The sequence below is a fragment of the Photorhabdus sp. RM71S genome, from assembly GCF_042879355.1.
GTDB classification, from domain to species: Bacteria; Pseudomonadota; Gammaproteobacteria; order Enterobacterales; family Enterobacteriaceae; genus Photorhabdus; species Photorhabdus kayaii.
Map to the genome: position 1 here is coordinate 1 of NZ_JBHFKV010000010.1, position 56947 is coordinate 56947.

Sequence of the window (56947 nt, forward strand, 5' to 3'; positions counted from 1 at the left end):
ATAATAGTGTCTGGAATACTGGAAGTGAATTTTCCATTTTATTTCCCATTTAATGAGAGCTTAATTCGTGTCAGCAAAATTTTCCATTGGTGTCATTATTGGTGGGGCCATTAGTGGTGCGTTCAGTTCTGCCATGTCCGGCACACGTCGTACACTGGGAGCGCTGGGAGAAACGACACGGCGACTTGAGAACAGACAACAAGCACTGAACCGTGCTATTGAACGTTACGGTCAGCTCGGTTCCCGCAGTGCTCAGAGTTTGAATAGAGATCTACAACGTGTTAGCCGAACGCTGGAGCAGTTGAACCGTCAGCAACAGCGCTTACCGTCTGCTGCTATCATGAGTGATGCAGCCAAAGCGAATCGTATGGCACTATATGCACAGGGAGCCGAAACCTATGCATTAACTCGCACGATATCTTCTCCTGTTATGAAATCGGTAACAAAATACGCCTCTTTTGAATCAGGATTGCGAGATATTGCTGTCACTGGTGATCTGTCTCCGAAAGAAGAACAAAAAATCGGAATCATCTTGCGCCAGAACGCCAAGCAAACAAACCAATTACAAGAAACCCTGCTGGAAGGTGTTGGTACATTAGTTGCCGCCGGAAAATCTCCCGTGAAATCGACCGATATGAGTGGATTATTGGGCCGCGTCGCCACGGCATCTAAAGCTAATATTAATGACTTAGCCAAAATGGTTCTATCCTTTGAATCCCTGAAAATTGAAGGTGATCAAGCGCTAAAAGAAGCCTTTAACCGAGTCGTTTTCGGCGCTAAATCGGGCCGTTTTGAATTAAAAGATCTCGCCCAATACTTCCCAGAAATGGCGCAACAATTTGCTGGTAAGGGAATATACGGTCAGGAGGCAGTTTCACAGATTATTGCCAGCTTGGAAGTTGGTCGTGAAGGTGCAGGAATGGAAGGTGAAGCTGCTACCAATATGAGGAACTGGCTAGCTTCAATGGGACGTGGTGATATTGCCAAAAGATACGCTGAAGCTGACGTCGATTATCAAACCTCAATGAGCAGATATGTTTCTTCGGGATACTCGCAATATGAAGCTTCAATCATGATCGCAGACCGTTTTATCAAGAGTAAAGGTGCTGATCTCATGAAAGAGTGGAAAAAAGCGGGAGCCAGAGGTGATGAAGATGCACAACGTATGCTCATGGAATCTTTCGGGCTATCCTCTATTTTTACCGACGTACAGACAGTCAACCATCTCTTGGCCATGCGGAAACGTTGGAGCGATTATCAGCGTATCAAAACAGGTATGGGGACTGATTCGGCACAAAAATCTGTTGATACCGACTTTGATAAGCAGAACGATACCTTAGAAGCGCAATGGCGGCGTACTCAAATTGGGTTTAATGATTCGGCTATTAGCATTGGTCAGTCGCTGCGTCCAGCATTAATACAGTTAGCCGAAACCTTTATTCCATTGATGGACAAGACCGGAAAATGGCTGGCCGCTAATCCTGAACTCATCAGTAATGTTGTCATGCTGGTTGGTGGGTTCCTAGCACTCAAAGCCGCTTCAATCGGTGTAAGATTAGGTCTTAATCTTTTACTTTCCCCTATAACTGATATCTGGAAAGGCGCAATGTTAATGCGCACACGGTGGTTATTGTTTCGAATGGCTATCGGTAGTGGTGGTAGATTCGGTGTCGTTGCAAATATCTTGGGAAAAATAGCCGGATCAGCTCTCTGGTTGGGCAGAATCCTCGGTAGTGCTCTCTATAAGGGCTTGATGTTAGCTGGCAGAGCTATTTTGTGGATTGGACGCGCACTATTAATGAATCCTATCGGATTGATCATCGCCGGTATTGCAGTGGCCGCTTATCTTATCTATCGCTATTGGAAGCCCATCAGTAATTTCTTTAAACGGCTTTGGGTCTTAGTAAAATTTGCTTTCCAGATGGGATGGCAGGGAATCAAAAATATTTGGTCTAACGTCAAAGATTGGTTTACAGCTCGATGGAATGACATTACTAATGCGTTTGATGGAGGAATATTTGAGGTCAGTAAATTAATTTTAAATTGGTCGCCATTGGGGTTGTTCTATAAAACATTTGCTGACGTTATGAAATGGTTTGGCATTGATCTGCCCAATAATTTTACTGACTTTGGTAAAAATATCGTTAATGGGTTGGTTAATGGTATTTCTAATATGCTGACCACGGCTAAGGACACCATTAAAAACTTCGGTGGCAAAGTTTCTAGCTGGTTTAAAGAAGCGTTGGGTATTCAATCCCCCAGTCGGGTATTTATGGGATTTGGCGATAATATTGTGCAAGGTGCGGTTGTTGGTATTGATCGTACTACGCCATTGGCTGTTCGTGCTACTCAACGTCTGGCTAAGGGAATGACCTCTGATGTCCCACAAATTTCACCTCCTGAGATGATGTCGAGCAATCCAGTTAGACGAACAGGTTATAAAGATACCAGCAACAACAATAATGGTTTTTCTATCTCTTTCTCCCCGCAAATATACATTAGTGATAAACAACAAGCGGCTATGCCCGATATTAGTAAAGCCTTAAACCTGAGTGTGCGTGAATTAGAGAAACTGCTGGAGCATATTATTATTCAGAGAGAACGCCGGAGGTACGGATAATGTTTGCGGTATTAGGTGATATCGAATTTGAGCTGATCACTTATTGGGATGGTTTCGATGTAACGTTTGGTGTTGATTATGCCGAACATGCCCGAATTCAAGGTAAGCCCAGCTTGCAGTTCGTGGGTGAGAAACTGGATGAAATTCAAATTAGCTTGGTCTTTCATCAACATTATTGTGTGCCGGATGTTGAATTGAATCGGCTGTGTGAAGCAATGCGAAAGCATCAGGCACTTGCGCTAATATTCGGAAATGGTGATTACCGTGGCTGGTTTGTTATTACCGATGTGACAGCCACCAGTGAACAAACGGATTCAGTAGGTAATATATTTGCCCTCAATGCCTCGGTGACATTACGTGAATATATCGGTGATCCTAAAAAACCGCTGAAACTGCCTGCCATTAAATCCCATGTCCCGAATACAAAGGCGTTGTCTAATGCAATATTGAAACCATCAGGTATGGCTAAAAAAGTCAGGGATGGTGTGAATTATGCCAAACAAGCACAATTAGCACTGCAAACAACCATCAGCGCGGTACGTACTGCACAGAAGATGAAAGACAACCCGACCATAGCGTTAACCCGTGTACCAGGTCTTCTTACCGGACTTAACAATATTGTTGGGCCATTAGGGAAAAGCTATCCGGCTTTTCAATCACTCGGTAACTCATTGCCAGATGCGATTCAATTGACCAGAGCAACGGGGCAAGCAGCAACATTTGTTAACAATGCCCAATCGTCATTAAGCCGTGCTGATAGCCGTAATATCGCGGCTGTATTGGATTCTGTATCAGCTCAACTTGAATCGGCAAGTTCAACATTTACATCAATATCACCCGCGCTCAGTAAGATGGCAGCGCAAATTACCACAAGGGCGCTTTGATCATGTTTCTTGAATACATTACAAAAGATGGCGATAGGTGGGATTTATTGGCTCACCATTATTATGGTGACCCTTTAGGTTACGCTCGCATAATTGCTGCTAATCCGCACGTTGCAGTTACACCTGTATTGCCATCTGGGATCGTATTGTTGATCCCCATCATTGACGCTGACAATGTAGTAATTGCAGAGGATACACCACCGTGGCTAAGATAATTGATACCAAGCAAACACCATCTATAACGGGTGTCTCAGAGGTTTTAAGTCCGACATTCACGTTACGATATTTGCAAAAAGATATCACAAATGACATCACTCCTTATGTCACTCGTGTCAGCTATACCGACAACATCAAAAGCGAATCCGATGAAATAGAGGTAGAGTTGGATGATACTGATGGTCGCTGGCTAGATAAATGGTATCCGGGCAAAGGTGATACGTTGACATTGAAGTTGGGCTATTTCGGCGAACGGCTACTGAATTGTGGCTCATTCTATATTGATGAAATTGAAGTCAGCATCCCTCCTTCTATTGTATCTGTTCGAGGTGTAGCAACGTCTATCAATACGGCATTGCGTACCAAATCTAACCGCGGATTTGAGAATACAACTCTGGCAGCTATTGCTAATCGCATCGCCAAGAAACATCAGTTAAAGCTGATCGGCAGTATCGAAATCATCAAGATTGACAGGGTGACGCAATATTCTGAAACCGATGTGGCGTTCTTGAAACGGCTGGCCGGTGAATATGGTTATGCCGTTAAGGTTGTCAGTGAACAGCTAATTTTCTCCCACTTAGCCAGTTTGCGCTGCCAAGAACCCATAAAAAAATTATACCCTCGTGATGTTGCCCAATTTTCACTGCGGGACACGATTAGTAAAGTCTATAAAAAAGCCAAAGTGAAGTACCAAAAGGCTGATGATAAAAAGCTGATTGTCTATGAAGCTGATGGCACGACCAGTGTAAGTAATCAGTCCAATCCAAAAGACAAGAATAGTGGTAAAGAAACCAGCGCAGATACCTTAAAAGTAAACAGCCGGGCTGCTAACAAGAATAGCGCTGAAGTAAAGGCCACGTCAGCACTGGATTCATATAATGAGTACCAGCAGAACGGCTCACTTTCATTGATGGGAGCCCCTCAGTTAACCGCCGGAAATAAAATTGAGTTGATTGAATTTGGCAAGTTATCTGGACAATGGTTAATTACTTCAGCTCACCACTCTTTTGATCGCGACAGCGGATATATAACCGAACTTGAAGTTGCTCGTGGCCCTGTTACATCAAGCAAATCCAAGAAAGATAAAAAAGGTAAGACTCGGAAATTGGTTGTATATAAGCCTGATGGTTCTTCCGACACAATCATCAAGGAGGAATCCAAATGAGCAGTGTAACTCGTCAAGTTGGTACGATTAGCGCCGTAGATCCTGCTACTGTTCGTGCCCGCGTGCGATTGCCTGAATGCGATAATATGCGTACTAACTGGCTGAATGTGTTGCAGCGCAATACCCAGAATAACAAAGACTATTGGTTGCCCGATGTTGGGGAACAGGTTGAAGTGCTATTGGATGCCAATGGTGAAGATGGTGTTATTTTAGGTGCTGTCTATTCCAGTGTTGATAAACCGTCAGCTAACAATAAAGACGTCCGTGGTATGACTTATGCAGATGATGCAGCTTTTTACTATGATCGTACCTCACACACCCTGACTATTAATGGCGGCATTCAGCACATTAAGATCGCGGTGGGAGTCAATGTTGTTATTCAGACACATCAGGCAACTATTGATGCGCCGGAAACAATCGTAACCGGAAATATGTTAGTGAAAGGCCAATTAACTTACCAAAATGGACTGTCGGGCTCTGGTGGTAATGGAGCTGCTGCGACCATTCAGGGCAATGTCAGCGTTAATGGCAACATCCATGCAACGGGCAGCATCATGGATGAAGGTGGTAACTCAAATCATCATCCTCATTAGTTTCTTTAAACACCTTTAATATCAGATATGCCTACAGGGGATGATACTGTTCCCCATGAATACGAACTCACACTCTGTTTTTTGGCAACCCGCTCTCCAGAGCTCAGGCAAAATTGCCTGTGGGCTGGATGACATCGCCCAAGCAATACTCATTATTCTACGTACACCACGTGGTAGTGATCCACATCGACCAGAATTCGGCAGTCACTTGCACCTTTATATTGATTACCCAATAGACCGCGCGATTCCCCACGTTGTCAGGGAATCTGTTAATGCTATTACACGTTGGGAACCTCGTTGCCAGTTGCTCTCCGTGAAACCAACTGTCAATGGAGAACACCTAACTCTGCGTGTGAATTGGACAGCAGTTGATGGCATTACACAATCTACGGAGTTGCTATGGCGCTGACAGAACCTGATTTTATCGAGCGTGATGTAGAGAAAATCACAACCGAAATGATTGCAAAGTATGAGGCTGATGTAGGTAAGACTTTGTACCCAGCACAGGCAGAGCGCCTGCTGATCAATTTATTTGCATATCGTGAAGCACTAACCAGAATGCAAGTTCAGGAAGCCGCCAAGCAGAATCTGGTCGAGTTTGCCCATGCGCCCATTTTGGACTACTTAGGGGAGTTGGTCGGAGTATATCGGCTACCCGCCCAACCGGCGCATACAACACTGCAATTTAGTGTTGATGATGCGTTAGAGCGAGATGTGCTCATTCCTGTGGGGACGCGTGTTAATGCATCGGACAGTATTACTTTTGCTACTAATACAGATGCTGTTCTGAATGCAGGTACACGTTTCGTTAATGTCACAGCTACTTGTACAGATGCTGGATTATCAGGGAATAGCTGGCAACCAGCACAAGTCAGTACATTGTTGGATGAAATCGACGACATTGACCTGCAAGTGACCAACACAATAGTGAGTAGTGGTGGTTCGGCAGAGGAAAGTGACGAGAGGCTACGTGTACGAATCAAGATGGCCCCTGAATCGTTTACTAATGCGGGCAGTCGTCAGGCTTATCGCTTTCATGCCATGCGTGCTCACCCTAATATTGTTGATGTCGCAGTCAGGTCTCCCATTCCGGGTGTTGTTGAACTGTTTCCACTATTGGCGACGGGGTTGCCAGATGAAAGCATTTTAACGCTGGTGAAAAGTTTTTGTTCTGACGAAAAAATCCGCCCGTTGACTGACACTGTACATGCAAAACCTCCCGTGAAGGTTGATTATACCATCAAGGCTAAACTGACCTTGTACAGTGGCGTTAATGCACCCGGTATTCAATCAGCAGCAGAACAGGCCATACAAACATGGGTAGCTGAACGAGCAACAACGTTAGGGAAAGATATTGTTCCCAGCCAAATCATCTCAACATTGTCTGTTTCTGGCGTCTATCAAGTCGTACTGGAGTCTCCTACGTTTCAGATTGTAGGTAAAAATGAATGGGCGAACTGTATCGGTATCACTGTTGTGGTCACTGGAGTCGCTGATGGTTAAGTTACATCTACCACCTCCACTGGAAGCTGATATCAGTATGCGTGCATTAGGTCAGTTGGCCTCCCGTTTTGATGATATCGATTTAACCCAATTAATGGTTTATCTCATTGATACTGTCGATAGCAGCGCGTTGCATTGGCTTGCAAATCAATTCTCCCTATTTGGCGATGGCTGGGAGCTTGTCGAATCAGACAAGGCTCGCCGCACGTTAATCAAATCAGCTATAGAATTGCATCGGTATAAAGGCACACCGTGGTCAATTCGTGAAATTATCCGTCGTTTTGGGTTTGGTGAAATTGATTTAATTGAAGGCACTGGTCAAATTAATTATGACGGTCATGCCAGCCATAACGATAATTATGTTCATGGAGATTCAACATCCTGGGCAGATTATCGCGTCATACTTCAACAACCTATTACCAATGATCAAGCCTCGCTACTGCGTACCACACTGGCCGCGTTTGCGCCTGCACGCTGCCACCTTGCCAGCTTGGAATATCAGTCTGTATCAATTCGTTACAACAATACTGTCAATTATGACGGTAGTTACAATTATGGGAGCAGTTAAAATGGCTAATTTACCGGAAACCCCACAGTGGTCAGAGGGAGTGTATCAGATAGAAACCTCAGACCCCGTGTTAGGCGGGCCTGATGGTATTTCCAATCGGCAGGCTAAACAGTTGACCAATCGCACAAGCTATCTTAAACAGAAGCTAGAACAAAATGGGAATGAGTTGAGGGAACATTCTGAGGTACAAGACCCACATACTCAATATGCACCGAAAGCCAGTCCCATTTTCACAGGAACGCCAATTGCCCCCACACCTGCTAAAAACGCTAATAATACTCAGATTGCAACAACAGCATTTGTGCAATCACTGACGAATACGGCGAATCAAAGTGCTGTAGCTGCAAATAACAACGCTAATAGCCGAGTACCATCCATTCGTAAAGTGAATGGAAAAGCGTTGTCATCTGATATTTCATTGAATGCCGGAGATGTGGGAAGTTATGCTAAATCTGAGAGCGATAATACTTTCTTGCGTATTTCTAGCGATAAAACCGCAACAGTTGGTAGTTTATTAATTGATAGTAAAACTTCTTTTCCTGAGCTACGTTTCAAATCGAAAGATGGGTATATGGTAGGAATTAATGGTTCGGAAGGAAAATTGTTACATATTTATTCTAACGATCCGAGCAATCAGCGACGTTATAATATATTAATACCTGAGCGAAGCGGTACACTCGCATTGCAAAACGCAGCTATAAAATCTGAAAATGGCTGGTGGCAATGTGGGGATACAGGAATAATTATTCAATGGGTTAAAGTTGCATCAAACCAACAGTCATGGGTAAAAATCAATTATCCAATTTCTTTTAAAAATCAGTTTATTGGCTATGTCGCAAGCATGTCGAGTATAAATACATCAACAGGTCACACATTAGTACGTAATGCAACATTATCGACGTTTGAATATCAAGCGGGCACTCCCAACAACAATGAGAATCCAAGCAAAGTTGTTCATATATTATTTTGGGGGGTATAAATGGTTTATTTCTCCAGAAAAGAAGGCGCTTTTTATAGTGAAGCTCATGAAGAATGCATTGAAATAACAGCAGAGAAACACAATGAATTACTTACAGGGCAGTCACACGGTTTGTCAATTGTTAGTAATAAAGAGGGTTATCCAGTGCTTACTGAACGCGCTCCGTCCGTTTATCATAAATACGATGGTGAAAAGTGGATAATATCAGAAAGCAGTGTGATAAAACTCAGGCAGGAACAACAGCAACAAGCAGAACATAAGAAACAGCAACTTATGTTCACTGTAAGTAAACAGATAGCTCCGTTACAAGATGCGGTAGATTTGGGGATGGCGAGTGATGAGGAAAACTCTCGGTTGACCGCTTTGAAAAAATATAGGGTATTGCTAAACCGTGTTGATGCTAGCTTAGCGCCAGATATTTATTGGCCTGAAAAACCCAGAATTACGGAATAAGGGATTAATGGCCCTATTCTTATTTCTGATACGGTAACCAATTCCGTGCAGTTACGGACTATATCGGGGATGATTCCAAAGCAGTATAAGATGTACGTGGATGGCATCCACTTGTAGATCATGGGATTACAAGTGGAAGCGATTAGCATAATGAGCGCTTAGGCTATTTCAGAGTTAAAGGCTGCGTAGCTGAGTTTCTTTATTGGTTTTCTGATACAGAGTAAATAACATCGGCAATAGTGAGCTGATAGCAACCAGACAATGGCCTAACTGACAAAGACTTTCTGGGGTGAATTCTACCACGTCATTAGCGGCAAAAGTAATAAGAGTATCTCCCAGAAAATGTAACCCATGACAGAGCCCAGCACTGTTAGCTTCGCAGGCTTCTTCCAGTAGTTCAATATCTTGCTCACTCATATCCGCCGTATCCAGTACTGACACAACATTCGCCATGTCGGAATAGAAGATATCGCAGTAGTTCTCAATGTCCGAAGTATTCTTAATATTCTTAGTATTAAGCATGGTTCAGTTCCCCTAGTGGTTTGCATGAGGCAAATACCAAAGGAAAGCCTGCTAGCAGAGTACAAACTTCTATTTCCGTGGTAGCTAATATTGAAATCATGCGTAATGGGGGAAGTTTGATTATCAGTCGGTTAGAACGGGCGTTAATAAATATATAGGGCTTTGAATGTGCGCGTATGTTACTATTAGCGTTAGCCATAGCATTAGCTCCAATAATGTTGTGGTCAGAAGCCCGGTTAGTGGTGAGACACTACCGGGCTCCGTTGTTTTTGAAACCCTTTGAATATACACTGGTGTATACAATATACATTAAATCATGGGGTATATACCTTGTCAATGCCAAATAAAAGATCTCCTCAATTTCCGATGAGATTAACAGAGGAATTTCGTCTCCAGCTTGAAGCGGAAATGAAGAAAGATGGTGATACGTCTTTGGCAACATGGATAAAACGAATTTTGCGTAAAGAGCTGCTGGCACGTGGTATTGAACCGAAAGGTTGAATCATTTTGAAATACCAAGAGGCACCCATTCTAAGTGCCTCTTATTTTAAATTATCCTAATAACTTTAATATGCGCGTCTTAACCTACCGTAATCTGAACAGGTTTCCCTATACGGGTTAACATATTAACCAATGCGTCAATGGTGAATTTATTTACTTTTTTATTCACAACATCAGATACTCTTGGACGAGAAATGTGCAATACTGTTGCTACATCAGTTTTTTTTATTTTTTTATCTACAATCCATAGGGTAATTTCTCCTATTAACCGTTCTTTGATTTGCAGTGTGTTTTCTATTTCTCGTAAAGAAGTTGTATGAAGTTGCTGAGCTTCTTGCTCAGTAAAACCTAATTCAGAAAATATATTATGTCCGGCTGGAGTTGCCCTACGAATTTCAGTGTCAATTTTAGTGGTCATTTGATATTTCTCCGTTGCTGGATAACTGCGTTGTATCGCACTTTAGCGATATCCTTGTCCTGTTTATTCGTTTGTTGAGTTTTCTTCTGAAAACTATGTAATACGTAAATAGCTTCATCAAATTTAGCAACATACATAATGCGATAAATACCTGTACTGTCTCTTAGCCGTATTTCTTTTACGCCAAAACCGATGTCAGAAAAGGGTTTCCAGTCTTCAGGATCTATTCCACGCTGTATTCTGTGAAGCTGATAGCCTGCGTCTTTACGTGTGTCTATAGGAAAGGCTAACAAGTCTTCATAAGAAGAACCAATCCAGGCAATTTCTTTCTCTGTACCGCTCCTGATTTTCGTCATAGTTTTCCTTCCTTATTTAATTGTATGCAATGCTGAAATCATGTGTAATGGGCGAAGTTCGATTATCAATCGATAAGAAAGGTACGTTATAAATGTATAGCGTTTTGAATGCGTGCGTATGTTACTATTAGCGTTAGCCATAGCATTAGCTCCAATAATGTTGTGGTTAGAAACCCGATTAGTGGTGAGACACTACCAAGCTCCGTTGTTTTTGAAACTCTTTGAATATACACTGGTATATACAGTAGCATTAAATCATAGGGTATATACCTTGTCAATACAAAATAAAAGATCTCCTCAATTTCCTATGAGGTTAACAGAGGAATTTCGTCTCCAGCTTGAAGCAGAAATGAAGAAAGATGGTGATACATCTTTAGCAACATGGATAAAACGAATTTTGCGCAAAGAGCTGCTGGCACGTGGTATTGAACCGAAAGGTTGAATCATTTTGAAATACCAAGAGGCACCTATTCTAAGTGCCTCCTATTTTGAATTGTTAATATATGTGCTTTAACCCACCGTAATCTGAACAGGTTTCCCTATACGGATTAACATATTAACCAATGCGTCAATGGTGAATTTATTTACTTTTTTATTCACAACGTCAGACACTCTTGGACGAGAAATGTGTAACATCTCTGCTACTTCAGCTTGTTTCATTTTTTCATCCACAATCCATAAAGTAATTTCTTCCATTAACCGTTCTTTAATTTGCAGTGTGTTTTCTATTTCTTGTAAAGAAGTTGTATGAAGTTGTTGAGCCTCTTGCTCAGTAAAACCTAATTCAGAAAATATATTACGTCCGGCTGGAGTTACCCTACGAATTTCAGTGTCAATTTTAGTGGTCATTTGATATTTCCCCGATGCTGGATAACTACGTTGTATCGCACTTTAGCGATATCCTTGTCCTGTTTATTCGTTTGTTAAGTTTTCTTCTAAAAACTATGTAATATGTAAAATAGCTTCATCAAATTTAACAATATACATAATACGATAAATACCTGTACTGTCTCTTAGCCGCATTTCTTTTACACCAGAACCGATGCCAAAAAAGGGTTTCCAGTCTTCAGGATCTATTCCATGCTGTATTCTATGAAACTGATAGCCTGCGTCTTTACGTGCGATCTGTAAGGAAAGGCTAACAAATCTTCACAAGAAGGGCCAATACAGACAATTTCTTTCTCTAGTACCGCTCCTGATTTTTATCATAGTTTCCTTCCTTATTTGGATGTATAAAATTTTATACCATTCCGTAAAAAATTGCAAATGCAGAATTGAAGGAGTTTGAAGCCTGACGAGGAGAAAATGTACGATAGGTATGTTCAGGCCGCTGACAAACTTGGCTATTTCAAACATTACATTGAGATGACTGGTAGCAAGTCGCGTCTCGATATCAAGTTGCCCAACGGTTCGTACTACAGATTCAGAGGAAAAATGGGTAAATTGGATAAACTACAGTCATATCTATAACGATTAGTTATGTAAAAACTTTTCAATAGATGAAACGCAATTACCGCTTCATTTATTGCGCGAATGAGGGAAATTTATCGTGCGCGGCATCAGAATATTATTGAAAGTAATGTCACCAGCAGCTTAATCTACCTGCCATCCAGTATACGTGACATGAATAATCCAGAAATTAATAAGTATCTTGCACAATATGTACGCGGTTCCAATGGCATCGACTATGTAGAACGGATTAAGATTTTAAAATTAATGTGGGATGCCATTGGCAGTGAATTCGGTGGCCGCCATGAGCTATACGAAATCAATTATGCTGGTAGTCAAGATGGAGTCCGCTTGCAATGTCTGCGCCATGCTTATAGCTCTGGCAATATGAAGAAAATGATGAACTTGGTGGAATCCTGTCTTTCTGACTATGACTTGAATGGTTGGACAAGACCACATTTACACAATAACCAAGATATTAATCTGTTAGATAAACTACTAAAGTAAATCGGTGGGGGGAGGTCTTTATGTCTGTAGAAAATGAACACTGCCTGTATTTCCAAAATGTAGTGAGACTCTCGCCTGTATCAAACACCCTCAACACCGGTTTAAAAAACTGCTGAGGGCTATTTAAATGAGAACTATTTTGACACACAACAATGTGTGTCAAAAACGTTTATGTCTGACAGTGTATATGTGAATATCTTTAGCATTATAAGAAAGTTGGCAATTATCGAAGCTACCCGACAATTACCCCCATTTCTTATTTCCAAATTTAAGGAAGCGCAATTACTTTCCCGTTGATTTCACTCGTTCAATGTTTGCGCCAAGTCCACGCAACTTATCTTCGATATGTTCATAACCCCGGTCAATATGATAAATACGGTCAACAACCGTTACGCCTTCGGCAATACAACCCGCCAAAACCAAACTTGCCGATGCGCGTAAATCCGTCGCCATGACCTGAGCACTAGATAATTTTTTAACACCATGACAAAGCACGGTATTACTTTCAATTTCCGCATGAGCCCCCATCCGAATTAATTCAGGGATATGCATAAAACGGTTTTCGAAAATAGTTTCGGTGATCATACCAGCACCTTCAGCAACCAAATTCAGTAAGCTGAACTGAGCCTGCATATCGGTCGGGAAACCGGGGTGAGGAGCTGTACGTAATGTCACAGCTTTAGGGCGCTTACCGTGCATATCGAGACTTATCCAATCTTTACCTATTTCAATATCCGCCCCCGCCTCACGCAATTTAGCCAATACCGCATCCAGCGTATCAGGCTGAGCATGACGGCAAACTACCTTGCCACCGGATATCGCAGCCGCAACAAGAAATGTTCCCGTTTCAATCCGATCAGGTAGTACACGGTATACACCACCACCAAGGCGTTCCACACCTTCAATGATGATATGGTCAGTGCCAGCGCCTGTGATTTTTGCACCCAAGGTATTGAGAAAATTAGCCGTATCTTCGATTTCAGGTTCACGTGCTGCGTTCTCAATAACGGTTGTCCCTTCAGCCAACGTTGCCGCGGTCATAATCGTAACTGTCGCTCCAACGCTGACTTTATCCATCACAATGCAAGCCCCTTTCAGACGCCCATTAACGGAAGCCTTGACGTAGCCCTCTTCCAGCACAATTTCAGCACCTAACTGTTCCAAGCCACTGATATGCAGATCAACCGGGCGGGCGCCAATCGCACACCCCCCCGGCAAAGAAACTTGCCCCTGACCAAAACGCGCTACCAAAGGACCTAACGCCCAAATAGATGCACGCATGGTTTTTACTAGCTCGTAAGGCGCGCAATATTGATTCACATCGCGAGCATCTACAAATACAGAACCATTGCGTTCAACTTTGGTCCCAAGGCGATTCAATAATTTGATAGTGGTATCAATATCTTTCAATTCTGGAACATTTTGCAACTCAACAGGCTCTTCAGCCAACAACGCGGCGAACAGGATTGGCAGTGCAGCATTTTTTGCCCCGGAAATAGTAACCTCACCCGATAGACGAGTGGGCCCTTTCACACGAAATTTATCCATCTGTGACTACTCTCTTTATATAATTTGCTGTTCGCAGCGAGGCAAACAACATTAAAAACCGTTGAGCTTGCGATCCCGTTTCCAATCATCCGGCGTGTAGGCTTTAATTGACAAGGCATGAATACGATTGTCAGCAATGTATTCCATTAAAGGCGCATAAACGGCTTGCTGCTGTTTTACCCGACTCATACCAGCAAACATCTCACCAACCACAATAACCTGGAAATGGCTGCCATCTCCGTTAACAATGACTTCATCCAGTGCTAATTTATCCATCAGCACTTGCTTAATCTCATTAGTATCCATAATTGCTCAATGTTCTGTAGTTAGAAATAAATAATAGACAGCCATCTATCCTAATAGAATCCTGCTTATTCTTAAACTGTGAAAACGCCCTTGTAACATCTCTGCTTACAAAGGCGCTGATTATACCCGTCATCTTTCAAGTTGCCTCTTTGTTGGCTGCACTCACTCACCCCAGTCACATAGTTATCTATGCTCCCGGGGATTCGTTCCCTTGCCGTCGCGATGCATCTTGAAATCCATAGGGTATGTACAGATAATTAATGAGATTATCGGTTAGCTATCAATGATCATTTCTTGCAGATCATAGAGCTTAATCAGGGTGTTAAGCCGTTCATCAATGCCAGAAAAGCGCAATTTATCCCCTCTCTTTTGCATATGATGTTTGAAACGGACTAAAAGAGCTAACCCGGTAGAATCCACATATTCAAGTTGTGACACATTGATGCTGTCAATATCAGCCAATAATTTCTCTTTTTGCTGCCAGAGAGGAAGCAAACTATTACGATCCAAAGTGCCCTTGAGAATCAATGTTTGCCCTATTTTTTCCCAGATCAGACTCTCAGCCATCTTATTTTTTCTCTTCCAGAGTAATTGGCTGACGGGCACTGATTTCAAGCTGCTTAGTTAAGCCATCAATACCTTGCTGACGCAAGATAGAGGCCCATTCACTCTGTTTAGTCGTAATCATACTGACGCCCTCTGCAATCATATCAAATGCCTGCCAGTAACCAGTTTTGCTGTTTTTGCGCCATTGGAAATCAAGACGGACAGGAGGACGGCCATTCGAATCGATAATAGTGACACGAATAGCAATAACATTGCTGTCCCCTAACGGCTTTTCAGGGTCAATCTGGTAAGTTTGATTATGATACATTGCCAAAGCCTGCCCATAGGCCTGCTCAAGATAAGATTCAAATGCAACAAAATAAGCCTTGCGCTGCTCTGGAGTCGTATCTTTATAGTATTTCCCCAGAACCAATGCCCCTGCGTATTTGATATGGACATAAGGCAGTAGCTCCTCTTTCACCACTTTACGCAGATAATCTGGGTTTTGACGAATTTGTGATTGGCTGTTTTTCAAACGAGTAAAAGTCTTTTCCGCCGCATCCTGCATCAGCTTATAAGGATTCGTTTGATCAACTGCGCTCGCTAATGGCGCGAAAACCAATAGCGCCACCATTAATAATCTCTTCAACATAATGGGTTCCTCTTAATGATATTCAGTTGCTGGCTAGGGTGTCGGCGTGTGCTCTGACCCACTTTGAACATTATCACCACTCTTATACAAGAACTGGCCGATGAGATCCTCAAGTACCATTGCTGATTTGGTATCCTGTACGCGATCACCCTCTTTCAGAATACGGGTGTCCATATCGGGATCTTCAAACCCTATATTCAAGGCAATATATTGTTCACCTAATAGGCCAGAAGTACGAATGGAAAGAGAACTGGTATCAGGGATATGGTCATATTGCTTCATAATATCCAGTGCCACTTGCGGCGTATAAGTTTTTTCATCAAGAGAGATACTTGCAACACGACCAATCACCACACCCCCAATTTTTACCGGTGAACGCACTTTCAGGCCACCAATATTGTCAAAAGTTGCGTACAAACGGTAAGTTGGCTGGTTGCCTACCGATTTAATGTCTGCCACTTTTAGGCATAAAAAGACGATTGCAGCCAGTGCAATCAAGACAAAAAATCCAACCCAAATTTCACTTTTCTTGCTTTGCATTGGCTTAGTTCCCAAACATGAGTGCTGTCAGCACAAAATCCAAACCTAAAACCGTTAACGACGCATGAACCACCGTTCTGGTCGTTGCTCGGCTGATCCCTTCTGAAGTCGGGATCGCATCATAACCATTGAATAGAGCAATCCAGGTCACAGTAATGGCGAAAACGACACTTTTAATAAAACAATTCAGCAAATCTTTCTGCCACTCGATAGCAGACTGCATGGAAGACCAGAAGAAGCCACTGTCAATCCCCTTCCAATCAACACCAACCATCGCACCGCCCCAAATACCTACCGCAACAAAAATCAAAGATAATAGCGGCATACTGATAAACCCGGCCCAGAAACGGGGCGCTATCACACGCCGTAATGGATCTACCGCCATCATCTCCAGGCTGGAAATTTGCTCCGTGGCTTTCATCAAACCGATTTCTGCGGTCAGGGCTGATCCTGCTCGACCAGCAAACAACAGTGCCGTGACCACCGGCCCCAATTCACGTAACAGAGATATCGCCACCATCATACCAAGACTGGCTTCTGCGCTGTATGTTGTCAGTACCAGATACCCCTGTAGGCCAAGCACCATGCCAATAAACAGCCCTGAAACGATAATAATCAATAATGACCGAACACCCACGCTGTAAAGCTGCTGTCGGAGTAACGGCCATTGTCTGGCGGGTTCTGGCTTGCCAATTATCGCGCGGAAAAGCATAAAACCTGCACGGCCAAAAGAGGCAAACACCTCAATGGCCCGTCGGCCAAGTGCCGCCAGCGCCTGTGTTAACATTAACATCCCATTATCCTAATAACTCAGTTTTATAATCCCCTGCCGGGAAACGGAAAGGTACTGGCCCATCAGCAATACCATCCAGAAATTGCCGTACTCGCCTATCAGAATTAGAATGCAACTGTTGAGCTGTACCCTCAGCAATAATCTGTTGTTCAGCGATAATATAAGCGTAATCTGCAATGCTCAGAACTTCCGGTACATCGTGGGAAACAACCACACAGGTAACGCCAAGTGCCTTATTCAGCTCATCAATCAACTTCACCAAAACCCCCATCGTAATCGGGTCCTGACCAACAAAAGGCTCATCAAACATAATCAGATCAGGATCAAGTGCAATAGCACGAGCCAGAGCCGCACGCCTTGCCATACCACCGGAAAGTTCGGAAGGCATCAAATTCGCGGCACCACGTAACCCTACCGCCTCTAATTTCATCATTACCGTGGTCTGTATAATTTCTTCAGGCAGATTCGTATGTTCACGCAGCGGAAAAGCAACGTTCTCAAAGACATTGAGATCAGTGAATAATGCCCCAGATTGAAACAGCATACTCATCTTCTTGCGAGCAGCATACAAGTGAGAACGGGATAAAGCAGGAATATTGTCACCATCAAACCAGATCTCTCCGCGTTCAGGACGTAACTGACCACCAATTAATCGTAATAGTGTCGTTTTCCCTATCCCAGAAGGCCCCATAATTGCAGTGACTTTTCCTCTAGGCACAACTAGATTAATATCAGCAAAAATCAAACGGTTACCACGGGTAAAATACATACCACGGATCTCGATGAGATTTGCTGTCTGTCGATTCATTATTGATAGCCCTTAACGGTTAATAAATTGGCTTTAATATTTGGTTCATATATTAATCATATATACTACAAAAAAACGGGAAAATTTTCGCCATTAATGTGATGACAAATTTTACTTTTCTATCCACCGCCGTCAGAATATACCCCATCTAACTGGGCAGACAATTTTTGTTTAGAAAATCAACCAGCGTTAACATTAATTCGGAATATACCTTACAAGGGACGCTTCATGCTTCTGACCTTTTTACTTCTAATTGCCGGGTTGATTTTACTGGTATATGGTTCCGATAGATTAGTATATGGTGCTGCAATTTTTGCCCGTACTCTGGGACTGCCTCCATTTATTATTGGTATTACCATTGTTGGCATTGGAACTTCTCTACCAGAATTAATGGTTTCAGTTACTACAATGCTAGATAGTCAACCTGATATGGCCGTGGGTAATGTTATTGGCTCCAACATTACTAATCTGCTACTAATACCCGGTGCTGCTGCATTTATTCGCCCAATGGAAGTAAAATCAGATATCCTGCGGCAGGAACTGCTATTGATGCTACTGCTCACCGTCTTCTGTGGTTATTTAATGAGTGATCACTATCTCAGCCGGATGGATGGGTTGGTATTACTCGCTTCCGCCATAGTGTATATCTTACTGATGATAAAAATGGTTGCTCTACCGCGCCGTGCCGAAGCGGATATTTATACGCAAGAACAGGCTGCGGAATTACCGGTCGAAGGCAATAAACACATTGCCCTACTTTGGATTCTATTAGGGTTACTTATTTTACCTATGGCAACTCGTATGGTTATTGATAATGCAACTGTTATTGCCCGCATTTATGGCATCAGTGAATTAGTTATCGGGCTTACCGTGCTTGCGGTCGGTACCAGCCTGCCAGAATTAGCAACCTCTATTGCCGCAGCATTCAAAGGCGAAGATGACATTGCATTCGGGAATATTATAGGTTCGAATATATTCAATATATCAATTGTTTTGGGCCTTCCCGCATTACTCTCACCTGCCGCCATTTCACCTGAATCTTTCCATCGTGACTTTTGGGTAATGATGGTAGCCAGCATAATATTTACTGCATTTTGTCTGGGTCGTAAACACCGATTAAACCGATTTAAAGGTGTCCTGTTATTAAGCTGCTTTATCGCTTATTTTATCGTACTGTTTATTTCCAATTACAGCATTGAATAAACACGAATGAGTAGGAAAAAGAAATGCCTAAGATTGATTTTCAGCAAGCGGGTAAAAAAGTATTACACATAGAACGGGATGGATTAACAGAACTTGAACAACATATAAACGGAGATTTTGACCGTATCTGTGAACTGATGTTCAACTGCGAAGGTAAAGTGATTGTCATGGGGATGGGTAAATCCGGCCATATCGGGTGTAAAATTGCTGCCACTTTCGCCAGCACCGGTACACCATCCTTTTTCGTTCATCCGGGAGAAGCCAGCCACGGCGATCTCGGCATGATCACACCTAAAGACATTGTTTTAGCCATCTCAAATTCGGGTGAATCCAGTGAAATTTTGTCGCTGATTCCCGCATTAAAACGCCAAAAAATCCCGCTTATCTGCATGACTAACAATTACAACAGTAATATGGGAAAAGCCGCCGATATCCACCTGTGTATCAAAGTCCCACAGGAAGCTTGTCCGCTAGGTTTGGCTCCTACAACCAGTACCACTGCAACACTGGTTATGGGTGATGCTTTAGCGGTTGCATTGCTCCAGGCGCGCGGCTTTACTGCTGAAGATTTCGCACTATCACATCCAGGCGGCACTCTTGGACGCAAACTTCTGCTACTGGTGAGTGATTTGATGAATATAGGCGATGATATTCCAAAGGTTAATCGTCACGCCACCTTACGCGAAGCGCTGCTCGAAATCACCCGACAAAAACTGGGTATGACCGTCATTTGCGATGAAAATATGTATATTGATGGTATTTTTACTGATGGTGACTTACGGCGAGTGTTTGATATGGGCGTCGATTTGTACAATGTCAAAATTTCAGATGTTATGACAACAGGTGGCATCCGCATCAAACCGAATGCCCTTGCAGTTGATGCATTGAACTTAATGCAGTCACACCATATCACGTCTTTATTGGTTGCAGAGGACAATAAATTGCTTGGTGTATTACATATGCATGACCTGCTACAAGCTGGTGTGGTGTAACCGGAGAAAACGCCTTAATGAGCCAATTAGTTTATTTGGACACCTGTTATGGTCCAGTTAATAAAGACGTTATTGAAAAAGCCCGTAAAATCCGCTTACTGATTTGCGATGTTGACGGTGTTATGTCCGATGGCCGGATCTATATGGGCAATAACGGTGAAGAATTAAAAACATTTAATGTTAGAGATGGTTACGGAATTCGCTGCTTAATTACTTCAGGAATCGAAGTCGCTATTATTACCGGCCGTAAAGCAAAATTGCTGGAAGATCGAGCAAACACCTTGGGTATTACACATCTTTACCAAGGACAAAGTGATAAGGTTTTGGCGTACAAAGAATTGTTAGATAAACTGGGATTAAAACCAGAACAGGTTGCTTATATTGGTGATGATCTGATTGACTGGCCTGTCATGGAACAAGTGGGGTTATCTGTCGCTGTGGCGGATGCACATCCATTACTCTTACCAAAAGCGCATTATGTCACCCAAATTGCAGGGGGACACGGTGCGGTAAGGGAACTTTGTGATTTGGTGCTTTTTGCTCAGAATAAGCTGGAAGAGGCCAAAGGATTATCAATATAGTAGGTTGAAGTGAAACGAGAATGGATAGAATCAAATCCTGGTTGGTGATAACTCTGGTATTAATCATCCTGGCGTTAATTGGCTGGAACTTGTCTGATTCAGATGAGATTAAATCATCTTCTGCCACAGATAACAGTCAGCCAACCTATCAAAGTCAGGAAGCTATAACTTTTGTTTATGACCCTACGGGGAAACTGACGTATAAACTGGTCGCTGATGACGTCCAGAACTATGCAGAGTCAAAACTTACCTGGTTTACCAAACCGGTATTAATTACTTATGACTCAAATGCCATTGCTACATGGACAGTTCGTGCTAACAAAGCCAAACTAACTAATGACAAAATGCTCTATCTTTACGGAGACGTACAGGTTGACAGTCTGACTAATACGTCACAATTACAACGTATTACTACAGAGAACGCTATCATCAACCTGGTCACTCAGGATGTTTCATCTGACGATCAGGTCACACTGATTGGTGTCGGGCTAAAATCCGTCGGTATGAAAATGCGTGGCAACCTGCGAAACAAAACCGCTGAACTGATTGAAAAGGTTAACACCTACTATGAAATCCAACATGAAAAACAGAATCCGTAATGCTTTTATTGCCAGTGCTATCTTTGTAGTCAGTCTTCCCGCTATGGCACTGAAAGATGACACACAGAAACCCATTTCTATCGATTCTGTTAAACAAGCCCTTGACATGACAAGAAACACTTCCACATTTACAGAAGATGTGATCATCAAACAGGGTTCTATCGATATCCGCGCTGACAAAGTTGTTGTGACTCGCCCAGATGGCGATTCTAAGAAAATGGTTATTGAAGCATTTGGCAATCCGGTAACCTTCTATCAACTACAGGACAATGGCAAACCAATCAAGGGCCGCGGTTCCAAAATGCGTTACGAAATGGATAAAGAGCTGGTTACACTCACTGGCAATGCCTATTTGGAACAGTTAGACAGCAATATAAAAGGCGACCGTATCACCTATCTAGTCCCAACTCAGCAAATGGAAGCGTTTAGTGACAAAGGTAAACGAGTGACAACCGTCCTACTACCTTCTCAATTACAAGAAGAAGGCCCTGGGGTTAACAACAAGAGTAAATAACGATATATGGCAATACTAAACGCAGAAAACCTGGCAAAAGCTTACAAAGGCCGTAAGGTCGTTGAAAATGTCAGCCTAAACGTGAACTCCGGCGAAATTGTCGGCCTGCTTGGTCCGAACGGTGCAGGGAAAACGACGACTTTCTATATGGTCGTCGGTATCGTTTCACGGGATACCGGGACAATTACCATTGATAATGAAGATATTAGCCTACTGCCACTTCACGAACGGGCACGACGTGGTATCGGTTATTTGCCTCAGGAAGCTTCTATTTTCCGCCGTCTAAGCGTATTCGACAACCTGATGGCTGTATTGGAGATCCGCCAGGATTTGACTCAAGAACAGCGGAAAGAACGTGCCGAAGAGCTGATGGAAGAGTTTCATATCAGCCACCTACGTGACAATCTTGGTCAATCACTTTCCGGAGGTGAACGTCGCCGCGTAGAGATTGCCAGAGCGCTGGCAGCTAATCCTAAATTTATTTTGCTGGATGAGCCTTTCGCCGGCGTAGATCCTATCTCAGTCATCGATATCAAGAAGATTATTCAGCATTTGAGAGATTATGGACTCGGGGTCCTTATCACAGACCACAATGTCCGTGAAACATTGGATGTATGCGAACGTGCTTATATTGTCAGCCAAGGGCATCTGATTGCTCACGGCACACCTAATGATATTCTTAATAATGAACAGGTGAAGCGCGTTTATTTAGGCGAAGGTTTCCGGCTCTAATTCGGCCAGGAGAATTGATTTAACGCTATGAAGCAAAGTTTGCAACTCAGGCTTAGCCAGCAACTGGCTATGACACCACAGCTCCAACAAGCTATTCGTTTGTTGCAACTTTCTACGCTTGAACTCCAACAGGAAATACAACAAGCGTTAGAAATGAACCCTTTGCTTGAACAGGATGAAGATCATCAGGAAATTAGCAATCAGGAACTTCCCGATAACGAAACGGAAGCTATGGATACGCTTGATGCCTTGCAACAAAAGGATATGCCAGACGAGTTACCCCTGGATGCCAGTTGGGATGAAATTTATACCGCTGGCACACCTTCCGGGACACGTAATGACTATAACGACGACGAACTGCCACTTTACCAAGGTGAAACCGTTCAAACCTTGCAAGACTATTTGATGTGGCAGGCAGAGCTCACCCCTTTCACCGAAACAGATGCGGCAATTGCGACATCAATCATTGATGCCGTAGATGATACTGGCTATCTCACTGTGCCATTAGAAGATATTCTTGTCAGCATTGGCGACGCTCAACTTACTCTGGCAGAAGTGGAAGCGGTGCTAAAACAAATACAACATTTCGATCCTATCGGTGTCGCCGCTCGTGATCTAAAAGATTGTCTACTAGTCCAGCTATCAATGTTTCCACCAGAAACACCTTATTTGGAAGAGGCGAGACTGATCGTTTGCGAACATCTGGAGCTATTAGGTCATCGGGATTTCCGCAATTTAACCCGCCTAAGTCGCTTGAAAGAAGATACTCTGAAAGAGGTCATAAATTTAATCCAGTCACTTGAACCGAAGCCTGGCCTGGCAATAAACACCGGCGAATCAGAATATGTCATCCCCGATATACTGGTTCGAAAAGAGAGTGAACACTGGCAAGTAGAATTGAATACAGATAGTATCCCCCGTTTACACATTAATCAGCATTATGCAGAGCTTGGGCAACATACGCGCAATGAAAGTGACAGTCAGTTTATCCGCAATAACCTACAAGAGGCCAAGTGGCTTATCAAAAGCCTGGAAAGCCGAAATGATACTCTGCTGAAAGTTGCGCGTTGTATTGTAGAGCAGCAACAGGAATTTTTTGAACATGGTGAAGAGTATATGAAACCTATGGTTTTGGCAGACATTGCTTTCCAGATTGATATGCATGAATCTACCATTTCCAGGGTAACCACCCAGAAATTCCTGCACAGCCCACGTGGTATTTTTGAATTGAAGTATTTTTTCTCCAGCCATGTCAATACAGAAAGTGGAGGCGAAGCCTCTTCAACTGCAATACGGGCTTTGGTGAAAAAACTGGTAGCAGCGGAGAACCCCGCCAAACCATTCAGTGACAGCAAACTGACGAGCATGCTAGCCGATCAAGGCATCATGGTTGCCCGACGGACTGTCGCAAAATATCGAGAGTCGTTATCCATTCCGCCATCAAACCAACGTAAGCGTCTGGTTTGAAATGAACAGAGAAGGAAGACAATATGCAACTCAAAATAACCGGCCACAATATTGAAATTACTGATGCATTACGCGACATTATCACTGCAAAATGCAGCAAACTGGATCAATATTTCGACAGGATCAACCTGACTCAGGTAATCCTCCGAGTGGAAAAGGTACAACAAATCGCCGAAGCTACTGTACACATTAACGGAGGTGAGTTGCACGCATCATCAGAACATGAAGATATGTATGCAGCAATTGATGGACTGGTCGATAAACTGGCGCGTCAATTAACCAAACATAAAGACAAACTGAGACATCATTAACAGTTAGTTAACAAAGAATGTAGTAACAACAGCAGAGTATTGCTGTAAAACAGTGCGCAAATACAGGATGCCACAGATAACCTATGGCATCCTGTATCAATAAGCACCTAAGTGAATAGGAAAATGAATAATCAAGCAGATTTACTACTAAGCTCTGTGCTTTCCCTCGCATGTACGCGCAATAATGTACATTGTTCGAGCAAAAAACGGGCTTTAGAGATTATCAGTGAGCTAGCATCTAAGCAGCTTAAGTTACCAGAAAATGTCGTATTCGAAGCAATATTAACCCGAGAAAAAGTAGGTACTACTGGAATTGGCAGTGGTATTGCTATCCCTCACGGTAAGTTAGATGAAGAAAGCTCAGATCAAGCGGTTAGCGTTTTCCTAAGTCTGGAACAACCTATTGCTTTCGATGCTATTGATAATCAACCAGTCGATTTGCTGTTTGCTTTACTGGTTCCAAACGATCAATGCCAAACACACCTACACACATTGTCATTGATTGCCAAACGTCTTGCAGATAAAAATCTCTGCCGTCGTTTGAGATCGGCACAAAGTGATGAAGAATTATACGCAATTATCACTGAATAACTGTTGCAATGCATGGATAGCAATAAATAAGAGTGGCTCATAATAACCACTAAGAAATTAAGGGGAGTCGCCTCATGGTGCTGATGATAGTCAGTGGCCGTTCCGGTTCAGGTAAATCCGTTGCCTTACGCGCACTGGAAGATATGGGTTTTTATTGTGTAGACAACTTGCCGGTAGTATTACTACCGGAATTAGCAAATACGCTAGCTGACCGCGATATTTCTGCTGCGGTTAGTATTGATGTAAGAAACATGCCGGAATCACCTGAAGTTTTCGAAGAAGCTCTGACTAAACTACCAGCGAGTTTCTCACCGCAATTACTATTCCTTGATGCTGAACGTAATACGTTGATCCGCCGTTATAGCGACACCCGCCGTCTGCATCCGCTATCAAGCAAAAATCTTTCTCTGGAAAGCGCGATTGATCAAGAAAGTGATCTGCTGGAACCCCTTCGTTCAAGAGCTGACCTGATTATCGACACCTCCGAAATGTCAGTCCATGAATTGGCTGAGATGCTAAGAACGCGTCTGCTAGGCAAACGGGAACGTGAGTTGACAATGGTCTTTGAGTCTTTCGGCTTTAAGCATGGCATTCCAATTGATGCCGACTATGTTTTTGACGTACGCTTCCTACCAAACCCACACTGGGACCCCAAATTACGGCCAATGACCGGTCTTGATCGTCCTGTAGCCGCTTTCCTCGACCGTCATACGGAAGTGCATAACTTCATCTATCAAACCCGCAGTTATCTTGAACTCTGGCTACCTATGCTTGAAACCAATAACCGCAGCTATCTGACCGTTGCTATTGGCTGTACCGGCGGTAAACACCGTTCTGTTTATGTGGCAGAACAGTTGGCCGATTATTTTCGTTCCAGAGGAAAAAACGTACAGTCGCGCCACCGTACTCTCGAAAAGCGAAAATAATGACTATCAAGCAAAGACTTGAAATCAAAAATCGGCTGGGAATGCACGCACGGCCAGCAATGAAGCTGTATGATCTAGTACAGCTCTTTGAATCTCATGTTATTTTACGCAATGATAGCCATGTTGAAGCCGAGGCCAGCAGTGTAATTGCTATGCTGATGCTGGATTCAGAAAAAGGCAGCTATATTGAAGTTGAAGCCAGTGGCCCAGATGAAGAGCAGGCTCTTGCAGCTATTATTGATCTATTTAATTCGGGATTTGACGAAGAATAACGTTGCTCACTCACCTATGGATTATCATGTCCTTCACTGTTTTCATTAGCAGCACAAAACAGTTCGTGATCATGATCTCTTTATTTTCCAGTAAGAACAGCCTACTATCAGGTTAATCATTTTAAATAACACCCCCCTCCTCATGGTGCGGGGTGTTATTTTGTATTGGAATCCATTTGGAGTGTGGTATGACTAAACCAGCAATTATCATCAACGAATTAGACGCAGAACGTTTAGATTCCCTGTTGGAACAGCCAGCGTTTGCAGATACTAGTATCGCTGACGCTTTGAATGAGGAGCTGGATCGTGCAGAGATTGTACCGCCAGCAGAAATTCCATCCGATGTTGTGACTATGAATAGCCGGGTTCGTTTTCTTGATCTGACAAGCAGTGAAGAGCGAGTGCGCACTCTGGTTTACCCTGCGTCACTGCAAGACAGTTCAGACCAGCTTTCTGTTATGGCTCCTTTGGGAGCTGCATTATTGGGCCTTCGTATCGGCGACGAAATCAGTTGGAAATTGCCAAACGGCGAAGAAACCCGCGTCAAAGTATTAGAATTACTTTATCAACCAGAAGCTGCCGGTGAGCTCCACCGTTAATTCAGCCAGCCCATTTGATCCGGGCTGACTAAAGTAATCGGAAACGAGTATCTCTTATTGACCAGCGATACTCATTTCCGGCAGTAATACCGAACCACATTGGATATTACTGCGAGTTTCAATATCATTCCCAATAGTGACCATATTGGCCCACATCTCTTTCAGATTACCCGCAATAGTAATCTCGCTGACAGGATACTGAATCTCACCATTTTCTACCCAGAAACCGGCGGCACCACGGGAATAGTCACCGGTTATTGCACTAACACCCTGCCCCATCAGTTCAGTAACTACTAATCCTGTTCCCATCTGACGTAGTAAACCAGCAAAATCCTCACCTTGCCCTGCAATGCACCAGTTATGGATCCCACCAGCATGGCCTGTACTTGCCATTCCCAATTTACGAGCAGAATAATTTGTCAGAAGCCAGGTCTGTAATACGCCATCTTTAATGATATCCCTGTTACTGGTGCACACACCTTCGCTATCAAATGGAGAAGATGCCAGCCCTGCCAGCAAATGTGGACGCTCTTCAATCGTCAGCCATGATGGCAGGATTTGTTTACCCAGATGATCAAGCAGGAAAGAAGATTTACGGTAAATACTGCTACCACTAATAGCACCCACCAAATGTCCGAAAAGGCCCGTTGCAACCTCCGCAGCAAACAGCACAGGTGCCCTCATGGTCGGTAATTTACGCGGAGATAAACGGGATAACACACGGCGAGCACACTCATGCCCAACCCACTCCGGCGATTTTAAATCTTCAATACGACGATGAATGGTATACGCATAGTCCCGCTCCATATCGCCATCAAGTTCAGCAATCACACAACTCGACATAGAATGACGGCTGGAGCAATAACTTTGCAACATACCGTGGCTGTTACCAAACACCCTGATACCATAATGGCTGTTAAAACTGCCACCTTCAGTATTGGTAATACGCTTATCTGCCTGTAATGCAGCTTGTTCCGCACGAGCAGCCAGTTCAATTGCTTTATCAGCATCCAACTCTGTTGGATGGAATAAGTCAAGATCTGGCGCTTCAAACGCCAATAGCGCTTTATCTGCCGGGCCAGCACACGGGTCCTGAGAGGTATAACGAGCGATATCAATCGCAGCCTGAACAGTACGGGCAATGGCATCCGGGCTTAAATCTGTTGATGATGCGCTACCTTTACGTTGCTGATGGTATACGGTAATCCCCAAAGCACCATCACTATTGAATTCTACATTTTCTATTTCACCAAAGCGGGTACTGACACTAATACCCGTTGTTTTATTAACCGCAACCTCCGCAGCATCACAACCCGCTTTTGCCAGCTCTAGTGCCTGTGAAACTGCATTTTCCAGTTGTTTGCGTTGTTCCGCAATTTGATCCGTGATTTTCATTAATTACCCGTAATTTGATGAATAAAGGGAAAATCTATCGGGAAAACAGAACCGTTTTACCCACACAGTCAATGTTGAGTGGTAATCCGACGTTTTTCCCAGTTACAATACACAATATTAGGATGTTAACACCCGCCGGGCTACAGGTCATGCTCCAAAAATCAACCTGCCAGTTCCGACCTTTTTAAAAGGAAAACCACTATGGCAAAGCAGCCTGAAGATTGGCTCAATGATTATCCTGCCGAAGAGGAAGAGGAAGAGATAATTTGGGTCAGTAAAAGTGAAATTAAACGTGATGCCGAAGCATTGAAAAAGCTGGGTACAGAATTGGTTGAGCTCAGCAAAAGTGCGCTTGAACGCGTTCCGTTAGATGAGGATCTGCTGGCCGCCATTGAACTTGCACAGAAGATAAAAAGAGAGGGGCGCCGTCGCCAATTACAATTTATTGGTAAATTGCTGCGTACCCGGGATGTCGAGCCAATTACCACCGCGCTCGATAAACTGAAAAATCGTCATAATCAGCAAATCACTCTGCTCCATAAACTGGAAGAATTACGTGATAAATTGATTGATGGCAATGACGATGTTATTGATGAAGTGGTGGCGTTATTCCCACAAACCGATCGCCAGCAATTGCGTACCTTGATCCGCAACGCCAAAAAAGAAAAGGCGGCAAATAAGCCACCTAAATCTTATCGTCAGATTTTCCAGTATCTTAGAGATATGGCTGAATCCGCTTAACAACCTAAAACCCGTAAGGTTCTAATTTCTGTTAGGGGAAAATATTAAAACTAAGTTCCCCTTCCAGTTCTTCTTCTACTTCTTCAAACAAGAGTATTAACCAGCCAAAAATCAGGCTGTTCCTCCAACGGTCAAGTTGTCCAGTTTCAAAGTAGGCTGACCAACACCAACAGGTACGCTCTGGCCCTCTTTGCCACAAACCCCAACACCTTTATCCAGATCAAGATCGTTTCCTACCATAGAGATCTGCTGCATAGCCTCAATACCGGAACCGATAAGGGTTGCACCTTTCACTGGTTTGGTAATTTTACCGTTCTCAATCAAATAAGCTTCCGATGTCGAGAACACGAATTTACCGGAAGTGATATCCACTTGACCACCACCAAAATTTGGCGCATATAAGCCATTTTTCACACTACCGATGATCTCTTCCGGTGTGGAATGACCCGCCAGCAAATAGGTATTAGTCATACGAGGCATTGGCAAATGGGCATAAGATTCACGGCGACCATTGCCAGTCGGCGCAACACCCATCAGACGCGCATTCATTTTATCTTGCATGTAACCTTTCAGAATGCCATTTTCAATCAATACATTGTATTGTCCAGGAACGCCTTCATCATCAATTGCCAATGACCCCCGGCGACCTTTTATTGTGCCATCATCAACCACAGTACAGAGTTCAGACGCGACTTTTTCACCAATCTGACCAGAAAACACCGAAGTACCACGGCGGTTAAAATCACCTTCCAGCCCATGACCAACAGCTTCATGCAGCAACACTCCCGGCCAACCAGCCCCTAGAACAACCGGCATAGTACCAGCAGGTGCAGCAACAGCGGAAAGATTCACCAGTGCCATACGAACAGCTTCACGCGCAAATTGTTCTGCACGGATCTGACCACTAACCACTTCCAGAAAATATTCATAACCGTAACGGCCACCACCACCGCTAGTGCCGTGTTCACGTTTGCCGTTATCCTCCACCAGCACCGTGACAGATAAGCGAATGAGAGGACGAATATCAGCCGCCAAGGTCCCATCGGTTGCCGCGACCAACACCCGTTCATAGATCCCTGTCAGACTGGCATTGACTTCCTGTACTCTTGGATCTTCAGCACGAGCCACCTGATCCACACACTGCAATAACGCAATCTTTTCTTCACGGGAAAAACTTTGCAGCGGATCAATTGCTGCATAAAGCTGAGAATAGGTCACTTCGCCAAAAGTATGGGCTTTACCATTCCCTTTTTCATGGACGATGCTACGGGCAGCCTGTGCACTTTGTTGCAACGCATTCAACGTGATCTGGTCTGCATAAGCAAAACCCGTTTTTTCACCACTGATTGCCCTAACGCCAACCCCCTGATCAATATTATAGGAACCATCCTTAATAATCCGATCTTCCAGCACCCAAGATTCATGGTAACTGGACTGAAAATAGAGATCGGCATAATCGAGCCGACGTTCAGCCAGTTGACCGAGTACTGAAAACAGATCTTGATGGCTTAATTTATTTGCAGCCAGTAGGTGTTCACTGACAGAAGTTAAACTCATAATTGCTACTCTTTAATTTGCGGTATTTTTTCAATCAAGGAAGTCAACTGTGGTCGAAAGCGGTTATGTTTCACCACCTTCATCTGCTCACGCATAATCTTCAAGCTATCTGCCCTGATATTCAGTTGTAGTGCACTGACTGCATCGGGGTTTTTCTTAATCACTTTCCCCCAACCATCCACTGCCATTGAGTGACCCCACGTCTGACGGGTTCCATGTACACCAACCTGAGCTGGCGCTAACAAAATACACTGGTTTTCAATAGCGCGAGCCCGCAGCAGTGGCTCCCAATGTGCTTTTCCTGTTAAACGAGTAAATGCCGCAGGAACAGATATCAACTCAGCGCCTTGCTCACGTAATGCCTGAAACAACCCTGGGAAGCGCAGATCATAACATATGGTCATTCCGAGACGACCAACAGGTGTATCTACAACGGTAATATGTTCCCCACGCTGGAAAACAGATGATTCATTATATGATCCATGTTCATCATTAATATTGACATCAAACATATGGATTTTGTCGTAACGTGCGCAAATCTTACCCTGATCATCAAACAACAGGCTACTACTGGTGAGCCGTTCAGGATTTTCACGACTGATAAGCGGCATAGAACCGATTAATAACCAAACACCATAACGGCGTGCAATCTCACTGACAGCTTGCTGCAAAGGCCCATGACCCTGTTGTTCTGCATGCCTACGATAGCTATCAGCATTAGCAAACAACAATGCATTTTCCGGGGTCATGACAAACTTGATAGTATCCGGCAACTGCTTAATTTGTTGTTCAATTTGCGCCAAATTATGTTTGATATTCTCACCGCTACATAACTGCAAGAGTGCAACATTAACGTTTCTCATGTTCCTCTATTCTCCTTAAGCTGACGCAGAACTTCATCAATTTTCGGTTGTTCAAGATTACCAGTAATCCGGTAACGAATAACGGATATCTTATTCCATAACGGCCCCAAAACCTTGGTCGCTGCGAATAATGCAGCACCTGCCATCGGATTGATGACAAAAGCCGTTGCTACCCCCACAGTAGCAGAAATCTCCGGCGTGACGATGGCTTCTATATTGATCTGTTGGCGAACAAGATCGATCTCACCTTTCGTTATCACATCGGCAATCAACCCATCAACCCGTAAGTTTTCAGTCTTGAGTATCCCATTTTTTACTGAAACATCACCACGAATTGAATCAAATTCAAAATCCTGGCTAAAGGTATCGCTAAAATCGAGCTGTAATTTACGTAACAGAGCATCAAAACTGACTAATTTTAGTAACTGACCAGCACTTCCTCCCCCCAATTTTTCAATAGCACCTTTGCCTAAGTCACTTTCAAGATTGCCATTCATCGTCTGGAAATTGGGTTTCCATGGTATATCCCACCAATTAAAATCAAAACGGAAGGTAAACGGTGAATTTACAATCGGTACGACTATACCAAGGTAAGATGCCATCTCATCAAACTTTTCACCAGAAAATTGCCCCATGATACGAGTATTATTCCCTACAGCCCCTTCTTGCCAACGACCTGCCAAAGTTAGTTTGCTGACACTGTTTTCTACTATTCCATCTCTTAATACCAGCGAATTACCTTCTGGAATCAGGGAACCAGACACCTTCCCAAGCTTCAATCCCATAATCCAACATTCAGAACAGATGATGTCTAATGAAGGCCATTGGTTCAACGAATAACGCAGAGTTGTACCTGCCTGAGATTGCTTAAGTAAATCTGATTCAACTTGCTGAGAGCTATGTTGCAGAGGATTATAGTAAAGATGACTCAAATTCATTTGCCAAGAGCCACTATTACGGATATTGAGTTTACCGTTGATTTCCCGACTATTAGCAGTGATCTGCGTTCCCCAAAGCTGTTTTTCCACATCCAACGATAACTGATTCCAGCGTTGTCCCCCCGCATCCAGTGATGGAAGTGATATATGCAGATGCTGTGGCAACATTGACATCCCTGCCGATGAAGAACCTGAAGTCAGAGGCGCAATCAGCCCTAACCACTCTTCCCCTTCAATTGCCGGAAGATTCAACTCCAATAGGGATTTTTCAGGCAAATCAGGAATTTTATCGCTGCTTTGTAAAATTCCACGTGACAGTTGAGTGCTTTTCCCTGCCAGACGCCATTGAGTATTAAATGCATACTGTTTATCCAAAGTGCCTTTTACTTGCAACTGCTCCATATCACCATCAGCCAGAATATGAAGAGCACGCGGTTCATCCGCTTTCAGGGCAGATAAGTAACTATCCACTTGTGATAAATCAACGTCGATTTTCATATCATATTGAGGCTTGCCCTGAAACGGCAAACTGACACCGACCTTCCCTTCCCAATCAACAGAGCCAGAAAACGCTTTAGCAATCGCTGGTGAAAATTTAGATAATTTTGCCACAGCCCAACGCGCATTCAGACCAACATTGACTCGGTAGTTTTTGGGTAAACTTTTAGTAGAAAAATCAACCGTCACAGGCTGCCCAAGCCATTGGGCTGATAATTTGCTGCTTTGTAAATTACCATTATCAAAGCGAAACCGGCCACTCACATTTTTCATTTCGCTATCTAGGGGCTTAATCAACAAGTGATTATTTTTTAAAGTCACCTCACCACGGGCATCCACATTGCCACCATTGAGTGGAATATCCAAATGCAAATTACCAGCAATCTGACCACCAACCTGCAATATATCCAGCGTTTCACCAACAGAATTTGCTAACGGACTACGGGTAAAATATTCATGAATATCTTTGCCATCTCCCAGAAGATCAGCGTTGATTAACAATTTCTTACTACGATAATTAGAAATTACTGCTGAAACATTGCTAGCTTTCACTTTACCAAGTGCCGTTTGCGGAGCAAGCATCCATAAACTGTTATTCTGGAAATTAAGATCAATATTGAGATCTAGCAATGCCGGCCAATTTGGTTGGTACTGAAAAGTCGCGTGACGCAATGGAGCAAAAACTTGAAACTGGCCATTATTCTTTGCAAATGGGAAATCTTTTGGATTGCCTTGAAAAACAAAAGTCGCGTTTTCTATCTGCCCTTTAATAATTGAAGCTGTTAGATAGTCAGTCAGAGATGTCCCCATCAAAGATTCTGGAAAATATCTCCAGGCATCACCTGCATCATAAACCCGTATTCCCGCCAGAATATTCAGCGCAGGAGGCTGTTCTTTAGGCTGTTGATAACGAAAATCACCATTGACCCACAATGACTTCGCCTGCAAATCCAATCCTTGACTCCAAAGTTGTAAGCCTCGCTCATCTTGCCGCCAGAGTATTTCGCCATGACTTTGGGATATCTCAAACGGTGCCAGGAACATATCTCGATAATCAACGACACTATTCTTCAATACAAAACTCAGTTTGCCTTGCCGCAAGCTGCCATTGAGAAAACCAGAGAAATTATCAATAGAAGGCAATTCCTGCCAACGCTGCCAACTGACATTCTGCCATTGCATACTGATTCGGGAATCATCTGCCATTTTGGGTGTAATATCGAGGGCAAGATACTTTACCAATCCTTGTGGCTGACGATGCTGCCAATCCTTCACAAGATCAGGCGTCAAAAAAGAAAAAGTCGGTAAAATGCTACTTAGCCGTTCAAGTTGAATGTTTTTTGCCCGGATACGCCAATGATCATGACCATCAGTTCTCTTGGCTTCCGGCAGATAGAGCACTGATACTTTTCCTGACGGCCATTGTTGACCATCAGTGATCAAATTTGCCAGCTCAGGTACATCAAACAACCAACCACCATCTTGGCGACGCATTCGTAACACCAAATCACTGACAGAAAGGTTGTGGGATTTGTTAGCAACTTTCCAATTAGCTTTTCCCTGACGGAGTTGCAGTTGACCACCATCAATCCGACCATCTTTCAGCATAATCCAGCTAGACAAACTAAACTCAGCATCCTTCAGCCCAGTATTATCCTGCAACCAATGGCTTAACCACGGATGAACATCAACATTATCTGCCTGTAAATAAATAGTACCGTTATCCAATACGCCATTAGTGTCATGCAAATCAAATTTAACTTGTATATCCCCATGCTGATTATTGATCGAAGAGAGACTAATTTTCCCTTGAGCTCGGTGACGATTATCTTTATTTAGCCAGGTTAATTGTGGTAACAGAAGATCAGCGCGTTCACCAGAAGGAGTAAGGAAAGTAAAACGGCTATCTTGCAGATTAAAATGATCAAACTGCTCCAGAAACAGATCAGAAAATAGATCCGATTGGGAAAACATATTACCGCTTTGATCATTAAACAGCGGTTGATAGTAATCTACTTGTAACTGATAAAAAGTAAGATCGCGGAAATTCCAACGCATTCTTAGTAAAGATAACCAGATATCCAATGCAACCGTGATCTTTTTGGCTTTCACATCTGCATTTGCAGTTTTTACACTGATATCACGTAATTCAAAAACAGGCCCGAAAGATTCCCATTCTCCCGCAATATATCCAGCATCAATAGGTACACCAATAATTGATTCAATTTTAGCGAATAATTGTGGGCGGTAATCATTAATATGTGGCAGTAGAAAACGTAATCCACTAACAAGCAAAGCCACAATGATAATGACTATTGCGGCTGTCGCTAATAATACTCCCGGCAGTCGCCTCACACGCATCTCCTTGGTTACCAATGCTGTTATGTCAGCAAATCAGATGGTTACATCATAACTACGTCAAATTGTTCTTGACTGTAGAGCTGTTCTGTCTGAACTTTTACCTGTCTACCGACAAAAATCTCCACTTCCGCCAGTGCATGAGATTCCTCCCCTTTCAGCGCTTCGGCCACTGCGGGTGAGGCATAAATAAGGAAACGATCTGCATCAACTGCCCGGTGCACACGCACAATTTCACGCATAATCTCATAACAGACCGTTTCAACAGATTTTACCGTTCCCTTTCCCTTGCAAGTAGGGCAATCGTCGCAAAGTATATGCTCTATACTCTCACGAGTCCGTTTACGGGTCATTTCCACCAGCCCAAGTTGTGAAAAACCATTAATCGTGGTTTTAACACGATCTTTACTCAACGCCTGCTCAAGAGAAGCCAATACCCGTCGGCGATGCTCCTCACTATTCATATCGATAAAATCGATAATAATAATACCGCCTAGATTACGCAGCCTTAATTGTCTGGCAATAGCTTGCGTCGCCTCAATATTGGTATTAAAAATAGTTTCTTCCAAATTACGATGGCCGACAAATGCGCCGGTATTAATATCAATTGTGGTCATCGCTTCAGTTTGGTCAATAATCAAATAACCACCTGATTTTAATTCAACTTTGCGATCGAGTGCTCGCTGAATTTCATTTTCTACATCAAACAGATCGAAAATAGGCTGACTACCGTTATAAAGCTCCAATCTGGCTGTCATTTTAGGAATATATTCGCGAATAAATTCCTGTAACTGAGTGAACGTCAAACGAGAATCTACACGAATACGATCAAGGGCCGCGCCGGCGAAATCACGCAAAATACGGTGGGCCAGAGCCAATTCGCCATAAAGTTTATTTTTAGTGACATTGCGCTTTTTACGCTCCATCACCTTACTCCACAATCGTTTCAAGAAAGCCGCATCCTGAGCTAATTCTTCGTCACCAACACCCTCGGCAGCCGTCCGAATAATGAAACCACCATGTTCATCACAATAATCAGCAACAATATTTTTCAGGCGATTACGCTCTTCTTCACTTTCAATACGTTGTGAAACCCCGACATGAGATGCACCGGGCATAAATACAAGATAACGGGAAGGTAAGGTAATATCGGTAGTTAGCCGAGCGCCTTTGGTACCAAGGGGATCTTTCACTACCTGAACCATTAAATCTTGTCCCTGGCGAACCAACTCAGCAATATCTTTAACATGAAAGTTCTTTTGCTCCTCACCGGCAATACATTCCGTATGAGGCATAATATCTGAGGCATGAAGAAAGGCGGCTTTTTCCAGCCCAATATCAACAAAAGCAGCCTGCATTCCTGGTAATACCCGACTTACACGACCTTTATAAATATTGCCGACAATTCCCCTTTTGGCTTCCCTTTCAATATGGATTTCTTGCAAAATCCCACCATCAATGTAGGCAACGCGCGTTTCGGATGGTGTGATGTTGACTAATAACTCTGCTGTCATATGTTCCCCTTCCCATCAACTAACGCAAAAAACTTTGTGATTAATTCGTGCGTTTCCACCAATGGCAGACCAACAACCGAGTGATAACTGCCATTCAGCGTTTTAACAAAGCAACCTGCTTTTCCCTGAATACCATAAGCCCCCGCTTTGTCCATCGGCTCACCGGTTGCTACATAATCCAAAATTTCCTGCGTGGATAATTGGCGAAAGGTTACATCTGTAATGACTATATCACTTAAGGTACGCTGACTATCTGATAAAGCAATAGCTGTCATCACCTGATGACTCTGACCGGAAAGTGCACTGAGCATTGCAACAGCATGTTGCTCGCTACGTGGTTTTTCGAGAATCTTACCATTCAATACAACAACAGTATCCGCTCCCAACACCAGAAAATCCTCTGGTGCAATAGCAACTCCCGCTAGAGATTTATCTTTTGCTAATCGGCTGACATACTGACGCGGAGTTTCACCCTCTTGCCATTGCTCCTTTACCTGAGGAGAAAGAATTTCAAATTTAAAGTCCAATAATTCAACCAGCTCACGCCGCCTTGGTGAGCAGGAAGCCAGATAAAGGGTTTTCATGATGATCTCGTCCTTACTACTACCTATCTCATTAGGCTATTTCATTTGCCATTTTGAACCTAGAGCAGAGCTTAATCCTCACGTACATTATGTACGCTCCGGTTATACACACTACTCGTATCCTCAAGTTATTGGAAAGAATGGCCTGCATCAGTAACGCCTGCTGGAATAAGCTCTGTCAGGACATTAAAAACGGCGATCCGACCACTAATGTACATTAAACTGACGACGGATTTTTCGCATTAACAGGAACAACCACGGCCAAAGAATACCATTGACCAAACTGTTCCAGAATACTTCTGGATGAAAAGCAACATTTGATAACAAAAATTCTGCCCAAAAAACGCTGAGATCCATCAGTACCGATAAAGCAATGACAACCAAAGCCTGCTGCCAAAGTGCCATATTGCGAAATAATTGAAACTTAAATGACACCAAATAACTCACAAGGCTGTAAGCCAAAGCATTAACACCCAGTGTCGCTCCCTGAATCAAATCCACGATGATCCCCAATATAAAACCGGTACCAACACTGACTCTATGCGGTAACGCCATCACCCAATAAATCAACAATAGTGCCGACCAAGTTGGCCGATACATATAAATTTGCTCCGGCCACGGCATAATTTGCAGCACCATTGCAATCAAGAAAGATACCCAAATGATCCAACGCCCATGACTCCGGTATTGATTCATTAACGATTTCCCGAATTTATAAATTTAGCCGACGTTATTGTCGATTCAGCACCTTTTACTCTTTCTGTTGTCTTGGTTGATTCATCAGAAACAGACGATGGCGCAGGTGGTCCCATTTCATTTGCATGTGGCAATACCTGAGGCATCATTTGCATTAAACGTTCGTTGGCTACACGATAAACCTCTGATGGCGGCAATGGTTCGGATGGATTATTATCTGCCCCCCACAACAACAACAAATAACGCAAACGCTGTAATTCTGCCGTTGGCCGAGCATGAATCACAGTATAAGCCCGTTGATTATCGACTTTAACTGACGAAACCACCGCAACCGGATAACCTTCCGGGAAACGACCCCCTAACCCAGAAGTCACCAACACATCCCCAACCCGAATATCTGTGTTGCTCGGTAATAACTCAAACTGCAAATCATCAGTACAACCTGCACCAGCAATAATAGCCCTGATATCATTACGTAAGACTTGGATTGGTAAAGCATGAGTCGTATCACAAATCAGTAATACCCGGCTAGTAAACTGACTGACAGCAACAACCTGACCAACAATGCCTTTATCACTGATAACAGGTTGCCCTTCATAAACACCTTCTCTTGATCCCTTATCGATGACGACCTGATCACTATAAGGATTAGCCCTACCGGAGATCACCTGCGTCACCATCATGTGTTCATCCTGACGTAAAGGTGATCCCAATAGCTCACGCAAGCGGGAATTTTCCTGTTTAAGTTGGCCTAACAACAGCATATCGCTATTTTTCATCAATAATTCTTGGCGTAAAGCACGATTTTCCAATCGAAGTTGTTCACGGGAAGCAAGGGTTTCTGACACACCATCAAGCACTTGACGCGGGCCATTGGCGAGAAAATAAAATGGACTGACTACCGTATCCATATAATTACGGACTTTACTGAGAGCATCAAGGCGGCTGTCTGCCACAACCAAAGCAATGGCAACAATAACAGCAAAGAAAAGTCGTAATTGCAGGGAAGGCCCTCTGCTAAAAATTGGCTTCATAAGCTGCGCTATTCCAAACTGTACTGTTTCATAAACAATGGAATTCCCAGACAGCAATCGCAAGGAGGTCTGAGCTGCCCGTCATTCCCCCCTCACTTGCAAGTTAACACTCACTCCTCGCTGAAGAGTTCACCGCCATGCATGTCGATCATTTCAAGTGCTTTCCCGCCACCACGAGCAACACACGTCAATGGATCTTCCGCAACAATGACAGGAATACCGGTTTCCTCTATCAGTAAACGATCAAGATTGCGCAATAATGCACCACCCCCGGTCAAGATCATACCTCGTTCTGAAATATCGGAAGCCAATTCTGGAGGACACTGCTCAAGAGCGACCATGACAGCACTGACAATACCCGTTAAAGGCTCTTGCAGAGCTTCAAGAATTTCATTGGAGTTAAGCGTAAAGCCACGTGGCACACCTTCAGCCAAGTTACGACCACGAACTTCAATCTCCAGCATTTCATCACCAGGATAAGCAGAACCGATCGTGTGCTTAATACGCTCAGCCGTTGCTTCACCAATCAGTGAACCATAATTACGACGAACGTAATTGATAATAGCCTCATCAAAACGATCACCACCGATACGTACAGAAGATGAATAAACAACCCCGTTCAAAGAGATAACCGCCACTTCCGTAGTGCCACCACCAATATCCACAACCATTGAACCCGTGGCTTCAGAAACAGGTAAGCCTGCACCAATCGCCGCAGCCATAGGTTCTTCAATCAAAAATACTTCACGAGCGCCAGCACTGAGTGCAGATTCACGGATTGCCCGACGCTCAACCTGAGTTGCACCAACCGGTACACAAACCAAAACTCGCGGGCTTGGACGCATGAAACTGTTGCTATGAACTTGCTTAATAAAGTGTTGCAGCATCTTCTCTGTAACATAAAAATCGGCAATCACCCCATCTTTCATCGGACGAATTGCCGCAATATTACCCGGTGTTCGACCCAGCATTTGCTTTGCTTCCTGCCCAACGGCAGCAACACTTTTCGATGAACCAGCACGATCCTGACGGATTGCGACGACAGAAGGTTCATTCAATACAATACCCTGACCTTTGACATAAATAAGGGTATTGGCGGTACCCAAGTCAATAGACAAGTCGTTGGAAAACATGCCACGAAATTTTTTAAACATAGCGAAAGGATAATCCTGCAAGCTGGGGACGGAACGAAACCCGTCTACTCTACCAACCACATGAAGCAGCGACAAGGCACACAAGCACTTGCTTCAATAAAAAAGTGGCTACGTTATTCATATCAACAGAGCGATATTCTACGTTACTTCTCCCAAACGGAGCAGAAAAAAACTGCATAAAAATGGGTTAATTTTACCAATTGTTCCATAACTAAATGCAAGAACCACCTGATTTTACATAATTCAACATTATGGCACGGATACCGTAACCGGCTAAATCCGCTCCTGTTTTTTGACCAGTAACGATTCTTGTAAGTTCACATAAGACCCACACTTTTGCTCACTATTTCCAATAGTTAACTACAAGTACGTAGTCTATGTAGTGAACAAATTAATGATGTAATAAATTGCGACTAAAATACAATACTTTCTGCTAATAAATAATAAAAAACAGAATTTTCTGAAATAGATTGCGATAGGTAATAGTCTGAAATCCGATACCGACATCATAGAAAAAATGTGAACAGATTCTGTTTCACAATCCATCAACACTTTATTTTTTCTTATATTCCTTATGTAAATCACCCATTTTTATCTATTCTTATTTAATGACAAAATCAATTACAGAAAACGGAACGATCAATGAAAGCCTTGCTACTCAAACAACAACAGAATCAATTAACAGCATCCATTGAAGAAGTTGAGACTTCTCATCTTCCCAAGGGGGATGTTACCGTCGATATTCACTGGTCAACTCTGAACTATAAAGATGCATTGGCAATCACAGGTAAAGGGAAAATTATCCGCCAATTCCCAATGATACCGGGTATTGATTTCTCTGGAATCGTACACCACACAGAAGATCCGCGTTTTCATATCGGCCAGCATGTTTTATTAACCGGCTGGGGCGTAGGAGAAAATCATTGGGGTGGCTTGGCAGAACAAGCCAGAGTTTCAGGGGAATGGTTAACGCCTTTACCCATTGGTTTAGATAGCCGACAGGCAATGATCATTGGTACTGCTGGCTTTACCGCAATGCTGTGTGTTATCGCCTTGGAACAAGGTGGCGTCAAGCCAGAAAATGGTGATGTTATTGTGACAGGTGCCAGTGGTGGTGTAGGAAGTACGGCGATAGCACTACTCTCACAACTTGGCTATTCCGTTGTTGCCGTTAGCGGTAGACAAGAAAATCATAACTATTTGTTATCCCTAGGGGCAAAAAAGGTTTTGCCACGCCATGAATTTAGCCAACCGCCTCGCCCATTGGAAAAACAACTTTGGGCCGGAGCTATTGACACTGTAGGCGATAATGTACTGGCAACAATACTGGCCCAAACTCACTATAACGGTACCGTTGCAGCCTGCGGTCTTGCCAGCAATGCAAATCTGCCAACAACAGTGATGCCATTTATTTTACGCAACATACGCCTGCAAGGTGTAGAGTCGGTCACGGTTCCATCAGCCAAACGCCCCGCCGTGTGGCAACGTCTGCAAGAGCTACTACCTGCTGCTTTTTATCAACAAGCAACGACTGAAATCACACTAGACCAAGCGGTGGAATACGCTAATAAATTGATAGCTAACCAGGTTACAGGACGTACATTGGTAAGAGTTCGTTAAGAATTGTGATTAGCCTCTAAAGTACAGTGGTTTTATTCTTGACATTTTTTCTGATAAGACCAGTATTTAGCTGCTAAATGCTACGATATCATTATAATGTCGCGCTTTGTCGCCGAAATGAACTTGTGGCTGTTATAAAAAGATGACAAATCGTTAATATAGGATTATGTTGGGCAGTTGTTGACAAATTGCCGGAGATACCAGCACAATGGCAGACAAGTTTCACATTTTACTCCTTAATGGCCCTAACTTGAATATGTTAGGAACCCGGGAACCTGATATCTATGGCAACTTAACGCTTGATGATATCGTCAGCAAATTGTCTGAAGAAGCCCATCAATCAGGGGTCAAATTCAGTCACCTGCAATCCAACGCAGAATTTGAGCTGATAAATAGAATTCATTCTGCACAGGGTAATACTGATTTTATCTTGATTAACCCTGCTGCATTCACGCATACCAGCGTGGCACTGCGTGATGCATTGCTGACTGTAAAGATCCCATTTATTGAGATCCACCTCTCCAATGTTCACGCCCGCGAGCCATTTCGTCATCACTCATATCTTTCAGATCTTGCTGTTGGTGTAATCTGCGGTTTAGGGGTAGATGGCTATAGCTTTGCATTACAGGCAGCGGTAAACCGCTTGTCAAAACTCAACTAAATAAAACAGAAGAGTACGGAATCACACTCATGGATATTCGTAAGATAAAAAAACTGATCGAGCTGGTTGAAGAATCTGGCATTTCTGAACTGGAAATTTCTGAAGGGGAAGAGTCAGTGCGCATCAGCCGCGCATTAGCCCCCCAGAGTTTTCCGGCAGCTCAACAATATATTCCCGTCCAAGCGCAACAACCTGCGCTGGCTAGCGCTGTTGCGCCTTCTCAGGCTCTACCAGAAACGATCAGCGACAGATCGGCTGCAATCGACGGCCACGTTGTTCGTTCTCCAATGGTAGGTACTTTCTATCGTACGCCTAGCCCAGATGCGAAACCGTTTACCGAAATCGGCCAACGTGTCAATGTGGGCGATACCCTCTGCATCGTTGAAGCAATGAAAATGATGAATCAGATTGAAGCCGACAAAGCAGGTGTGGTTAAAGCGATTCTTGTGGAAAACGGTCAACCCGTTGAATTTGACGAGCCATTGGTCGTCATCGAATAACGAGGCGTTCCCATGCTTGATAAAATTGTAATTGCTAACCGTGGTGAAATTGCCCTGCGTATCCTGCGAGCTTGTAAAGAGTTAGGGATCAAAACCGTTGCGGTACATTCCTCTGCGGATCGTGATTTAAAACACGTACTGCTGGCAGATGAAACTATCTGTATCGGCCCGGCAGCTTCTGCAAAAAGCTATCTTAATATCCCTGCGATTATTTCTGCGGCAGAAATCGCTGGCGCAGTAGCCATTCACCCTGGCTACGGTTTTCTGTCTGAAAATGCAGATTTTGCTGAACAGGTTGAACGTTCTGGCTTTATTTTTATCGGTCCAAAAGCAGAAACGATCCGCCTGATGGGTGATAAGGTTTCTGCTATCAATGCGATGAAAAAAGCGGGCGTTCCTTGTGTACCTGGCTCTGATGGTCCATTGTCTGATGACACAGAGAAAAACAAAACCATCGCTAAACGCATCGGCTATCCTGTCATCATCAAAGCATCCGGCGGCGGCGGCGGTCGCGGTATGCGCGTCGTCCGCAGTGATAAAGATCTGGAACAATCAATCAATATGACCCGTGCGGAAGCAAAAGCTGCTTTCAATAACGATATGGTTTATATGGAAAAATTCCTTGAGAATCCACGTCATATTGAAATCCAGGTATTGGCCGACGGTCAAGGTCAAGCAATTTATCTGGCTGAACGTGATTGCTCTATGCAACGCCGTCACCAGAAAGTTGTCGAAGAAGCTCCTGCTCCGGGTATTACGCCAGAGATGCGCCGCAGTATTGGTGAACGTTGTGCTAACGCATGTATCGAAATTAGCTATCGTGGCGCCGGTACTTTCGAATTCCTGTATGAAAACGGCGAGTTCTACTTCATTGAGATGAACACCCGTATTCAGGTCGAACATCCCGTTACAGAAATGATTACCGGTGTTGACTTGATTAAAGAGCAGTTGCGGATTGCCGCAGGTATGCCACTTTCAATTAAGCAGAAAGATGTTGTTGTTCGTGGTCACGCCATTGAGTGTCGTATCAATGCCGAAGATCCGAACACATTCCTGCCAAGCCCAGGTAAAATTACCCGCTTCCACTCACCGGGTGGATTTGGAGTACGTTGGGAATCGCATATTTATGCTGGCTACACCGTTCCCCCTTACTATGATTCAATGATTGGTAAGCTGATTACTTACGGTGAAAATCGTGACAATGCCATTGCCCGTATGAAAAATGCATTGGCAGAATTGATCATTGATGGCATCAAAACAAATATTGAGCTTCAACAGACGATTATGAATGATGAAAACTTTCAGAATGGTGGCACGAATATCCACTATCTGGAGAAAAAACTGGGATTACAGGAAACTTAAAACTGGTTTAATGACATCAGCATGTTTTTAAGGAGCGTTCAAACGCTCCTTTTCATCTATTTTACATTCACACAGGCAAATATTGCTGAACAATTTCACGACCTATTTCAATTGAAGCAGTCGCTGCTGGTGAAGGCGCATTACAAACGTGTAGTGAGCGCATACCCGTCACGATATGAAAATCATCAACCAGCTTGCCATCGGCAGTCAGTGCTTGAGCACGCACACCTGCGGGGCCAGAAACAATATCCTCAGCATTAAGTTCAGGTATCAGACAACGAGCATTAGCGACAAACCGTTTTTTACATAATGAACGGCACATCTCCGCCACTCCTTCGCCAAAATAGGTACGTGCAATTTTCCAAAAACCACGGTAGCCCAATATTTCACTCAGATCTGCCAGATTAAAGATACAAGATGGTCACACCCACCCTGTGAGAGGTACGCTAGCAGGGTATTTTATTTTAGAGGGAACCATCATGCAAAACGTTACGCTTATTGGTATCGATCTCGGTAAACATTCCCTCCATGTCCACTGTCAGGACAGGCAGGGTAACGCCCTGCTGCGTAAGAAGTTTTCCCGCACTCAGCTTATGAATTTTCTCGGTTCCTGCAAGGCTGCAACCGTAGTGATGGAGTCCTGCGGTGGGGCGCACTTTATAAACGGGGGTGACCATAGATTTTATAGCCTTCACGCTTAAATGCCAGTACCGCGTTTGGACCAATATCACGTTTACCGTTATACATACGGGTAAAATGTACACCAAGAAAAGGAAAATCTGGATTAGGTACTGGATAGATCAAATGGTTGACCAGGTAATTTCTTTCACTATTCAACACATAATATTCACCACGGAAGGGAATAATCTTCATACCAATATCATAGCCAGACAAACGAGCAATACGATCGCTATGCAATCCGGCGCAATTAATCAACCATTTTGCCTGATAACTATTCTGTGGCGTAACAACTTCTACTCTGTCACTATTCTCTCTAATGGCAGTAACCATTTGACCATAAATCAAGGTAGCGCAACGCTGCTGGATAATTTCTGCCAGTTTATCAGCCACCTCTTTATAGTTCACAATACCAGCATCGGGAACAAGTAACGCCTCCAATCCGTTGACATGCGGCTCACGCTCATTGAGTTGCAAACGGTTTAGACGGCTAACTTCCAGACCATTTTGCAATCCACGCTGATAAAGATTTTCCAGTAATGGTAATTCTTTTGGTTGTGTAGCAACAATGACTTTGCCACAACGATCATGATACAAACCATGCTGGCGACAAAAAGAGAACATAGTTTTATTACCACGCGTCGCCAGGCGGGCCTTCAAGCTGCCAGGTTTATAATAAATGCCTGAATGTACTACATTGCTATTGTGACCACTTTGATGGCTGGCTGGCATGTTCTCTTTATCCAACATCAATATCTTGATGCCAGGCCGAACTTCCTGCAATGCATTAGCAACACCAAGCCCAACAATACCAATACCGACAATAATATAATCATACATACTTTATTTATTCCCTATTATTGATTCAGCTACCGTTCAGCCTATTTTTCTAGATTTTTTTCAATGAGTAAAACTACACCTATACTAATGTCACTATTGATAAAAATGTTTTTCCGATATTTTCGATTTTTCCCTCAATAGCAAATTATGATAACCAATATCAGATAAATTATTATCAGTAATAATTTAATTTCATTGTATTGCATATTGCTTTTCACAGTATTAGTCACCAATAAATAAACAACCTAAATTTGTCTATAACATTACCCATCATCTTATAGGAAAAATATGATAAAAACGCATTTCCTTATATGAGTTATGCTACAAGAATACGAGATAATCTATTCATGTAGAAAAGTTTTTAAGCAAAACTCAAATGACTTACTTCGTATCACATTTTTCCTGAATGAATTCGCATCTTGCCGTACAATCCTTTCCTTCCCATCTTATTTAATTACCGGAAGAACGAATGGACAGACGATTTGTTCAATCCCATAAAGAAGCACTTTGGGCCGTGTTCCTAACGCTTGCTTATCTTATTGGCTGGCTATTGACAGCCTATTTACCCAGTGATGCTCCCGGTGTCACCGGCTTACCTCGCTGGTTTGAAATGGCATGTTTGTTACTACCAGTTGTATTCATTATCCTCTGCTGGTTAATGGTGAAGTTTATTTTCAAAGAAGTCCCGCTGGAGGATGAGAATGCAAAGTGAAGTTATCTTACCTCTGCTTGGCTATCTTGCATTGGTATTTCTCCTGTCAGTTTACGCTTATCGACGCCACCAGAAAGGCACCTTCCTGACTGAGTATTTCCTTGGCAACCGTTCAATGGGCGGCTTTGTATTGGCAATGACCATTACTGCCACCTATATCAGTGCCAGCTCATTCATCGGCGGGCCAGGAGCAGCCTATAAATATGGTTTGGGATGGGTATTACTATCGCTGATTCAGTTGCCGGCAATATGGCTTTCCCTGAGTGTGTTAGGTAAAAAATTTGCCATTCTTGCCCGTCGCTATAATGCCGTCACCCTTAATGACATGTTGTATGCCCGTTATGGCAGTCGTTTTCTGGTTTGGTTTGCCAGCCTAAGTCTTTTAGTCGCTTTTATTGGCGCGATGACCGTTCAGTTTATTGGCGGCGCACGCCTGCTAGAAACTGCTGCGGGTATCCCTTATGGCACTGGATTAATGATTTTCGGTATCTCTATCGCTCTCTATACCGCATTTGGGGGGTTCAGAGCGAGTGTCCTCAATGATGCCCTACAAGGGCTGGTAATGTTGCTAGGCACTGTTCTACTGCTGGTGGCGATTATCTATAAGGCAGGAGGTCTGTCAGAGGCGGTCACCACATTACGAACAATTAATCCTGAGCTGGTTTCCCCACAAGGCGCAGATCATATCCTTAGCGGACCTTTCATGGCATCGTTCTGGATACTGGTCTGTTTTGGGGTAATTGGATTACCTCATACTGCCGTTCGTTGCATCTCCTACCGCGATAGCAAAGCTGTTCACCGTGGGATCATCATCGGAACCATCGTCATGACGATCCTCATGTTTGGTATGCACCTAGCAGGCGCAATTGGTCGAGCCATTATTCCTGATCTGACCATTCCCGATCAGGTGATCCCAACATTGATGATCACTGTATTGCCACCATTCGCTGCTGGAATTTTTCTAGCCGCGCCGATGGCCGCCATTATGTCCACAATTAATGCACAACTGCTGCAATCTTCTGCCACAATCGTCAAAGATCTCTACCTAAACCTGTTTCCACAACAAATCGTACAGGAAAAAAGACTGGCCCGAATTTCCAGTTTTTCTACCCTGATTCTTGGTTTGTTGCTACTTTTAGCCGCCTGGCGCCCACCCGAGATGATTATCTGGCTGAATCTATTGGCCTTCGGTGGCTTACAGGCCGTATTCCTCTGGCCATTAGTACTGGGTCTGTATTGGGAAAAAGCCAATGCCTATGGCGCTGTCAGTTCGATGATTACAGGGGCAATAAGCTACACTCTGCTCGCTAGTTTCAATATCCATCTATTGGGCTTCCATCCGATCGTGCCATCATTACTACTTAGCTTGTTGGCTTTTTGGATGGGTAATACCCTCGGTCAGCGATTACCGCAAAAAGTGATCAGATCTCATTAAGTGAGTTACTTTAACTCGTTTCCAATTAAGGAGAATTTTTTATGCCTTGGATACAACTTCGATTAAATACCACAGGACAGCTCGCTGAATCCCTTGGAGATACTCTGATAGAAAATGGCGCAGTCTCCGTCACCTTTCAAGACAGCCACGATAACCCTGTATTCGAACCTTTACCGGGCGAGACCCGTTTATGGGGAGATACTGATGTCATCGGACTGTATGATGCTGAAACCGATATGAAAGCTGTGATCAGCCAGCTCGAACAAGTTCCTGAGTTAGGTAAAGGATTTATTCATAAGATCGAGCAGTTGGAAGACAAAGATTGGGAACGTGAATGGATGGATAACTTCCACCCAATGCGTTTTGGCAATCGCTTATGGATCTGTCCAAGCTGGCGCGACGTCCCTGATCCAGATGCTGTCAACGTTATGCTAGACCCTGGACTGGCTTTTGGTACAGGTACTCACCCAACCACATCGTTATGCCTGCAATGGCTAGACAGCCTCAATCTGGAAGGTAAAACGGTTATCGATTTTGGTTGCGGTTCCGGCATACTCGCAATTGCTGCGCTAAAGCTCGGTGCAACACACGCTATTGGCATAGATATCGACCCACAAGCTATTCAGGCCAGCCGAGACAACGCAGAACGTAATGGCGTTCTGGAGCGTTTAACGCTATATTTGGCGAAAGATGCACCAACCGATCTTGAATCTGATGTAGTAATTGCTAATATTTTGGCAGGCCCTCTGCGTGAACTCGCCCCTGTGATTGGCGCATTACCAAAACCGGGTGGCCTGTTAGGTCTATCGGGCATTTTAACAAACCAAGCAGAAAGTGTTATTCAGGCCTATACTGATAAATTTGTAATCGATCCGGTTGCGGAACAGGAAGAATGGTGCCGGATATCTGGGGTAAAAATAACAACAAATTAAAATTATTTTATTTTGTTATAATTTCAAGTGCAAATTTTGATCGCTTATTGATGATAATCCGTGCTGTCAGCAAACTTGCTGGTAGAAAAATCCTAAGTGATAAACTTTACCAATAACATATAACACCATGTTATTTATGAATAATTATATTTACCACAGAAGAAAAGCTGGAAAAAAGTTGTGACAAATGACGATTTGCTCAAAGTTTGGCCTTTCATATTTTGCGAAAAATGCGTAATATACGCGCCCTTGCAGTCACAGTATGGCCACTCTTTCTTCGTCTATGCGTATCGGACAATACCAGCTGAAAAACTGTCTTATTGCGGCCCCAATGGCTGGCATAACTGACCGCCCGTTTCGGTCACTATGTTACAAAATGGGTGCAGGTATGACAGTATCGGAAATGCTTTCTTCCAACCCACAGGTCTGGAAGACAGACAAATCCCGGCTACGTATGGTTCACAGTGACGAACCGGGGATTCGTTCCGTGCAAATTGCTGGCAGTGATCCCAATGAAATGGCAGCAGCAGCGAAGATCAACGTCGCTAATGGTGCTCAGATCATTGATATCAACATGGGGTGTCCAGCCAAGAAAGTGAATCGTAAGCTAGCAGGCTCGGCTTTACTACGTTACCCTGAATTGGTGGAAAAAATTCTTTCTGCCGTTGTAAACGCAGTAGATGTTCCTGTTACGCTGAAAATCCGCACTGGATGGTCGCCAGAAGAACGAAACTGTGTAAAGATTGCCCAATTGGCCGAGCATTGTGGTATCCAAGCTCTGACGATCCACGGCAGGACTCGTGCCTGTTTGTTTAACGGAGAGGCAGAGTACGACAATATTCGGACAGCTAAGCAGACTGTTGCCATCCCGGTTATTGCCAATGGTGACATTACTGACCCGCTTAAGGCCAGAGCAGTGCTTGAATACACCGGGGCTGATGCCCTGATGATAGGCCGCGCTGCTCAGGGAAGACCCTGGATCTTCCGGGAAATCCAGCACTATCTGGCAACAGGAGAACTGCTGTCACCGATGCCGATTGGCGAAGTGCAGCGTTTAATGAACGAGCATATACAGGAATTGCACGACTTTTATGGTCCAGGCAAAGGAGCCCGTATAGCACGTAAGCATGTATCCTGGTATCTCCGGGAACATGCTCCTGATGACCAGTTCCGGCGCACATTCAACACCATAGAGGATGCCAGCGAACAGCTGGAGGTGTTGGGGGCATATTTCGAAAATTTTGCGTAATATAAAGAAAAGAGCTGACAGAACTATGTTCGAACAACGCGTAAATTCTGACGTACTAACCGTTGCTACTGTAAATTCACAAGATCAGGTAACCCAAAAACCTTTACGTGATTCAGTTAAACAAGCACTGAAGAACTATTTTGCTCAATTAAACGGTCAAGATGTTAATGATCTGTATGAGTTGGTATTGGCTGAAGTGGAACAGCCATTGTTGGACATGGTGATGCAATACACCCGTGGCAACCAAACGCGCGCTGCCCTGATGATGGGCATCAACCGTGGCACACTGCGTAAGAAATTGAAAAAATATGGCATGAACTAATTAATTAACCGTTAGTTCATTAAAAAAGGCGCTGTACCTCTTGGTAAAGTGCCTTTTTTGCCAAATTCACCGGTAGAGGATTGGTGCTACTGGAATAACAGCGTTGCAATGCTCTTTAGCCATTGCATGAAACTGTATTGATAAAATATAACTTAGAATCTAATGCTTTCGTCATTCATAACGCTTTCCTTTGTGCTTGGTAGAGATTTCCGCAAACCGCAAATCAATCTGCGTTTATATTTCAGAAAGATATTAGTGGGCCATTTTTAATGGAATTTTATAGTCAAATTTTCCTTTATTTACGTTATCTTGTATATATCTTCTTCATATTTTTATATAAATTTATCATTTCCTTGTAGGAATATTTTGTTGTAAATACGAAATTTCGGTATTTTTCAGACACGATCTTCATTTAGATTTCGCTATAAATACTTTGTCGCTGTAATTTTTAAATATTCCTACCCGATTGCTAATAATTTATAATTTTCCAGTGATAGCGCTTTCACCATCTTTTTCAAGAAAATGACCGATCGTTCCCTAAGAGAATATATGTCTGCTTATACCCGTTATCTTTCAAGTTGCCTCTTTGTTGGCTGCACTCGCTCACCCCGGTCACATAGTTTGCTATGCTCCCGGGGATTCTCTCCCTTGCCGTCGCGATGCATCTTGAAATCCATTGGATATATATGGAACATCGTTATTGAGGTAAGTAGTTACTGAGGTAAGTAGTTATTGAGATAATATACAAAAATTGCCAACATCAAAATAGCTATTCACCATATGAACATAGACGTCGGCAATTGCATCAAATAAAGAAGGTAATCAAATAAAAGCTAATAACATTCTACGTACATAAATATACCTTATTAAAAGCTATTATTTTTCATCATCATTTATCAACTGATAAGATACAGCAATATTTGCTGCCTGACCTGCTAATGGGCTGTAATCACTGGACAAATATATCCCTGAAATATAGTGACTTTCACCAACATAAAATTTCCTATATCGAGATGTTCCAGGATCGCCAAATAACAATGAACGACCATCACTCAAAGTAAATACCGCTCTATCAACAGCACCATTGCCCCATACTTCCAAACTGGTAATTCGACTACCATTCAAAGAAATAGATGCCGTCTCACCAGATATTGTACCTAATCGATGGCTACTACCATCATCAAATACAACTGTCAGCCCTCCCACTCTCGGAGCCCCTCCAATACGTACAATATGTCCCATCAAAGAATCTATCTTTCTTCTCTTCCCTCCATTAAGAGCTGGTTTGAGAGGTGGAGCCATATCTTTCTCTGGAGTCAATGCCTGAATTCTGGCTTTTGCTGTTTGACGGTCAAAGAAAGTAGAATAACTTAAAACATCAACATAGATTCTATTATTTACTGACTCGGTTTCACTCAATTTATCCCAAATACTGATATATTCAATCCCATGTAAACGACAGTGACCATGAACAGACATAACATTATTTGCAACAGTGTCGGCAGTCGAGTTATTAAGAGCATCATTAAGCTCTCTATCATAGATATCATTAATATAACTATTAGCCTGTTCTACCGTCTTTTTGATTAATCCTCGGACTTTTTCAATATCAATATCACTAAGCCCAATTTCAGCTCTTCTCTCTAGACCAGCAACCCAATAGGTTATCTGCATCATAACCGTAGTAGAAAACATGGGTAATATTTGATAGTTAACATCATCCGAAAAATTATTAAATTTTTTGTGATAACCATCTATATTTTCTGCCAGGTTATTAAAAGCACTCCTCGCTTCGTCAGAGCCTGGATGCTTATCAAGAAGATCAGCAACGGTTGCCATTCGCTCTTGTATATATGCAATATCACCCGCAAGGATACCTTTAATCGTCTTTAACGCAGACTCCTCTATCATCCTCTCAATTTGTTTGACAATCCCTTCCCATATATTTTCTTTCGATTGAGGCCAGAATAAACCGACTAAAAAAGATATCGCAGGACCAACCGAAGGTATAAAAGATATACCCCCTATGATTGCATTTTTTACAATATCAGTAACATCCCACTCTAATGCACTCGTTTTTACCGCATATTCATTAGCCACAATGGTTCTGAGGTCTAAAACATTTTCTGTATGCATAATGAAACCCTTAAATTAAAATAAGATGTTTAAACCAAATTTGCCGTAACATAAGCCACTCTATCCGTGTTATTATAGATAACAAATTTACTATAATAAAAAGAGCTGCTAGGCACGTTTAATACCTTATCTTCTCCTAATCCTACATCTATAGAACCAGCCTCAAACCATTCAGAGGTAAAACTATGAGACCAGTAAAATTTAGCCGTAACACTATTTGCCAGCCCTGTATTTACAACTCTCAGAGAGCTTCTGGATTCTGGAATTATTGGGGTGTCTACTCTAAATACCTCCACACTAGCATGAGGTGATATAGTCAGATCACTCAAAGGACCAACTGCATTTAAATCTTTATATACTGGAACAGGAGAATTAGAATAAAATTCTGCTTTCTGCTCATCTGAATCAACAACAATGGTTATTCTAGACATATTTATTTTCCTCATTAAAATTTAAATAAAACATACTCAACTTGCATATAAATATTTTCAAAAACAGTATTACCACTTAATTAAAGATACTCTTTAACTATCATAGAACTACTATTATCTTTGGAAATTAATTCCCCGATATATTACGTGGACTTTACATACCACAATAACTCACCAGAACATTAAGATATCCATATTATAAGTAAGCCATTAACGAGACATATCTAAAAAAATCACAATAATATAAAAACTATAGCAGAGATACAGTTCGTGTCAATGTCCTTCTTCAATGAAATCACTATTATTTAAGAGTTAATGAAATTATATGAGATATAAAAAATATATACAAAAATATTAAAATTCAAATTATTAACATTACGTTATCCACTTGAATTTAATAATATCAATATTGATTACTATAGCATTATAAAATTCTATTTTTATTTTCCAATTTCATCTTTATACAGTAACTATAAAATGATAATAAACAATCTATTATCTTAACCATATATTACTGTTACATCCGCATAAATAATCTTTTTATTATCAATTGATTATGTTTTTTACAAGATAACAGATGAGTATTTTTAAAATCACCCTCTTTCTGATGAAAAAAAATTAACTTCATAATAGAAAATAATTTTGACTGTAGATTTTAGCTATTCAAATATGCTGAATACAGTTAATTGACCTTCCATTACTCCACCAATAAATTATGTCGCTTAAAATATGACGAAAAAATACAGAAAAAATGAGGGCAGATTTCAAAGCATTTGAAACCACACTCGTTGCCCCAATTCCAGATAATACCAAACTTAAAGCATCATTAATGGCATCCTCACCTTGGGAAAAACAACCTTCCCAGTACTACGAGGATAATCAACCATCTGAATTCTCTTCCTGTGAAAAAGAATACGCCTCTATCCTCCCAAATACGCATTTCTCACTGCTTCATTAACCAATAATGCAGACCCGCTGTCTTCTAGTACGATCTTACCGTTTTCCAATACATATCCTCGGTCAGCCAATTTCAATGCCTGATTTGCATTCTGTTCAACTAAAAAGATTGTCATCCCCTCTTCCCTCAACTGCTGTATAGTATCGAAAATCTGAATGATAATTATCGGCGCCAGTCCCAATGAAGGCTCATCCAGCAACAATAATTGTGGCTGACTCATTAAAGCGCGGCCAATTGCCAACATTTGCTGTTCACCACCGGACATCGTTCCAGCCCGCTGGTTACGTCTTTCCTGTAAACGCGGAAATAAATCATAAACCCGCTCAATGCGCCGCTGATACTGAGTCTTATCAGCAAAAAAGCCGCCCATTGCCAAATTCTCTTCCACTGTCATACGAGCAAACACTCTGCGACCTTCAGGAACAATCGCGATGTCCTCACGCATAATACGAGATGTCGACCATTGGGTGATATCCTGACCACGAAAAATAATGGAACCTTCAGTTGCTCTGGGTTCACTACATAAGGTGCTGAGCAATGTTGTTTTTCCTGCGCCATTTGCACCAATCAGAGTGACAATTTCTCCCTGCTGAATATTCAGGCTAACCTGATGCAACACCTGAACTTCCCCATAGTGGGCGGATACCCGCTTAAATTCCAACATAATTAATACACCTCGCCCAGATATGCCCGGATAACATCCGGATTGTTACGAATCTCTTCTGGCCTCCCTTGCGCCAAAGACATTCCCTGATTAACAACATAGATACGATCTGAAATTCCCATCACCAATTTCATATCATGCTCAATCAGCAATACAGAAACTTGATGATGTTCCCTTAGTTCAGCAATTAAAGCATTAAGCTCTTCTGTCTCTTTCGGATTCAGACCCGCAGCAGGTTCATCCAGCATCAAAATTTCCGGACGAACCACCATGCAGCGAGCAATCTCCAAACGCCGTTGCTGACCGTATGCCAGATTACCTGCCTGTCTGTTTGCCAGTGGTAATAAACCAATCCGTTCTAACCAAGTTATGGCCCAATCTACGGCCTTAGATTCTGCCCGGCGGAATGCCGGCGTTTTAAAAAGGCCAGCAAAAAGGCCCCTTTTCAGATGCTGATGCTGCGCCACTAATAGATTCTCTATCACTGTCATCTCCCGGAATAACCGCACATGCTGGAATGTTCTGATAACACCCAGACAAGCAATAGCCTGCCCAGATAACCCTTCCAGATGTTTTTCCCGCAGCTTTATCGTACCGCTAGTCGGACAATAAAATCCTGTCAGACAATTAAAGATCGTGGTTTTCCCTGCTCCATTAGGGCCAATAAGAGAAACAATTTCACCCTGATTTAGCCTCAGGGCAACGTTATTAACCGCCAACAAACCACCGAAGCGCATGGTCAGATCGGAAACTTGCAATAATGGTGTTGCACTCATGCTTGCTTTCCTCCCTGTACCTGTCGTTCCAATTTGACATGACGGCGTTTTGTCGGTAGCAACCCTTGCGGGCGCCAAACCATCATCAATACCATCATTGCCCCTAGCAGCAACATACTGTAGGCATTCAGATCACGCATCATCTCACGGGAAACCACCAACAAAATGGCGGCTAGAATCACCGCAGTCTGTGAACCCATCCCTCCGAGTACCACAATCGCTAGCACAAAAGCAGATTCAGCAAAAGTGAAGGACTCTGGGCTGACGAAACCCTGCCGGGCAGCAAATAAAGTACCCGCAAAACCGGCAAATGCTGCACTGATAGTAAACGCAGCCAGTTTAATACGGGTTGGACTCAGACCAAGAGAGCGGCAAGCAATCTCATCTTCACGCAGCGCTTCCCATGCGCGACCTAATGGCATACGCAGTAGTCGATTAATAATAAATACTGTCAGTATTACCAACAGTAACGCCACCAGATAAAGGAAGATGACCCGATCACTGGGATCGTATTTCAAACCAAAGAAGTTGTGGAAAGTATCCCAACCTCCCTCTTTCACACTGCGGTTAAATTCCAGCCCGAAGAAAGTCGGTTTTGGGATCTGGCTGATACCATTCGGACCACCGGTTATTTCAGTATTATTCAACAGTAGAATGCGAACAATTTCACCAAAACCAAGCGTAACAATTGCCAGATAGTCACCTCGCAATCGCAATACCGGAAAGCCCAACAACAACCCCGATAAAGCAGCCGTTAACCCCGCCAGCGGCAAACTCTGCCAAAACCCTAATCCGTAATAGTGACTTAGCAAAGCGTAGGTATAAGCACCGATAGCATAAAAACCTGCATACCCAAGCACCAGCAACCCCGACAAACCAACCACGACATTCAAACCCAACCCTAGCATGACATAAATTAACGCCAATGTAGCAATATCAACACTACCACGGGAGACAATAAACGGCCAGATAATTGCAGCAATAATGACCAATATTGCCAGTAACTTTTGTCCTTTGGTTGAGCCATCGAAATCCGGCAACGACCAGCTTTTAATCGGTACTTTCTTCATTATCTGCTGAACAACCGGACGCAATAGCTGGAACAGAAAAACAACCGCACAGCCAATACCAATCCATAACCATCGCACTTCATCGGCACGATGGACGACCAACTTCGTACCCTCCAGCGACAACTGCATCCCCATCATAAAGGCAGACAACACAAATAAAGCGACTGAGGCGATAATAGCATTCACCCAATTAGCATGTTTCATACCTTTTCTACCTCTGGACGTCCTAAGATTCCAGTCGGCATAAACAACAGCACAACAATGAGCAGAGCAAAAGAAACGGCATCTTTATATTCTGTGCTCAAGTAAGCAGAAGTTAAGGCTTCAGAAATTCCCAAAATCAAGCCACCAATCATCGCCCCTGGAATACTACCAATTCCTCCCAATACTGCTGCGGTGAAAGCTTTCATGCCTGCCATAAAACCGATATACGGATTTATTACACCGTAGAACTGCCCCAACAAAACACCGGCTATTGCAGCCATGACTGCACCGATAACAAAGGTTAAGGAAATCATTCGGTTAGTATTGATCCCCAACAAACTGGCCATTTTC

At 43.1% G+C, this 56947-nt stretch carries 64 protein-coding genes and 2 pseudogenes (1 of these 66 cut by a window edge); 36 read left to right on the forward strand and 30 right to left on the reverse strand.

Translation table 11 applies throughout. The features are described from left to right. Positions 1-67 precede the first annotated feature (67 nt). The 10 genes from ACGF5R_RS07785 to ACGF5R_RS07830 are packed head-to-tail and all read left to right on the forward strand — an operon-like array spanning position 68 to position 8981. Positions 68-2620 carry a phage tail tape measure protein gene (locus tag ACGF5R_RS07785; RefSeq protein WP_387690394.1) on the forward strand — a complete coding sequence of 851 codons (2553 nt, stop codon included), beginning with the start codon at positions 68-70 and terminating at the stop codon, positions 2618-2620. Further along, a complete protein-coding gene (locus ACGF5R_RS07790) occupies positions 2620-3504 on the forward strand; it encodes a phage tail protein (protein WP_036843620.1) in 885 nt (294 codons plus the stop codon). Before ACGF5R_RS07785 ends, ACGF5R_RS07790 begins: the two co-directional genes overlap by 1 nt. Before the next feature lie 2 nt (positions 3505-3506). After that, on the forward strand, positions 3507-3719 hold the full coding sequence (locus ACGF5R_RS07795; protein ID WP_152963027.1) for a tail protein X: 213 nt from the start codon (positions 3507-3509) through the stop codon (positions 3717-3719). Continuing rightward, positions 3707-4885: a phage late control D family protein gene (locus ACGF5R_RS07800; RefSeq protein WP_036843619.1), complete on the forward strand. Its 1179-nt coding sequence runs from the start codon at positions 3707-3709 to the stop codon at positions 4883-4885. The genes ACGF5R_RS07795 and ACGF5R_RS07800 overlap by 13 nt, the downstream gene beginning before the upstream one ends. Continuing rightward, complete coding sequence (locus ACGF5R_RS07805; RefSeq protein ID WP_036843618.1) at positions 4882-5478, forward strand: phage baseplate assembly protein V; 597 nt, start codon at positions 4882-4884, stop codon at positions 5476-5478. Before ACGF5R_RS07800 ends, ACGF5R_RS07805 begins: the two co-directional genes overlap by 4 nt. A 55-nt stretch (positions 5479-5533) precedes the next feature. Beyond that, on the forward strand, positions 5534-5887 hold the full coding sequence (locus ACGF5R_RS07810; protein WP_036843615.1) for a GPW/gp25 family protein: 354 nt from the start codon (positions 5534-5536) through the stop codon (positions 5885-5887). Then, on the forward strand, positions 5878-6981 hold the full coding sequence (locus ACGF5R_RS07815; protein ID WP_036843614.1) for a baseplate J/gp47 family protein: 1104 nt from the start codon (positions 5878-5880) through the stop codon (positions 6979-6981). The genes ACGF5R_RS07810 and ACGF5R_RS07815 overlap by 10 nt, the downstream gene beginning before the upstream one ends. Beyond that, positions 6974-7549 (forward strand): phage tail protein I, encoded by a 576-nt coding sequence (locus tag ACGF5R_RS07820; RefSeq protein ID WP_036843612.1) that lies wholly within the window; start codon positions 6974-6976, stop codon positions 7547-7549. The genes ACGF5R_RS07815 and ACGF5R_RS07820 overlap by 8 nt, the downstream gene beginning before the upstream one ends. A gap of 1 nt (position 7550) precedes the next feature. Beyond that, positions 7551-8528 carry a hypothetical protein gene (locus tag ACGF5R_RS07825; protein WP_239002445.1) on the forward strand — a complete coding sequence of 326 codons (978 nt, stop codon included), beginning with the start codon at positions 7551-7553 and terminating at the stop codon, positions 8526-8528. Beyond that, a complete protein-coding gene (locus tag ACGF5R_RS07830; RefSeq protein ID WP_036843610.1) occupies positions 8529-8981 on the forward strand; it encodes a tail fiber assembly protein in 453 nt (150 codons plus the stop codon). It abuts the gene before it with no gap. Positions 8982-9155: 174 nt separating this feature from the next. Here the strand turns inward: ACGF5R_RS07830 and ACGF5R_RS07835 are convergent, their stop codons facing one another. Further along, the gene (locus ACGF5R_RS07835) at positions 9156-9503 is read right to left on the reverse strand and encodes a hypothetical protein (RefSeq protein ID WP_036843609.1); all 348 of its coding nucleotides are present in this window, start codon (positions 9501-9503) and stop codon (positions 9156-9158) included. Then, complete coding sequence (locus tag ACGF5R_RS07840; protein WP_071992938.1) at positions 9496-9702, reverse strand: hypothetical protein; 207 nt, start codon at positions 9700-9702, stop codon at positions 9496-9498. Before ACGF5R_RS07840 ends, ACGF5R_RS07835 begins: the two co-directional genes overlap by 8 nt. A gap of 137 nt (positions 9703-9839) precedes the next feature. Between ACGF5R_RS07840 and ACGF5R_RS07845 the strand changes: the two genes are divergently transcribed. Then, positions 9840-10004 (forward strand): hypothetical protein, encoded by a 165-nt coding sequence (locus ACGF5R_RS07845; RefSeq protein ID WP_152963025.1) that lies wholly within the window; start codon positions 9840-9842, stop codon positions 10002-10004. Positions 10005-10083: 79 nt separating this feature from the next. On the opposite strand, the gene ACGF5R_RS07850 is transcribed toward ACGF5R_RS07845, so the two are convergent. Together ACGF5R_RS07850 and ACGF5R_RS07855 are read right to left on the reverse strand one after the other, a co-directional pair. Beyond that, the gene (locus ACGF5R_RS07850; RefSeq protein ID WP_036843606.1) at positions 10084-10422 is read right to left on the reverse strand and encodes a helix-turn-helix domain-containing protein; all 339 of its coding nucleotides are present in this window, start codon (positions 10420-10422) and stop codon (positions 10084-10086) included. Continuing rightward, positions 10419-10778 carry a type II toxin-antitoxin system RelE/ParE family toxin gene (locus ACGF5R_RS07855; RefSeq protein ID WP_036843604.1) on the reverse strand — a complete coding sequence of 120 codons (360 nt, stop codon included), beginning with the start codon at positions 10776-10778 and terminating at the stop codon, positions 10419-10421. Before ACGF5R_RS07855 ends, ACGF5R_RS07850 begins: the two co-directional genes overlap by 4 nt. Positions 10779-10896: 118 nt before the next feature. On the opposite strand from ACGF5R_RS07855, the gene ACGF5R_RS07860 reads away from it, so the two are divergent. Beyond that, positions 10897-11220: a hypothetical protein gene (locus tag ACGF5R_RS07860; protein ID WP_036843602.1), complete on the forward strand. Its 324-nt coding sequence runs from the start codon at positions 10897-10899 to the stop codon at positions 11218-11220. Positions 11221-11288: 68 nt separating this feature from the next. On the opposite strand, the gene ACGF5R_RS07865 is transcribed toward ACGF5R_RS07860, so the two are convergent. Continuing rightward, on the reverse strand, positions 11289-11627 hold the full coding sequence (locus ACGF5R_RS07865) for a helix-turn-helix domain-containing protein (RefSeq protein WP_036843600.1): 339 nt from the start codon (positions 11625-11627) through the stop codon (positions 11289-11291). A 93-nt stretch (positions 11628-11720) separates the two neighbouring features. Continuing rightward, a complete protein-coding gene (locus tag ACGF5R_RS07870) occupies positions 11721-11903 on the reverse strand; it encodes a type II toxin-antitoxin system RelE/ParE family toxin (protein ID WP_370446072.1) in 183 nt (60 codons plus the stop codon). Between the two features lie 426 nt (positions 11904-12329). Here ACGF5R_RS07870 and ACGF5R_RS07875 point away from each other — a divergent pair. Further along, positions 12330-12734, forward strand: a pseudogene (locus ACGF5R_RS07875) (4-hydroxyphenylacetate 3-hydroxylase C-terminal domain-containing protein); the annotation flags it as partial. Between the two features lie 282 nt (positions 12735-13016). On the opposite strand, the gene murA reads toward ACGF5R_RS07875, so the two are convergent. From murA to mlaF, 7 genes are all read right to left on the reverse strand, one after another. Further along, positions 13017-14282 carry a UDP-N-acetylglucosamine 1-carboxyvinyltransferase gene (gene murA, locus ACGF5R_RS07880; protein ID WP_112879235.1) on the reverse strand — a complete coding sequence of 422 codons (1266 nt, stop codon included), beginning with the start codon at positions 14280-14282 and terminating at the stop codon, positions 13017-13019. 51 nt (positions 14283-14333) lie between these two features. Next, positions 14334-14588 carry a BolA family iron metabolism protein IbaG gene (ibaG, locus tag ACGF5R_RS07885; RefSeq protein WP_011148158.1) on the reverse strand — a complete coding sequence of 85 codons (255 nt, stop codon included), beginning with the start codon at positions 14586-14588 and terminating at the stop codon, positions 14334-14336. Between the two features lie 273 nt (positions 14589-14861). Beyond that, on the reverse strand, positions 14862-15155 hold the full coding sequence (mlaB, locus tag ACGF5R_RS07890; protein ID WP_112896291.1) for a lipid asymmetry maintenance protein MlaB: 294 nt from the start codon (positions 15153-15155) through the stop codon (positions 14862-14864). A 1-nt stretch (position 15156) separates the two neighbouring features. After that, on the reverse strand, positions 15157-15786 hold the full coding sequence (gene mlaC / locus ACGF5R_RS07895) for a phospholipid-binding protein MlaC (RefSeq protein WP_112879238.1): 630 nt from the start codon (positions 15784-15786) through the stop codon (positions 15157-15159). Positions 15787-15819: 33 nt separating this feature from the next. After that, positions 15820-16326, reverse strand: coding sequence for an outer membrane lipid asymmetry maintenance protein MlaD (gene mlaD / locus ACGF5R_RS07900; protein ID WP_112879239.1), 507 nt, complete (start codon positions 16324-16326; stop codon positions 15820-15822). Positions 16327-16330: 4 nt separating this feature from the next. Continuing rightward, positions 16331-17113: a lipid asymmetry maintenance ABC transporter permease subunit MlaE gene (mlaE, locus tag ACGF5R_RS07905; protein ID WP_112879264.1), complete on the reverse strand. Its 783-nt coding sequence runs from the start codon at positions 17111-17113 to the stop codon at positions 16331-16333. Positions 17114-17123: 10 nt separating this feature from the next. After that, positions 17124-17927 (reverse strand): phospholipid ABC transporter ATP-binding protein MlaF, encoded by an 804-nt coding sequence (gene mlaF, locus ACGF5R_RS07910; RefSeq protein ID WP_112879240.1) that lies wholly within the window; start codon positions 17925-17927, stop codon positions 17124-17126. A gap of 228 nt (positions 17928-18155) precedes the next feature. On the opposite strand from mlaF, the gene ACGF5R_RS07915 reads away from it, so the two are divergent. From ACGF5R_RS07915 to rnk, 12 genes are all read left to right on the forward strand, one after another. Then, on the forward strand, positions 18156-19130 hold the full coding sequence (locus ACGF5R_RS07915) for a calcium/sodium antiporter (RefSeq protein ID WP_387690399.1): 975 nt from the start codon (positions 18156-18158) through the stop codon (positions 19128-19130). 23 nt (positions 19131-19153) lie between these two features. Further along, positions 19154-20122 (forward strand): arabinose-5-phosphate isomerase KdsD, encoded by a 969-nt coding sequence (kdsD, locus tag ACGF5R_RS07920; protein ID WP_112879242.1) that lies wholly within the window; start codon positions 19154-19156, stop codon positions 20120-20122. 17 nt (positions 20123-20139) lie between these two features. Beyond that, entirely contained in the window at positions 20140-20703 is a 564-nt protein-coding gene (gene kdsC / locus ACGF5R_RS07925; protein ID WP_112879243.1) for a 3-deoxy-manno-octulosonate-8-phosphatase KdsC, read from the forward strand. 20 nt (positions 20704-20723) lie between these two features. Further along, positions 20724-21302 carry an LPS export ABC transporter periplasmic protein LptC gene (gene lptC, locus ACGF5R_RS07930; RefSeq protein ID WP_112879244.1) on the forward strand — a complete coding sequence of 193 codons (579 nt, stop codon included), beginning with the start codon at positions 20724-20726 and terminating at the stop codon, positions 21300-21302. Next, entirely contained in the window at positions 21283-21816 is a 534-nt protein-coding gene (lptA, locus tag ACGF5R_RS07935; RefSeq protein ID WP_112879245.1) for a lipopolysaccharide ABC transporter substrate-binding protein LptA, read from the forward strand. Before lptC ends, lptA begins: the two co-directional genes overlap by 20 nt. Before the next feature lie 6 nt (positions 21817-21822). Then, complete coding sequence (lptB, locus tag ACGF5R_RS07940; RefSeq protein WP_011148169.1) at positions 21823-22548, forward strand: LPS export ABC transporter ATP-binding protein; 726 nt, start codon at positions 21823-21825, stop codon at positions 22546-22548. Positions 22549-22575: 27 nt separating this feature from the next. Next, entirely contained in the window at positions 22576-24015 is a 1440-nt protein-coding gene (gene rpoN, locus ACGF5R_RS07945; protein WP_112879246.1) for an RNA polymerase factor sigma-54, read from the forward strand. Between the two features lie 23 nt (positions 24016-24038). Next, positions 24039-24326, forward strand: a complete 288-nt coding sequence (gene hpf / locus ACGF5R_RS07950) for a ribosome hibernation promoting factor (protein ID WP_036775988.1) — start codon at positions 24039-24041, stop codon at positions 24324-24326. A gap of 123 nt (positions 24327-24449) precedes the next feature. After that, positions 24450-24917: a PTS IIA-like nitrogen regulatory protein PtsN gene (ptsN, locus tag ACGF5R_RS07955; protein WP_262980431.1), complete on the forward strand. Its 468-nt coding sequence runs from the start codon at positions 24450-24452 to the stop codon at positions 24915-24917. A 74-nt stretch (positions 24918-24991) separates the two neighbouring features. Continuing rightward, positions 24992-25843: an RNase adapter RapZ gene (gene rapZ, locus ACGF5R_RS07960; RefSeq protein WP_011148173.1), complete on the forward strand. Its 852-nt coding sequence runs from the start codon at positions 24992-24994 to the stop codon at positions 25841-25843. Continuing rightward, positions 25843-26115 (forward strand): PTS phosphocarrier protein NPr, encoded by a 273-nt coding sequence (npr, locus tag ACGF5R_RS07965; RefSeq protein ID WP_112879248.1) that lies wholly within the window; start codon positions 25843-25845, stop codon positions 26113-26115. The genes rapZ and npr overlap by 1 nt, the downstream gene beginning before the upstream one ends. 188 nt (positions 26116-26303) lie before the next feature. Next, positions 26304-26714, forward strand: coding sequence for a nucleoside diphosphate kinase regulator (rnk, locus tag ACGF5R_RS07970; protein ID WP_021323558.1), 411 nt, complete (start codon positions 26304-26306; stop codon positions 26712-26714). A gap of 54 nt (positions 26715-26768) precedes the next feature. On the opposite strand, the gene pmbA is transcribed toward rnk, so the two are convergent. Next, the gene (gene pmbA, locus ACGF5R_RS07975) at positions 26769-28109 is read right to left on the reverse strand and encodes a metalloprotease PmbA (RefSeq protein WP_387690401.1); all 1341 of its coding nucleotides are present in this window, start codon (positions 28107-28109) and stop codon (positions 26769-26771) included. Between the two features lie 201 nt (positions 28110-28310). Between pmbA and yjgA the strand changes: the two genes are divergently transcribed. Further along, entirely contained in the window at positions 28311-28850 is a 540-nt protein-coding gene (gene yjgA, locus ACGF5R_RS07980) for a ribosome biogenesis factor YjgA (RefSeq protein WP_112879251.1), read from the forward strand. 111 nt (positions 28851-28961) lie between these two features. On the opposite strand, the gene tldD is transcribed toward yjgA, so the two are convergent. The 8 genes from tldD to mreB all read right to left on the reverse strand — a co-directional run bounded on the left by tldD (position 28962) and on the right by mreB (position 40046). Then, positions 28962-30407, reverse strand: coding sequence for a metalloprotease TldD (gene tldD / locus ACGF5R_RS07985; protein WP_387690403.1), 1446 nt, complete (start codon positions 30405-30407; stop codon positions 28962-28964). A 5-nt stretch (positions 30408-30412) separates the two neighbouring features. Beyond that, positions 30413-31270 carry a deaminated glutathione amidase gene (nit1, locus tag ACGF5R_RS07990; protein WP_112879253.1) on the reverse strand — a complete coding sequence of 286 codons (858 nt, stop codon included), beginning with the start codon at positions 31268-31270 and terminating at the stop codon, positions 30413-30415. After that, positions 31267-35061: an AsmA2 domain-containing protein YhdP gene (gene yhdP / locus ACGF5R_RS07995; protein WP_387690405.1), complete on the reverse strand. Its 3795-nt coding sequence runs from the start codon at positions 35059-35061 to the stop codon at positions 31267-31269. The genes nit1 and yhdP overlap by 4 nt, the downstream gene beginning before the upstream one ends. 47 nt (positions 35062-35108) lie before the next feature. Further along, positions 35109-36578, reverse strand: a complete 1470-nt coding sequence (gene rng / locus ACGF5R_RS08000) for a ribonuclease G (protein WP_112879255.1) — start codon at positions 36576-36578, stop codon at positions 35109-35111. Continuing rightward, the gene (locus ACGF5R_RS08005) at positions 36575-37162 is read right to left on the reverse strand and encodes a nucleoside triphosphate pyrophosphatase (protein WP_112879256.1); all 588 of its coding nucleotides are present in this window, start codon (positions 37160-37162) and stop codon (positions 36575-36577) included. Before ACGF5R_RS08005 ends, rng begins: the two co-directional genes overlap by 4 nt. Before the next feature lie 207 nt (positions 37163-37369). Further along, positions 37370-37858 (reverse strand): rod shape-determining protein MreD, encoded by a 489-nt coding sequence (mreD, locus tag ACGF5R_RS08010; protein WP_112879257.1) that lies wholly within the window; start codon positions 37856-37858, stop codon positions 37370-37372. Beyond that, entirely contained in the window at positions 37858-38892 is a 1035-nt protein-coding gene (mreC, locus tag ACGF5R_RS08015) for a rod shape-determining protein MreC (RefSeq protein WP_112879258.1), read from the reverse strand. Before mreC ends, mreD begins: the two co-directional genes overlap by 1 nt. 110 nt (positions 38893-39002) lie before the next feature. After that, positions 39003-40046, reverse strand: coding sequence for a rod shape-determining protein MreB (gene mreB, locus ACGF5R_RS08020; RefSeq protein ID WP_011148194.1), 1044 nt, complete (start codon positions 40044-40046; stop codon positions 39003-39005). A gap of 642 nt (positions 40047-40688) precedes the next feature. Between mreB and ACGF5R_RS08025 the strand changes: the two genes are divergently transcribed. The 4 genes from ACGF5R_RS08025 to accC all read left to right on the forward strand — a co-directional run bounded on the left by ACGF5R_RS08025 (position 40689) and on the right by accC (position 44189). Beyond that, positions 40689-41666 (forward strand): MDR family oxidoreductase, encoded by a 978-nt coding sequence (locus ACGF5R_RS08025; protein WP_112879259.1) that lies wholly within the window; start codon positions 40689-40691, stop codon positions 41664-41666. A 208-nt stretch (positions 41667-41874) separates the two neighbouring features. Then, entirely contained in the window at positions 41875-42327 is a 453-nt protein-coding gene (gene aroQ, locus ACGF5R_RS08030; RefSeq protein ID WP_112879260.1) for a type II 3-dehydroquinate dehydratase, read from the forward strand. Positions 42328-42356: 29 nt separating this feature from the next. Further along, positions 42357-42827, forward strand: coding sequence for an acetyl-CoA carboxylase biotin carboxyl carrier protein (gene accB / locus ACGF5R_RS08035; RefSeq protein WP_387690407.1), 471 nt, complete (start codon positions 42357-42359; stop codon positions 42825-42827). 12 nt (positions 42828-42839) lie between these two features. Beyond that, positions 42840-44189: an acetyl-CoA carboxylase biotin carboxylase subunit gene (gene accC, locus ACGF5R_RS08040; protein WP_112879262.1), complete on the forward strand. Its 1350-nt coding sequence runs from the start codon at positions 42840-42842 to the stop codon at positions 44187-44189. A gap of 67 nt (positions 44190-44256) precedes the next feature. On the opposite strand, the gene ACGF5R_RS08045 is transcribed toward accC, so the two are convergent. Beyond that, entirely contained in the window at positions 44257-44511 is a 255-nt protein-coding gene (locus tag ACGF5R_RS08045; RefSeq protein WP_240000857.1) for a hypothetical protein, read from the reverse strand. 157 nt (positions 44512-44668) lie between these two features. Here ACGF5R_RS08045 and ACGF5R_RS08050 point away from each other — a divergent pair. Further along, positions 44669-44851, forward strand: a pseudogene (locus tag ACGF5R_RS08050) (IS110 family transposase); the annotation flags it as partial. Here ACGF5R_RS08050 and lhgO read toward each other — a convergent pair. Next, positions 44847-45707 carry an L-2-hydroxyglutarate oxidase gene (gene lhgO, locus ACGF5R_RS08055; RefSeq protein ID WP_387690409.1) on the reverse strand — a complete coding sequence of 287 codons (861 nt, stop codon included), beginning with the start codon at positions 45705-45707 and terminating at the stop codon, positions 44847-44849. The pseudogene ACGF5R_RS08050 and the gene lhgO sit on opposite strands and share 5 nt — an antisense overlap. 469 nt (positions 45708-46176) lie before the next feature. Between lhgO and ACGF5R_RS08060 the strand changes: the two genes are divergently transcribed. The 5 genes from ACGF5R_RS08060 (at position 46177) to fis (ending at position 50357) form a co-directional block, all read left to right on the forward strand. Further along, a complete protein-coding gene (locus tag ACGF5R_RS08060) occupies positions 46177-46419 on the forward strand; it encodes a YhdT family protein (protein WP_112879754.1) in 243 nt (80 codons plus the stop codon). Then, positions 46409-47854, forward strand: coding sequence for a sodium/pantothenate symporter (panF, locus tag ACGF5R_RS08065; RefSeq protein ID WP_112879753.1), 1446 nt, complete (start codon positions 46409-46411; stop codon positions 47852-47854). The genes ACGF5R_RS08060 and panF overlap by 11 nt, the downstream gene beginning before the upstream one ends. Positions 47855-47895: 41 nt before the next feature. Then, positions 47896-48786, forward strand: coding sequence for a 50S ribosomal protein L11 methyltransferase (prmA, locus tag ACGF5R_RS08070; RefSeq protein ID WP_112879752.1), 891 nt, complete (start codon positions 47896-47898; stop codon positions 48784-48786). Between the two features lie 283 nt (positions 48787-49069). Then, the gene (dusB, locus tag ACGF5R_RS08075; RefSeq protein ID WP_112879751.1) at positions 49070-50035 is read left to right on the forward strand and encodes a tRNA dihydrouridine synthase DusB; all 966 of its coding nucleotides are present in this window, start codon (positions 49070-49072) and stop codon (positions 50033-50035) included. A gap of 25 nt (positions 50036-50060) precedes the next feature. Next, positions 50061-50357: a DNA-binding transcriptional regulator Fis gene (gene fis, locus ACGF5R_RS08080; RefSeq protein WP_010847912.1), complete on the forward strand. Its 297-nt coding sequence runs from the start codon at positions 50061-50063 to the stop codon at positions 50355-50357. Between the two features lie 876 nt (positions 50358-51233). On the opposite strand, the gene ACGF5R_RS08085 is transcribed toward fis, so the two are convergent. The 6 genes from ACGF5R_RS08085 to livH all read right to left on the reverse strand — a co-directional run. Next, complete coding sequence (locus ACGF5R_RS08085; RefSeq protein WP_112878276.1) at positions 51234-52493, reverse strand: insecticidal delta-endotoxin Cry8Ea1 family protein; 1260 nt, start codon at positions 52491-52493, stop codon at positions 51234-51236. 29 nt (positions 52494-52522) lie between these two features. Then, positions 52523-52924, reverse strand: coding sequence for a hypothetical protein (locus ACGF5R_RS08090; RefSeq protein ID WP_112878275.1), 402 nt, complete (start codon positions 52922-52924; stop codon positions 52523-52525). Between the two features lie 920 nt (positions 52925-53844). Then, a complete protein-coding gene (gene livF, locus ACGF5R_RS08095) occupies positions 53845-54546 on the reverse strand; it encodes a high-affinity branched-chain amino acid ABC transporter ATP-binding protein LivF (RefSeq protein ID WP_112878274.1) in 702 nt (233 codons plus the stop codon). Positions 54547-54548: 2 nt separating this feature from the next. Next, positions 54549-55322, reverse strand: coding sequence for a high-affinity branched-chain amino acid ABC transporter ATP-binding protein LivG (gene livG, locus ACGF5R_RS08100; RefSeq protein WP_112878273.1), 774 nt, complete (start codon positions 55320-55322; stop codon positions 54549-54551). Continuing rightward, a complete protein-coding gene (locus tag ACGF5R_RS08105) occupies positions 55319-56596 on the reverse strand; it encodes a high-affinity branched-chain amino acid ABC transporter permease LivM (protein WP_387690411.1) in 1278 nt (425 codons plus the stop codon). Before ACGF5R_RS08105 ends, livG begins: the two co-directional genes overlap by 4 nt. After that, positions 56593-56947 carry the 3' portion of a high-affinity branched-chain amino acid ABC transporter permease LivH gene (gene livH, locus ACGF5R_RS08110; RefSeq protein ID WP_112878271.1) on the reverse strand. It continues 572 nt past the right edge of the window, so only the last 355 of its 927 coding nucleotides appear in the window; its start codon lies off the right edge, out of view; the stop codon is at positions 56593-56595. Before livH ends, ACGF5R_RS08105 begins: the two co-directional genes overlap by 4 nt.

Bases quoted from the DNA above. Each gene is read 5' to 3' on its own strand.
- tldD (WP_387690403.1), bottom strand. From the start codon at position 30,407: ATGAGTTTAACTTCTGTCAGTGAACACCTACTGGCTGCAAATAAATTA.
- ACGF5R_RS07790 (WP_036843620.1), top strand. From the start codon at position 2,620: ATGTTTGCGGTATTAGGTGATATCGAATTTGAGCTGATCACTTATTGG.
- rapZ (WP_011148173.1), top strand. From the start codon at position 24,992: ATGGTGCTGATGATAGTCAGTGGCCGTTCCGGTTCAGGTAAATCCGTT.
- mlaE (WP_112879264.1), bottom strand. From the start codon at position 17,113: ATGTTAACACAGGCGCTGGCGGCACTTGGCCGACGGGCCATTGAGGTG.
- ACGF5R_RS07805 (WP_036843618.1), top strand. From the start codon at position 4,882: ATGAGCAGTGTAACTCGTCAAGTTGGTACGATTAGCGCCGTAGATCCT.
- ACGF5R_RS07835 (WP_036843609.1), bottom strand. From the start codon at position 9,503: ATGCTTAATACTAAGAATATTAAGAATACTTCGGACATTGAGAACTAC.
- dusB (WP_112879751.1), top strand. From the start codon at position 49,070: ATGCGTATCGGACAATACCAGCTGAAAAACTGTCTTATTGCGGCCCCA.
- murA (WP_112879235.1), bottom strand. From the start codon at position 14,282: ATGGATAAATTTCGTGTGAAAGGGCCCACTCGTCTATCGGGTGAGGTT.
- mreB (WP_011148194.1), bottom strand. From the start codon at position 40,046: ATGTTTAAAAAATTTCGTGGCATGTTTTCCAACGACTTGTCTATTGAC.
- ptsN (WP_262980431.1), top strand. From the start codon at position 24,450: ATGAATAATCAAGCAGATTTACTACTAAGCTCTGTGCTTTCCCTCGCA.
- ACGF5R_RS08045 (WP_240000857.1), bottom strand. From the start codon at position 44,511: ATGTGCCGTTCATTATGTAAAAAACGGTTTGTCGCTAATGCTCGTTGT.
- ACGF5R_RS07845 (WP_152963025.1), top strand. From the start codon at position 9,840: ATGCCAAATAAAAGATCTCCTCAATTTCCGATGAGATTAACAGAGGAA.
- ACGF5R_RS07915 (WP_387690399.1), top strand. From the start codon at position 18,156: ATGCTTCTGACCTTTTTACTTCTAATTGCCGGGTTGATTTTACTGGTA.
- accC (WP_112879262.1), top strand. From the start codon at position 42,840: ATGCTTGATAAAATTGTAATTGCTAACCGTGGTGAAATTGCCCTGCGT.
- lptC (WP_112879244.1), top strand. From the start codon at position 20,724: ATGGATAGAATCAAATCCTGGTTGGTGATAACTCTGGTATTAATCATC.
- pmbA (WP_387690401.1), bottom strand. From the start codon at position 28,109: ATGAAAATCACGGATCAAATTGCGGAACAACGCAAACAACTGGAAAAT.
- livG (WP_112878273.1), bottom strand. From the start codon at position 55,322: ATGAGTGCAACACCATTATTGCAAGTTTCCGATCTGACCATGCGCTTC.
- lhgO (WP_387690409.1), bottom strand. From the start codon at position 45,707: ATGTATGATTATATTATTGTCGGTATTGGTATTGTTGGGCTTGGTGTT.
- ACGF5R_RS07860 (WP_036843602.1), top strand. From the start codon at position 10,897: ATGTTACTATTAGCGTTAGCCATAGCATTAGCTCCAATAATGTTGTGG.
- ACGF5R_RS08105 (WP_387690411.1), bottom strand. From the start codon at position 56,596: ATGAAACATGCTAATTGGGTGAATGCTATTATCGCCTCAGTCGCTTTA.
- ACGF5R_RS07810 (WP_036843615.1), top strand. From the start codon at position 5,534: ATGAATACGAACTCACACTCTGTTTTTTGGCAACCCGCTCTCCAGAGC.
- yjgA (WP_112879251.1), top strand. From the start codon at position 28,311: ATGGCAAAGCAGCCTGAAGATTGGCTCAATGATTATCCTGCCGAAGAG.
- mlaD (WP_112879239.1), bottom strand. From the start codon at position 16,326: ATGCAAAGCAAGAAAAGTGAAATTTGGGTTGGATTTTTTGTCTTGATT.
- prmA (WP_112879752.1), top strand. From the start codon at position 47,896: ATGCCTTGGATACAACTTCGATTAAATACCACAGGACAGCTCGCTGAA.
- ACGF5R_RS07840 (WP_071992938.1), bottom strand. From the start codon at position 9,702: ATGGCTAACGCTAATAGTAACATACGCGCACATTCAAAGCCCTATATA.
- lptB (WP_011148169.1), top strand. From the start codon at position 21,823: ATGGCAATACTAAACGCAGAAAACCTGGCAAAAGCTTACAAAGGCCGT.
- mlaF (WP_112879240.1), bottom strand. From the start codon at position 17,927: ATGAATCGACAGACAGCAAATCTCATCGAGATCCGTGGTATGTATTTT.
- hpf (WP_036775988.1), top strand. From the start codon at position 24,039: ATGCAACTCAAAATAACCGGCCACAATATTGAAATTACTGATGCATTA.
- aroQ (WP_112879260.1), top strand. From the start codon at position 41,875: ATGGCAGACAAGTTTCACATTTTACTCCTTAATGGCCCTAACTTGAAT.
- rpoN (WP_112879246.1), top strand. From the start codon at position 22,576: ATGAAGCAAAGTTTGCAACTCAGGCTTAGCCAGCAACTGGCTATGACA.
- lptA (WP_112879245.1), top strand. From the start codon at position 21,283: ATGAAAAACAGAATCCGTAATGCTTTTATTGCCAGTGCTATCTTTGTA.
- fis (WP_010847912.1), top strand. From the start codon at position 50,061: ATGTTCGAACAACGCGTAAATTCTGACGTACTAACCGTTGCTACTGTA.
- ACGF5R_RS08005 (WP_112879256.1), bottom strand. From the start codon at position 37,162: ATGAAAACCCTTTATCTGGCTTCCTGCTCACCAAGGCGGCGTGAGCTG.
- rnk (WP_021323558.1), top strand. From the start codon at position 26,304: ATGACTAAACCAGCAATTATCATCAACGAATTAGACGCAGAACGTTTA.
- ACGF5R_RS08090 (WP_112878275.1), bottom strand. From the start codon at position 52,924: ATGTCTAGAATAACCATTGTTGTTGATTCAGATGAGCAGAAAGCAGAA.
- ACGF5R_RS08085 (WP_112878276.1), bottom strand. From the start codon at position 52,493: ATGCATACAGAAAATGTTTTAGACCTCAGAACCATTGTGGCTAATGAA.
- livF (WP_112878274.1), bottom strand. From the start codon at position 54,546: ATGTTGGAATTTAAGCGGGTATCCGCCCACTATGGGGAAGTTCAGGTG.
- ACGF5R_RS07850 (WP_036843606.1), bottom strand. From the start codon at position 10,422: ATGACCACTAAAATTGACACTGAAATTCGTAGGGCAACTCCAGCCGGA.
- ACGF5R_RS07855 (WP_036843604.1), bottom strand. From the start codon at position 10,778: ATGACGAAAATCAGGAGCGGTACAGAGAAAGAAATTGCCTGGATTGGT.
- ACGF5R_RS07825 (WP_239002445.1), top strand. From the start codon at position 7,551: ATGGCTAATTTACCGGAAACCCCACAGTGGTCAGAGGGAGTGTATCAG.
- kdsD (WP_112879242.1), top strand. From the start codon at position 19,154: ATGCCTAAGATTGATTTTCAGCAAGCGGGTAAAAAAGTATTACACATA.
- mlaB (WP_112896291.1), bottom strand. From the start codon at position 15,155: ATGGCTGAGAGTCTGATCTGGGAAAAAATAGGGCAAACATTGATTCTC.
- ibaG (WP_011148158.1), bottom strand. From the start codon at position 14,588: ATGGATACTAATGAGATTAAGCAAGTGCTGATGGATAAATTAGCACTG.
- npr (WP_112879248.1), top strand. From the start codon at position 25,843: ATGACTATCAAGCAAAGACTTGAAATCAAAAATCGGCTGGGAATGCAC.
- mlaC (WP_112879238.1), bottom strand. From the start codon at position 15,786: ATGTTGAAGAGATTATTAATGGTGGCGCTATTGGTTTTCGCGCCATTA.
- nit1 (WP_112879253.1), bottom strand. From the start codon at position 31,270: ATGAGAAACGTTAATGTTGCACTCTTGCAGTTATGTAGCGGTGAGAAT.
- ACGF5R_RS08060 (WP_112879754.1), top strand. From the start codon at position 46,177: ATGGACAGACGATTTGTTCAATCCCATAAAGAAGCACTTTGGGCCGTG.
- ACGF5R_RS07815 (WP_036843614.1), top strand. From the start codon at position 5,878: ATGGCGCTGACAGAACCTGATTTTATCGAGCGTGATGTAGAGAAAATC.
- ACGF5R_RS07830 (WP_036843610.1), top strand. From the start codon at position 8,529: ATGGTTTATTTCTCCAGAAAAGAAGGCGCTTTTTATAGTGAAGCTCAT.
- accB (WP_387690407.1), top strand. From the start codon at position 42,357: ATGGATATTCGTAAGATAAAAAAACTGATCGAGCTGGTTGAAGAATCT.
- ACGF5R_RS08025 (WP_112879259.1), top strand. From the start codon at position 40,689: ATGAAAGCCTTGCTACTCAAACAACAACAGAATCAATTAACAGCATCC.
- rng (WP_112879255.1), bottom strand. From the start codon at position 36,578: ATGACAGCAGAGTTATTAGTCAACATCACACCATCCGAAACGCGCGTT.
- mreD (WP_112879257.1), bottom strand. From the start codon at position 37,858: ATGAATCAATACCGGAGTCATGGGCGTTGGATCATTTGGGTATCTTTC.
- ACGF5R_RS07865 (WP_036843600.1), bottom strand. From the start codon at position 11,627: ATGACCACTAAAATTGACACTGAAATTCGTAGGGTAACTCCAGCCGGA.
- ACGF5R_RS07820 (WP_036843612.1), top strand. From the start codon at position 6,974: ATGGTTAAGTTACATCTACCACCTCCACTGGAAGCTGATATCAGTATG.
- mreC (WP_112879258.1), bottom strand. From the start codon at position 38,892: ATGAAGCCAATTTTTAGCAGAGGGCCTTCCCTGCAATTACGACTTTTC.
- panF (WP_112879753.1), top strand. From the start codon at position 46,409: ATGCAAAGTGAAGTTATCTTACCTCTGCTTGGCTATCTTGCATTGGTA.
- kdsC (WP_112879243.1), top strand. From the start codon at position 20,140: ATGAGCCAATTAGTTTATTTGGACACCTGTTATGGTCCAGTTAATAAA.
- ACGF5R_RS07795 (WP_152963027.1), top strand. From the start codon at position 3,507: ATGTTTCTTGAATACATTACAAAAGATGGCGATAGGTGGGATTTATTG.